50 protein-coding genes and 1 pseudogene (1 of these 51 running past the window's edge) are annotated in these 57,671 nt (G+C 46.9%); 16 read left to right on the forward strand and 35 right to left on the reverse strand.

The features are described from left to right. Positions 1-445: 445 nt before the first annotated feature. On the reverse strand, positions 446-1,873 hold the full coding sequence (gene ccoG / locus B5P39_RS21105) for a cytochrome c oxidase accessory protein CcoG (protein ID WP_088212838.1): 1,428 nt from the start codon (positions 1,871-1,873) through the stop codon (positions 446-448). Positions 1,874-1,964: 91 nt separating this feature from the next. Between ccoG and B5P39_RS21110 the strand changes: the two genes are divergently transcribed. From B5P39_RS21110 to B5P39_RS21120, 3 genes are all read left to right on the forward strand, one after another. Further along, positions 1,965-2,315, forward strand: coding sequence for a hypothetical protein (locus B5P39_RS21110; protein ID WP_088212839.1), 351 nt, complete (start codon positions 1,965-1,967; stop codon positions 2,313-2,315). A gap of 116 nt (positions 2,316-2,431) precedes the next feature. Beyond that, the gene (locus B5P39_RS21115; RefSeq protein ID WP_088212840.1) at positions 2,432-3,334 is read left to right on the forward strand and encodes a 1,4-dihydroxy-2-naphthoyl-CoA synthase; all 903 of its coding nucleotides are present in this window, start codon (positions 2,432-2,434) and stop codon (positions 3,332-3,334) included. Between the two features lie 167 nt (positions 3,335-3,501). Beyond that, on the forward strand, positions 3,502-3,705 hold the full coding sequence (locus B5P39_RS21120) for a DUF2061 domain-containing protein (protein ID WP_011718827.1): 204 nt from the start codon (positions 3,502-3,504) through the stop codon (positions 3,703-3,705). Positions 3,706-3,784: 79 nt separating this feature from the next. Here the strand turns inward: B5P39_RS21120 and glmS are convergent, their stop codons facing one another. From glmS to mioC, 18 genes are all read right to left on the reverse strand, one after another. Continuing rightward, positions 3,785-5,614: a glutamine--fructose-6-phosphate transaminase (isomerizing) gene (gene glmS, locus B5P39_RS21125; RefSeq protein ID WP_011624641.1), complete on the reverse strand. Its 1,830-nt coding sequence runs from the start codon at positions 5,612-5,614 to the stop codon at positions 3,785-3,787. A 75-nt stretch (positions 5,615-5,689) separates the two neighbouring features. After that, positions 5,690-6,460, reverse strand: coding sequence for a DeoR/GlpR family DNA-binding transcription regulator (locus tag B5P39_RS21130; protein ID WP_088212841.1), 771 nt, complete (start codon positions 6,458-6,460; stop codon positions 5,690-5,692). A 203-nt stretch (positions 6,461-6,663) separates the two neighbouring features. After that, positions 6,664-8,772, reverse strand: a complete 2,109-nt coding sequence (locus B5P39_RS21135) for a TonB-dependent receptor (protein ID WP_088212842.1) — start codon at positions 8,770-8,772, stop codon at positions 6,664-6,666. Positions 8,773-9,031: 259 nt separating this feature from the next. Next, positions 9,032-10,396: a bifunctional UDP-N-acetylglucosamine diphosphorylase/glucosamine-1-phosphate N-acetyltransferase GlmU gene (glmU, locus tag B5P39_RS21140; RefSeq protein WP_088212843.1), complete on the reverse strand. Its 1,365-nt coding sequence runs from the start codon at positions 10,394-10,396 to the stop codon at positions 9,032-9,034. A gap of 170 nt (positions 10,397-10,566) precedes the next feature. Continuing rightward, entirely contained in the window at positions 10,567-10,995 is a 429-nt protein-coding gene (locus tag B5P39_RS21145) for a F0F1 ATP synthase subunit epsilon (RefSeq protein ID WP_011624645.1), read from the reverse strand. Positions 10,996-11,031: 36 nt separating this feature from the next. Continuing rightward, the gene (atpD, locus tag B5P39_RS21150) at positions 11,032-12,423 is read right to left on the reverse strand and encodes a F0F1 ATP synthase subunit beta (RefSeq protein ID WP_011718832.1); all 1,392 of its coding nucleotides are present in this window, start codon (positions 12,421-12,423) and stop codon (positions 11,032-11,034) included. A 35-nt stretch (positions 12,424-12,458) separates the two neighbouring features. After that, entirely contained in the window at positions 12,459-13,319 is an 861-nt protein-coding gene (gene atpG, locus B5P39_RS21155) for a F0F1 ATP synthase subunit gamma (RefSeq protein ID WP_011718833.1), read from the reverse strand. A 50-nt stretch (positions 13,320-13,369) separates the two neighbouring features. After that, the gene (atpA, locus tag B5P39_RS21160; protein ID WP_011718834.1) at positions 13,370-14,911 is read right to left on the reverse strand and encodes a F0F1 ATP synthase subunit alpha; all 1,542 of its coding nucleotides are present in this window, start codon (positions 14,909-14,911) and stop codon (positions 13,370-13,372) included. Positions 14,912-14,925: 14 nt separating this feature from the next. After that, a complete protein-coding gene (gene atpH / locus B5P39_RS21165; protein ID WP_088212844.1) occupies positions 14,926-15,459 on the reverse strand; it encodes a F0F1 ATP synthase subunit delta in 534 nt (177 codons plus the stop codon). Between the two features lie 16 nt (positions 15,460-15,475). Further along, a complete protein-coding gene (gene atpF / locus B5P39_RS21170; protein WP_011624650.1) occupies positions 15,476-15,946 on the reverse strand; it encodes a F0F1 ATP synthase subunit B in 471 nt (156 codons plus the stop codon). A 38-nt stretch (positions 15,947-15,984) separates the two neighbouring features. Beyond that, on the reverse strand, positions 15,985-16,236 hold the full coding sequence (atpE, locus tag B5P39_RS21175; protein ID WP_006083840.1) for a F0F1 ATP synthase subunit C: 252 nt from the start codon (positions 16,234-16,236) through the stop codon (positions 15,985-15,987). 70 nt (positions 16,237-16,306) lie between these two features. Next, positions 16,307-17,101, reverse strand: a complete 795-nt coding sequence (gene atpB / locus B5P39_RS21180) for a F0F1 ATP synthase subunit A (protein WP_011718837.1) — start codon at positions 17,099-17,101, stop codon at positions 16,307-16,309. 12 nt (positions 17,102-17,113) lie between these two features. Then, a complete protein-coding gene (locus B5P39_RS21185; RefSeq protein ID WP_011718838.1) occupies positions 17,114-17,497 on the reverse strand; it encodes an ATP synthase subunit I in 384 nt (127 codons plus the stop codon). Between the two features lie 225 nt (positions 17,498-17,722). Continuing rightward, the gene (locus tag B5P39_RS21190) at positions 17,723-18,601 is read right to left on the reverse strand and encodes a ParB/RepB/Spo0J family partition protein (RefSeq protein WP_011718839.1); all 879 of its coding nucleotides are present in this window, start codon (positions 18,599-18,601) and stop codon (positions 17,723-17,725) included. A 9-nt stretch (positions 18,602-18,610) separates the two neighbouring features. Next, positions 18,611-19,399, reverse strand: a complete 789-nt coding sequence (locus tag B5P39_RS21195; protein WP_088212845.1) for a ParA family protein — start codon at positions 19,397-19,399, stop codon at positions 18,611-18,613. 74 nt (positions 19,400-19,473) lie between these two features. Beyond that, positions 19,474-20,094, reverse strand: a complete 621-nt coding sequence (gene rsmG, locus B5P39_RS21200) for a 16S rRNA (guanine(527)-N(7))-methyltransferase RsmG (RefSeq protein WP_023266056.1) — start codon at positions 20,092-20,094, stop codon at positions 19,474-19,476. 117 nt (positions 20,095-20,211) lie between these two features. After that, positions 20,212-22,101: a tRNA uridine-5-carboxymethylaminomethyl(34) synthesis enzyme MnmG gene (mnmG, locus tag B5P39_RS21205; RefSeq protein ID WP_086903509.1), complete on the reverse strand. Its 1,890-nt coding sequence runs from the start codon at positions 22,099-22,101 to the stop codon at positions 20,212-20,214. Between the two features lie 440 nt (positions 22,102-22,541). Then, complete coding sequence (gene mioC, locus B5P39_RS21210; protein WP_088212846.1) at positions 22,542-22,982, reverse strand: FMN-binding protein MioC; 441 nt, start codon at positions 22,980-22,982, stop codon at positions 22,542-22,544. A 177-nt stretch (positions 22,983-23,159) separates the two neighbouring features. Here mioC and B5P39_RS21215 point away from each other — a divergent pair, with 177 nt between their 5' ends. Next, complete coding sequence (locus B5P39_RS21215) at positions 23,160-24,707, forward strand: POT family MFS transporter (protein ID WP_088212847.1); 1,548 nt, start codon at positions 23,160-23,162, stop codon at positions 24,705-24,707. 105 nt (positions 24,708-24,812) lie between these two features. On the opposite strand, the gene mnmE is transcribed toward B5P39_RS21215, so the two are convergent. The 5 genes from mnmE to rpmH form a co-directional block, all read right to left on the reverse strand. Next, positions 24,813-26,174, reverse strand: coding sequence for a tRNA uridine-5-carboxymethylaminomethyl(34) synthesis GTPase MnmE (mnmE, locus tag B5P39_RS21220; protein WP_088212876.1), 1,362 nt, complete (start codon positions 26,172-26,174; stop codon positions 24,813-24,815). Between the two features lie 102 nt (positions 26,175-26,276). Continuing rightward, positions 26,277-27,902, reverse strand: coding sequence for a membrane protein insertase YidC (gene yidC / locus B5P39_RS21225; protein ID WP_088212848.1), 1,626 nt, complete (start codon positions 27,900-27,902; stop codon positions 26,277-26,279). A gap of 3 nt (positions 27,903-27,905) precedes the next feature. After that, positions 27,906-28,160 carry a membrane protein insertion efficiency factor YidD gene (gene yidD, locus B5P39_RS21230; RefSeq protein ID WP_011624661.1) on the reverse strand — a complete coding sequence of 85 codons (255 nt, stop codon included), beginning with the start codon at positions 28,158-28,160 and terminating at the stop codon, positions 27,906-27,908. Further along, entirely contained in the window at positions 28,127-28,483 is a 357-nt protein-coding gene (gene rnpA, locus B5P39_RS21235) for a ribonuclease P protein component (RefSeq protein WP_088212849.1), read from the reverse strand. Before rnpA ends, yidD begins: the two co-directional genes overlap by 34 nt. 20 nt (positions 28,484-28,503) lie before the next feature. Then, positions 28,504-28,641 (reverse strand): 50S ribosomal protein L34, encoded by a 138-nt coding sequence (gene rpmH / locus B5P39_RS21240; protein WP_011070423.1) that lies wholly within the window; start codon positions 28,639-28,641, stop codon positions 28,504-28,506. Positions 28,642-29,086: 445 nt separating this feature from the next. Here rpmH and dnaA point away from each other — a divergent pair, with 445 nt between their 5' ends. From dnaA to gyrB, 4 genes are all read left to right on the forward strand, one after another. Then, positions 29,087-30,469, forward strand: a complete 1,383-nt coding sequence (gene dnaA / locus B5P39_RS21245) for a chromosomal replication initiator protein DnaA (RefSeq protein WP_011715304.1) — start codon at positions 29,087-29,089, stop codon at positions 30,467-30,469. Positions 30,470-30,489: 20 nt separating this feature from the next. After that, positions 30,490-31,590: a DNA polymerase III subunit beta gene (gene dnaN / locus B5P39_RS21250; RefSeq protein WP_088212850.1), complete on the forward strand. Its 1,101-nt coding sequence runs from the start codon at positions 30,490-30,492 to the stop codon at positions 31,588-31,590. Positions 31,591-31,752: 162 nt separating this feature from the next. Further along, on the forward strand, positions 31,753-32,835 hold the full coding sequence (gene recF, locus B5P39_RS21255; protein ID WP_088212851.1) for a DNA replication/repair protein RecF: 1,083 nt from the start codon (positions 31,753-31,755) through the stop codon (positions 32,833-32,835). Between the two features lie 16 nt (positions 32,836-32,851). Then, a complete protein-coding gene (gyrB, locus tag B5P39_RS21260; protein WP_086903527.1) occupies positions 32,852-35,269 on the forward strand; it encodes a DNA topoisomerase (ATP-hydrolyzing) subunit B in 2,418 nt (805 codons plus the stop codon). Between the two features lie 70 nt (positions 35,270-35,339). On the opposite strand, the gene B5P39_RS21265 is transcribed toward gyrB, so the two are convergent. Next, a complete protein-coding gene (locus B5P39_RS21265) occupies positions 35,340-35,996 on the reverse strand; it encodes a glutathione S-transferase family protein (RefSeq protein ID WP_088212852.1) in 657 nt (218 codons plus the stop codon). Positions 35,997-36,122: 126 nt separating this feature from the next. Between B5P39_RS21265 and B5P39_RS21270 the strand changes: the two genes are divergently transcribed. Continuing rightward, positions 36,123-36,971: a LysR family transcriptional regulator gene (locus B5P39_RS21270; protein WP_088212853.1), complete on the forward strand. Its 849-nt coding sequence runs from the start codon at positions 36,123-36,125 to the stop codon at positions 36,969-36,971. A gap of 158 nt (positions 36,972-37,129) precedes the next feature. Further along, the gene (locus B5P39_RS21275) at positions 37,130-38,173 is read left to right on the forward strand and encodes an HDOD domain-containing protein (protein ID WP_088212854.1); all 1,044 of its coding nucleotides are present in this window, start codon (positions 37,130-37,132) and stop codon (positions 38,171-38,173) included. 63 nt (positions 38,174-38,236) lie between these two features. Here B5P39_RS21275 and glyS read toward each other — a convergent pair whose 3' ends face one another. Beyond that, complete coding sequence (gene glyS, locus B5P39_RS21280) at positions 38,237-40,303, reverse strand: glycine--tRNA ligase subunit beta (RefSeq protein WP_088212855.1); 2,067 nt, start codon at positions 40,301-40,303, stop codon at positions 38,237-38,239. Positions 40,304-40,312: 9 nt separating this feature from the next. After that, positions 40,313-41,218 carry a glycine--tRNA ligase subunit alpha gene (gene glyQ / locus B5P39_RS21285; RefSeq protein WP_011070431.1) on the reverse strand — a complete coding sequence of 302 codons (906 nt, stop codon included), beginning with the start codon at positions 41,216-41,218 and terminating at the stop codon, positions 40,313-40,315. Between the two features lie 118 nt (positions 41,219-41,336). On the opposite strand from glyQ, the gene B5P39_RS21290 reads away from it, so the two are divergent. Continuing rightward, on the forward strand, positions 41,337-41,912 hold the full coding sequence (locus tag B5P39_RS21290; RefSeq protein ID WP_088212856.1) for a DNA-3-methyladenine glycosylase I: 576 nt from the start codon (positions 41,337-41,339) through the stop codon (positions 41,910-41,912). 85 nt (positions 41,913-41,997) lie between these two features. Here the strand turns inward: B5P39_RS21290 and B5P39_RS21295 are convergent. From B5P39_RS21295 to fadB, 6 genes and pseudogenes are all read right to left on the reverse strand, one after another. Further along, positions 41,998-45,186: pseudogene (locus B5P39_RS21295) on the reverse strand (amidohydrolase family protein). Between the two features lie 194 nt (positions 45,187-45,380). Then, positions 45,381-45,818 (reverse strand): MOSC domain-containing protein, encoded by a 438-nt coding sequence (locus tag B5P39_RS21300; protein WP_088212857.1) that lies wholly within the window; start codon positions 45,816-45,818, stop codon positions 45,381-45,383. Between the two features lie 35 nt (positions 45,819-45,853). Next, positions 45,854-46,099 (reverse strand): sulfurtransferase TusA, encoded by a 246-nt coding sequence (gene tusA / locus B5P39_RS21305; RefSeq protein WP_011715314.1) that lies wholly within the window; start codon positions 46,097-46,099, stop codon positions 45,854-45,856. 152 nt (positions 46,100-46,251) lie between these two features. Next, a complete protein-coding gene (locus B5P39_RS21310; protein ID WP_088212858.1) occupies positions 46,252-47,463 on the reverse strand; it encodes a diguanylate cyclase domain-containing protein in 1,212 nt (403 codons plus the stop codon). A gap of 224 nt (positions 47,464-47,687) precedes the next feature. Beyond that, a complete protein-coding gene (gene fadA, locus B5P39_RS21315; RefSeq protein WP_088212859.1) occupies positions 47,688-48,851 on the reverse strand; it encodes an acetyl-CoA C-acyltransferase FadA in 1,164 nt (387 codons plus the stop codon). A 22-nt stretch (positions 48,852-48,873) separates the two neighbouring features. Beyond that, positions 48,874-51,024 (reverse strand): fatty acid oxidation complex subunit alpha FadB, encoded by a 2,151-nt coding sequence (fadB, locus tag B5P39_RS21320; RefSeq protein WP_088212860.1) that lies wholly within the window; start codon positions 51,022-51,024, stop codon positions 48,874-48,876. 443 nt (positions 51,025-51,467) lie between these two features. Here fadB and pepQ point away from each other — a divergent pair, with 443 nt between their 5' ends. From pepQ to hemG (B5P39_RS21340), 4 genes are all read left to right on the forward strand, one after another. Continuing rightward, positions 51,468-52,787: a Xaa-Pro dipeptidase gene (gene pepQ, locus B5P39_RS21325; RefSeq protein WP_088212861.1), complete on the forward strand. Its 1,320-nt coding sequence runs from the start codon at positions 51,468-51,470 to the stop codon at positions 52,785-52,787. Positions 52,788-52,802: 15 nt separating this feature from the next. After that, positions 52,803-53,417: a YigZ family protein gene (locus B5P39_RS21330; protein WP_088212862.1), complete on the forward strand. Its 615-nt coding sequence runs from the start codon at positions 52,803-52,805 to the stop codon at positions 53,415-53,417. A 77-nt stretch (positions 53,418-53,494) separates the two neighbouring features. Continuing rightward, complete coding sequence (locus B5P39_RS21335; protein WP_088212863.1) at positions 53,495-54,952, forward strand: TrkH family potassium uptake protein; 1,458 nt, start codon at positions 53,495-53,497, stop codon at positions 54,950-54,952. 1 nt (position 54,953) lies between these two features. Further along, positions 54,954-55,478, forward strand: coding sequence for a menaquinone-dependent protoporphyrinogen IX dehydrogenase (gene hemG / locus B5P39_RS21340; protein WP_088212864.1), 525 nt, complete (start codon positions 54,954-54,956; stop codon positions 55,476-55,478). A 54-nt stretch (positions 55,479-55,532) separates the two neighbouring features. Here the strand turns inward: hemG (B5P39_RS21340) and B5P39_RS21345 are convergent, their stop codons facing one another. Continuing rightward, a complete protein-coding gene (locus B5P39_RS21345) occupies positions 55,533-55,841 on the reverse strand; it encodes an ArsR/SmtB family transcription factor (protein WP_023266030.1) in 309 nt (102 codons plus the stop codon). A 198-nt stretch (positions 55,842-56,039) separates the two neighbouring features. Between B5P39_RS21345 and hemG (B5P39_RS21350) the strand changes: the two genes are divergently transcribed. Beyond that, positions 56,040-56,594, forward strand: a complete 555-nt coding sequence (gene hemG / locus B5P39_RS21350; protein ID WP_088212865.1) for a menaquinone-dependent protoporphyrinogen IX dehydrogenase — start codon at positions 56,040-56,042, stop codon at positions 56,592-56,594. Positions 56,595-56,649: 55 nt separating this feature from the next. Here the strand turns inward: hemG (B5P39_RS21350) and B5P39_RS21355 are convergent, their stop codons facing one another. Continuing rightward, on the reverse strand, positions 56,650-57,671 hold the 3' portion of the coding sequence (locus B5P39_RS21355) for a TrkH family potassium uptake protein (protein ID WP_088212866.1). The gene runs 421 nt beyond the window's last position; the window shows 1,022 of its 1,443 coding nt (coding positions 422-1,443); its start codon lies off the right edge, out of view — the gene reads right to left on this strand; the stop codon is at positions 56,650-56,652.

Below are 57,671 nucleotides of genomic sequence, written 5' to 3' on the forward strand. Positions count from 1 at the left end.
GCTATGAACACTCATTCATTGATTTAAATTTTGATTACTCGCCAAACGGCAGAGTAATTTCGATTAACTCAACACCTGTGAGTGTCCACACAGATTTCTTGTTTAGATTGTTAAAGAGCATTTGACCATTCACTTCGCGTTACCGCTCAGCGGGTCAGGGCTGCGTATTCTACGCATTTCCCCAGTCGCGTCAAGGCGTTTTTGCAAACTTCTTGAAGCTTTCGAACCAAGTGCACATTTTGCATTCGATTCGCACTGTCACCGCATCTGCTTTCGCTGTCTGCCGTGTCAGTGGATGCGCATTATAGGCAGCAGAACTTTTTGTGCAAGGGCTTTTTGTCAGAAAATTACGATTAATCATCTAGACGCCTAGATATCCAGCAACATGAATAAAAAAGGGGCTAAACAGCCCCTTTTTAAACTCATTTGGTTAACGAAACAGTAACTATGGACTGAAGAATCGCGATTCTTGCTCGACTTCGATTTCTTCACCATCGATATGGGTTTTCACTTTTATCTCGATGTTAGTCACTGAACGCGAAAGTTCGACCGGATCAACTCCAACACTGATAGGTAGAGTTAGCACTTCACCCCCAGCAATCGTCACAGAGGTAGGCCCATACCACTTATAGTTGTTAAGACCTTCAACACTCATTGTGTATTCATGGGCTTGTTCTGTCTTGTTGAGAATTTTCAGGGTGAAAGTGTTTTCAATCAGCCCTTGATTGTTTTCTCTGTAGAGTTGGTTACGGTCGCGGATAATATCCATACGCACGGGAGCAATCGTCGCGCTCGCATAGATAAAGATCAGGATCATGGCGGCTAACACCACACCATAGCCCACCAGCTTAGGACGTAATACTTTCTCTTTAATACCTTCGAGTTTATTTTCGGTGGTATAGCTAATCAGCCCTAGAGGGTATCCCATGCGCTCCATGGTTTGGTCACAAGCGTCAATACAGGCGCCGCAGTTAATACATTCGTATTGCAAGCCGTTACGAATATCGATACCCGTTGGGCAAACTTGGACACAGAGGTCGCAGTCGATACAGTCGCCTAAGCCCATTTCTTTGGGGTCGGCTTTGCGTGAACGCGGGCCGCGAGTCTCACCGCGTTTGGCATCGTAACCAACGATATAGGTGTTTTTATCAAACATCGCCGATTGGAAACGCGCGTACGGGCACATATGGATACACATGATTTCACGCATCCAACCCGCATTACCGTAGGTCGCTAAGGTAAAAAAGATAACCCAAAAATAGATGGCACCCGATGCATTAAGGGTAAATACATCGACATACACTTCACGGCTCGGCACAAAATAGGACACAAAGGTCATGGCCGTGATGAGCGAAAGCACAATCCATGCGGTATGTTTTGCCGTTTTGCGCCAGATTTTGTCAAAACCCCACGGCATTTGATCTAACTTAATGCGCTTATTACGGGCACCTTCGAGTTTTTCTTCGAACCAGATGAACATAAAGGTCCATACGGTTTGCGGACAGGTGTAACCACACCAGACTCGGCCGAGGTAGGTTGTCACGAAAAATAACGCAAAGGCGGCTATCATAAAGAGAGCGGCAAGTAAGGTCAGATCCTGTGGCCAAATCGTTAAACCAAAGACATGGAACTTCTGCTCAGCCAGATTGAACCAAACGGCTTGACGGTCTCCCCAAGGGATCCAAGGTAAGATTAGGAAGAAGAGCATTGCGACCCAGCCCATACGGCGGCGTACGCTACTCCATAATCCATCGATGGCCCGGACATAAATCCGGTTGCGGGGGTTAAAGCGATCAGCCTTATCTGCATCTGGCTGGTGAATCTTAATTCGATTGGTTTTCGAATAGTCCTTGTTATTAGATTCTGCGTTCATCGTGACAGCCTTTTACTGCTTTAATATTGGACGAAAACTGGCTTATTATACCCATATTATTAATGGTTATTCACTTATGTTGGACTAAAAGATGAAAGGTTGGATCATATTAGCGCTCCTGTGTGGTGCATTATATTACTTATACACCGAAACAGACAAACTAGATGCACCTATAGCTAAAACAGAGGAAATGGTTCAGAAGATAGAAAACAAAATGGGTTCGATGACGGGCACCCAAATTATTAAGATCGATCAGAAACGCACTAAGGCTCGAACAGCCATTTTGGAGCGACTATCGGCTCCTGAAGTCGAAGAGTTTAATAAAATCCCACTTACCGAAGACGGCATTGCCGATTTTAAAGACAGCTACTGCGGCACTAAAGCGCCCGAGCACCCAATCTTTAGCCGAGATAACCTGTTTTATATCTGCGATAACCTCTAATCCCACTTACAGGCAAACGGAATTTTGCAACCCATCACTAAGCATGGCGCTTAGGCGATTGACCAAAGACATGATTCCGCCTAGCCTTTGAACTTCAATTACATAGGCCTTGTATCATGACTAAACCAGTATCAGATATTTTTGATCCCGCACTGTGGGATGAAGTCAGCGGATTTAACTTCGACGATATTACTTACCATAGAGCCAAAGCCCACGGCACAGTGCGTATCGCCATCAACCGTCCAAATTGCCTCAACGCCTTCCGCCCAAAGACGGTCGACGAGTTGTATATCGCCCTCGATCACGCTCGCCAATGGTCCGATGTAGGTTGTGTGTTACTCACGGGCAATGGCCCCTCGGCCAAAGGACAATATTCGTTTTCCTCTGGTGGCGATCAACGCATTCGCGGTAAAGATGGTTATAAATATGAAGGGGCTGAAGAAGGCAAAGCCGATTTAGCCAGAATGGGACGGTTACATATCCTCGAAGTCCAACGATTGATCCGCTTTATGCCTAAAGTGGTGATCGCAGTCGTGCCGGGTTGGGCGGTGGGTGGCGGCCATAGTTTGCACGTTGTCTGCGACTTAACCTTAGCCTCGAAGGAACACGCAGTCTTCAAACAAACCGATCCCGATGTTGCTAGTTTCGACTCAGGCTATGGCAGTGCTTATCTTGCCAAGATGATTGGCCAAAAGCGTGCGCGAGAAATTTTCTTCTGTGGCTTTAACTACAGTGCCGATGAAGCCTTTGCCATGGGAATGGTGAATAAATCGGTTCCCCATGCCGAACTCGAAGTTGAAGCATTAAGATGGGCCAAAGAGATTAACTCTAAATCGCCGACAGCAATGCGTATGCTGAAGTACGGCTTTAACATGACAGACGATGGCATGGTCGGTCAGCAACTGTTTGCGGGTGAAGCGACACGCTTAGCCTATGCCAGCGCAGAAGCTCAAGAAGGGCGCGATGCTTTCCTCGAGAAACGTGACCAGGACTTTTCCGCGTTTCCTTGGCATTACTAATCGAAGCTGATTGCCATATAAAGCCCTCATGCGAGGGCTTTATATTTTTTAGCGCTTATAGATAGAAAAAACCGTTTAAACTAATCTCAAAATACGGGTTTAAATTTTAATGAGAATTGTTATCATCTAATCATTCCCAATTGGGGCTAACATTAGAGGATAACATCATGACCAAGACATTAACTTTTGCCGTATTACATTTCAGCGTTGCCTTCACCGTTACCTATTTATTAACTGGTAGTGTTTTGGTCGGTGGTGCCGTCGCCTTAGTTGAGCCAGCGATAAACACCGTAGTGTTTTATTTCCACGATAAAGTATGGAAACGTTTCGAGGCAAAAAAGCAGAACGCACTTGATGCAATAACGGCTTAATACACTCAGCCACCAGCATATACTCTAATAAAGCCCCAATAAAAAACCGCCATTTAGGCGGTTTTTTATTGCTTCCGATTTATTCCACCGTCACCGATTTAGCGAGGTTACGTGGTTGATCCACATCGGTGCCCTTAATTAAGGCAACGTGATACGACAGCAACTGTAATGGGATGGTGTAAATCAGCGGCGCCATAAAAATATCGCAGTGTGGAACCGGGATAACCTTCATGGTCTCGTCAGATTCAAACTCTGCATCCACATCGGCGAAGACATACATTAAACCACCACGGGCACGCACTTCTTCAACGTTAGATTTCAGCTTTTCTAACAGTTCGTTGTTTGGCGCCACCACGATGACGGGCATGTCGGCATCAATCAACGCCAGTGGACCATGTTTCAGCTCGCCAGAGGCATATGCCTCAGCATGGATGTAGGAGATCTCTTTAAGTTTTAGCGCACCTTCCATCGCAATCGGGTACTGATCGCCACGGCCAAGGAATAAGGCATGGTGTTTGTCGGCAAAGTCTTCCGCCAATTCAGCAATAGCATCATCTAAGCTTAAGGCTTGCTCCACTTTAGCAGGCATAGACTGTAGGCTTTGGGTGATCTCCGCCTGCATTTGCTCAGACATGCCATTATGGCGACCGATCACCGCGGTCAGCATTAACAAACCTGCCAGCTGCACAGTAAAGGCCTTGGTCGAAGCAACGCCAATCTCAGCGCCCGCTTTCATCATGTACGCCATGTCAGACTCACGAACTAAGGAAGAGCCTGGAGCGTTACAGATAGTCAGCGTCGCCTTATAACCCATTTCTTTAGCTAAGCGCATCGCCGCCAGCGTATCGGCAGTCTCGCCCGATTGAGAAATGGTCACCAACAGGCTGTTAGGGAACAAATGCGACTTGCGGTAGCGGAATTCGGAGGCGATTTCGACATTACAAGAAACGCCGGCCCAATCCTCTAACCAATAACGCGCCGCCATACCCGCATGGTAACTAGTACCACAGGCAATGATTTGTACGTGTTTGATATCTTTTAAGAACTCAGCAGCATTATCGCCAAAAGCCGTGTCGAGCACTTGCTTGTTAGCGATGCGACCTTCGATAGTGCGTGTCAGCGCCAATGGCTGCTCATAAATTTCTTTGAGCATATAGTGGCGATATTCACCTTTGTCACCAGCATCGTGGGTGATTTCTGATTCTTTAACTTCGCGCTCAACTTTATTGCCATGCACATCGAAAATGCTCACGGTGCGACGAGTCACTTCAGCCACGTCACCTTCTTCTAAAAACGCGAAAGAACGGGTCACAGGCAGCAGCGCCAATTGATCAGACGCGACAAAGTTTTCACCTAAACCAAAACCAATCACCAGTGGACTACCAGAACGCGCCACAACCATGCGCTCGCTATCGCGACGGTCAATCACCACAGTGCCATAAGCGCCTTCGAGTTGTTTTACCGTGGCTTGCACCGCAGCCAGTAAGGTGTCGTGCGTTTTTAATTCGTGATGAACTAAGTGGCAAATCACTTCGGTGTCGGTATCCGAGCTAAAGTGATAGCCCAGCTCTTTAAGCATTTCGCGCAGTTTATGATGGTTTTCGATAATGCCATTGTGCACCACGGCAATATCGCCTTCAGATAAATGTGGGTGAGCATTGCGCTCGCTTGGCTCACCATGGGTAGCCCAACGAGTATGTGCAATACCTGTGCCGCCCGCTAGCGGGTCGGTTTCGAGTGCGGCAGAAAGCTCCTGCACTTTACCCACGCGGCGAGTACGATTCAGTTCGCCATTGTGGATCACGGCAACGCCTGCGGAGTCATATCCACGATATTCTAAACGACGTAAACCTTCGACCAGAATTTCGGCCACATCCCTTTGCGCCACGGCGCCAACGATTCCGCACATAGTTTTTACCTATAAAATGAAAAATAAAAATGAAGTTGTATGAGTCATTTGCTCTGGCTTATCACGGGCAAATGCCTAAGGCGAGTAGGGCGCTAAGATGACTTTCACGCCTTGCTCGGTAATTTGGTTAAGGGCGCTCTCTTCGATGCGAGCATCGGTGACTAGCACACTGATTTGCGACCAAGGTAGTTCTAAGTTAGGGATTCGCTTACCAATTTTGTCCGAATCCACCATAACGATCACTTCGCGGGAAACCTCTGCCATCACCTTGCTTAAACCCGTCAGCTCATTAAAGGTGGTGGTGCCGCGCGCTAGATCGATACCATCGGCACCGATAAAGAGTTGATCGAAGTTATAGGAGCGCAATACTTGCTCGGCCACTTGCCCCTGGAACGACTCAGAATGGGGATCCCAGGTTCCGCCGGTCATCAATAGGGTGGGCTCATTTTCTAGTTCGTGAATCGCATTAGCCAAATGCAGAGCATTGGTCATGACCACCAGGCCACGCTTGTGGTTGAGTTCAGCAATCAGGCCTGAAGTAGTGGTACCACTGTCGATGATGATGCGATTGTGATCTTTAATTAACTGCGCCGCGGCTTTAGCGATGGATAACTTGTTAGGGGCAATCTTGGTAGAAAACTGTTGTGTCACTTCATCGGGAATAGCCACAGCACCACCATAGCGGCGTAGCAACAGTCCGGTTTTTTCAAGCTCAGCCAAGTCTTTACGAATAGTCACTTCTGAGGTTTCGAAACGTAATGACAACTCATCGACACTCACTTCACCCTGTTCATTCAGAATGCTGATAATACTGTGACGTCGTTGCTGTGTGTTTCGTTTATTCATAAAACCTTTCAGTTAACTTTCGATTCGAAAGTTATATTATAGAGAAACGAAACATTTTTGCTAGTATTCGAAAGGTGTTTTTAGAGTGAAAATGATGTAGTTGATGAGTTTTTAAAATTAACCTAATGAAAAGCAATAAAAAAGCAGTCCACCTATCGATGAACTGCTTTGAGCGAGCTAAAACTTAAGCGTTGAAAGTGAAGTTAGAACTTAGCTTCAAGTGCCACGCTGAAGTTACGATCTTGGCCTAAGGTCACCATATTGTATTGACCGCCATCGATATAATCGGTATCAAACAGGTTTCTCACGTTCGCGCGGATGCTAACGTCTTTACCCATAATATCCATAGTGTAGGCAGCACCGATATCGAAGCGAACATAACCGTCTTTACTGATAGTGTTATCCAGGTTAGCAAAACGCTCGCCAACATAGATAGCACCGAAGTTCATTGCAAAGTTATCGGTTACTTCATAACGAGTCCAGATATTGGCCGACCATTCAGGGGCATCGATAGGCGTTTTACCTTCGCGCTCATCACCCGTTTGATACTCAGCATCGAGGTACATCATAGATGAAGTCACAAACCAGCTATCGCCTAGCTTACCTTGGGCCCCGACTTCAAAGCCGCGGTGTTTTTGCTCACCGCCTTGGGTGGTGATTGAAGTGTATTTTCCATCTTCACTTCGTGGGTCACTTGCTGTCAGCACCTCATTGATAGAGATATTCTCAAGCGTGACATCAAATACCGCAGCCGTTAATAACAAGCTATCGTCAAACAGTTCCCACTTAGTCCCCACTTCATATTGAATGCCATATTCAGGTTTGAGGTTAGTGTCATGATTAACATTTAGAGGGTCGGTAATACCACCTTGCGGTGTAAAGCTCTTAGAGTAGTTAACGTATATGCTGCCATTGGTCATTGGTGAATAGATCACCCCAAATTTAGGTGATACGGCATAGCTATTTTCACCAAATCCATCTTTTTTCTGCTCGTCATAACGTACCCCAGCGAGCAATTTCCATTGTTCGTTGATGGTCATTAAATCTTGCAGATAGAAACCGTAGTATTTGTATTCATTTGGAGTGCCTTTCTTACCTGTATGGTAATCAAGATCCGGTTGAATCACTGGCTGACCAGGAATAACGGTTTGCGCTGCGCCACGGGCGATTTGTTGCTGGTAGAAGTAATCGAGATAGTTAGCGCCAATCAGCAACTGATGCTCCATACCCGCTAATGCAAACTCGCCTGTAAAATCGACATAGGCGGTTTTATGCTGCCAATCATCGTAACGATCGAATGGTCTAATGCTGTATCCCGAGGTGAATGGGTCTTCATTATATTGCGGCGCAGAATCGAAACGCTGGCGGTTAAACTGTTGATCGTTATAACCCAGTTTAACTTTCCAATCGTCACTCATATGCCAAGTTAAATCTGCACCTAAGTTAGAAACCGTGTTATCGGTAAAGGCCCAAGGCGCATCCCAGATGGTTTTACGTTGACCAACAACATTACCTTGCTTATCTAACCAACTGCCAGCATCGATACCGGTTTTATCTTGGGTATGGTCGTATTTCAGTGACAATAACAGATCATCACTGATATCGAATTCTAGGTTCAAATAACCTAACCAACGATCACGCTCTTGGTTTTCATCGGTCGTTGAATATTCACGCCAGTATTTAGTGTCTTGTTTGACTAACACACCGCGGTAACGAATGCTTTGAGCCTCGTTTAAGCTACCACCCGCGTCTAACTGTGCGCGAGTAGAGCCGTAACCGTCGGTATCAAACCCTAAGTTGAGCATAGAATCATAGGTGGGTTTCTTGGTGACCATATTCACCAAACCGCCGGGGCCAGATTGGCCATATAACATGCTCGAAGGGCCTTTCAGCACTTCGACTTGCTGCAGGGTTTCAATAGGTTGGACGTAGTGGGACCATTGCTGGTGGCCGTTGATCAGGTAACCGTTGCCCGAATCTAATTCAAAACCACGAATACTGAAGACTTGGCGGTTCCAACGGGTAGTTCCCGCTGTCACACTTGAATCGTTTACTAAGACTTCCGCAAGGTTAGTCGCTAATTGTTCATCGGTGACAAAGTCGGGGATAACATTCACAGATTGTGGTGTATCCATTAAGTCGATATCACCACGCATAGCACCGGATGCACTGCCGACTTTATAGTCGTTAAACGTACGGCCAGTCACATTAATGCGCTCAATGTTTTCATCATTTGGCGCCTCGGCCATAACAGGCATCGCCATTAATGCAGACCCTACGGCCAAACCAACCACTGAATATTTAAATACCATTGCCAACACCTCAAGTAGACCTTTCGTCTTAGAATTGCAGGCAATATAAATAAGAATTGTTTTTATTTAATCATCTTTACACGAATTTACAATTCAGCGTGACCTGGATCAACTTTCAATAAAAACAATGAATTAGCCATAACACCCCAGTCTTAATTCAACATTAATTTGGCTAATTTTTATTTAATAAGGATTTTTAGCTTTGACAAAAAACATAAAGCGGCAATAGGCCGCTTTATATTGACTGAGTACAGCGCCGTTATTTCTTAATCTTTACCGGACGTTGCCAGCCAGTCAGATGTTTTTGCTTAACACGGGTGATAACCAGCTCATCCTCACCCACATCACGGGTAATTGTTGACCCAGCACCCAGCGTCGCGCCTTTACCAATGGTCACTGGCGCCACCAGCTGAGTATCACTTCCCACAAACACATTGTCTTCGATTACGGTTAAGTGTTTATTGGCACCATCGTAATTACAGGTAATAGTACCCGCACCAATATTCACGCCCGCACCGATTTGCGCATCACCTAAATAGGCTAAATGACCCGCCTTAGAACCCACACCTAAAACGGCCTTTTTCATCTCTACAAAGTTGCCGATATGGGCATCCTGCATTAACTCAGCACCGGGGCGTAAACGGGCAAAAGGCCCGGCACTGGCGGCAACGCCCAGCTTCGCGCCTTCGATAATAGAGTAAGGTTTGATCTCGGCATTATCGGCAATTTCACAGTCGATAAGAATCGCGCCAGCGCCGATGCTAACGTTATTACCAATCACCACTTTGCCTTCGAAAATCACGTTCACATCGACCATTACATCCATACCGACCGTCACTTCACCACGGATATCGATACGGCTTGGGTCACGTAGGTTTGCGCCAGCAATCATCAGCTTCTCAGCTTCGCGGGCCTGATAAGCTCGCTCTAATTGGGCGAGTTGCACGCGGTTATTAGCACCTTCCACTTCGATAGCAGACTGTGGCTGAGCGGTATTGATCTCAACGCCATCGGCGTGGGCCATGGCAATAATGTCAGTGAGATAGTATTCGCCCTGGGCATTGTTATTCGATAAGCGACCAAGCCAGGTTTTTAATGCCTTGCCCGGCACCGCCATAATGCCCGTATTGATTTCATTGATGGCGAGTTGCTCGGCATTGGCATCCTTTTGTTCGACGATGCCGACAACCTTACCCTGCTCACGCACGATACGGCCATAGCCAGTTGGATTGGTTAGATTAACGGTTAAAATCGCCACGCCATTATCGGGACGCGCAGCAAGCAATGCTTCAAGCGTAGAGGCTTGGATCAAAGGCACATCACCGTAAAGGATCAGCACAGTGTCATTATCATCGATATTGGGAATCGCCTGAGCGACCGCATGGCCTGTGCCTAACTGCTCAGCTTGCAACATCCAATTGAGTTGCTGCTCGCCCAAAGCCGATTTTAATTTGTCGGCGCCATAGCCGTACACCAATTGAATGGCATTGCTGCCGATACTGTGGGCGGTATCGATAACATGCTGCACCATGCTCTTGTGGGCGATAGGGTGTAATACCTTGGGAAGATCCGAGCGCATGCGAGTTCCTTTTCCTGCCGCTAAGATCACTACATTTAATGCCATTGCCATATCCTTGATTAACATCCCAAAGGGATAAACTGAGCTCGATTTAATGGCGCAATTTTAACGGAAAGGCACAGCAAAGCGAAAGGCAGATATCAAAACGCAGCGAAAAAACCAACAAAAAAGGCGGGTATCTTTCGATAACCGCCTTTTATCACAAACAATAACCTTTATCTGGCAATGTTTTTCTTGATGGTTTCAACAACACGTAATTGAGCCATTGCTTTCGCTAACTCAACCATAGCGGCGTCATAATTGAAGTCCGCACCCGCAGTCGCCATATGGGCTTCTGCACGACGCTTGGCTTCTAATGCTGCCTGCTCATCAATATCTTTGGCACGCATAACCACATCAGCCAACACAGAAACAGAAGAAGGTTGCACTTCCAGTAAACCACCAGAAAGATAAAACACTTCTTCGCTGCCGTCTTGTTTGACGATGCGCGCCATGCCAGGTTTGATATAGCTTAACAGTGGAGCGTGGCCATGCATGATGCCCAACTCACCTTCAGAACCGGTCACTTGTAGGCTAGCTACGCGACCTGAGAAGATGCTGCTCTCTGCGCTTACTATATCAAGCTGTACTGTCATGGCTGCCATCCCGTTCTCCTTAAAAAACTAAGTATGACTACTTAGTTATTTCTTTTTGTTAGCTTTCTCGACAGCTTCGTCGATAGAACCAACCATGTAGAACGCTTGTTCTGGAATGTGGTCGAACTCGCCACTCAGAATTCCCTTGAAGCCACGGATAGTGTCTTTCAGAGATACGTACTTACCAGGAGAACCAGTAAAGACTTCTGCTACGTGGAAAGGCTGAGACAAGAAACGCTCAATCTTACGTGCACGGGAAACGGTCATCTTATCTTCGTCTGACAGTTCGTCCATACCGAGAATCGCAATGATGTCTTTCAGCTCTTTGTAGCGTTGCAGAACAGTTTGTACACCGTTAGCTACGTCATAGTGCTCTTGACCAACCACTAATGGATCTAATTGACGAGAAGTCGAATCCAGTGGGTCAACCGCTGGGTAAATACCCAGAGAAGCGATTTGACGTGACAATACAACAGTCGCATCTAAGTGAGCGAAGGTTGTTGCTGGTGACGGGTCAGTCAAGTCGTCCGCAGGAACGTATACCGCTTGTACAGAGGTAATAGAACCAGTCTTAGTTGAAGTAATACGCTCTTGCAGAACGCCCATTTCTTCAGCCAGAGTGGGTTGGTAACCTACTGCAGAAGGCATACGACCTAACAGTGCTGATACTTCAGTACCGGCTAGGGTGTAACGGTAGATGTTGTCAACGAACAACAGAACGTCACGACCTTCGTCACGGAATTTTTCAGCCATAGTCAGACCTGTCAGTGCTACACGCAGACGGTTTCCTGGTGGCTCGTTCATTTGACCATAAACCATGGCTACTTTGTCGAGAACGCCAGAATCCTTCATCTCGTAGTAGAAGTCGTTACCCTCACGAGTACGCTCACCTACACCGGCGAATACAGAAAGACCTGAGTGAGCTTTAGCGATGTTGTTAATCAGTTCCATCATGTTAACTGTCTTACCAACACCCGCACCACCGAACAGACCTACTTTACCACCCTTAGCGAATGGACATACAAGGTCGATAACCTTGATACCAGTCTCTAACAGTTCAGTCGTGTTTGATTGCTCTTCGTATGAAGGAGCGCTGCGGTGAATCACATAACGTTCTTCTTCGCCAATTGCGCCAGCTTCATCAATAGGGTCGCCTAATACGTTCATGATACGGCCAAGAGTGGCAGTACCAACAGGAACAGAAATAGGTGAACCTGAGTTTACTACCTCAAGACCACGACGCAGACCATCAGAAGTACCCATAGCGATGGTACGAACTACACCACCACCTAGTTGTTGCTGAACTTCCAGCACCAAACCATTACAGGAGCCTTCACCTGTGATCTTCAGAGCGTCATATACCTGAGGTACGGCATCTTGTGGAAACTCTACGTCCACAACCGCGCCAATCACTTGGACAACAGTACCTGTGCTCATGATTAATCCTCTAAAACTTGTATTCGTTACCTAACCTAAACCGCAGAGGCACCAGAAACAATTTCCGACAGTTCCTGCGTAATCGCAGCCTGACGAGCCTTGTTATAGACCAATTGCAAATCGTCAATCAGTGTACCCGCGTTGTCTGTTGCCGCCTTCATCGCCACCATACGGGCAGCCTGTTCAGAAGCAATGTTTTCAACAACACCTTGGTAAACCTGAGATTCTACATAACGAACCAATAAGGTATCCAAAAGGGCTTTTGGATCTGGCTCGTAGATGTAGTCCCAACGATGAGCAACCTCATCATCTTCCGATTTAGGCAAAGGTAGCAGCTGCTCGATCACAGGAGTCTGCGTCATAGTGTTTACAAACTTGTTGAACACTACGTACAGACGATCCAGTTTGCCTTCGTTGTAAGCATCTAGCATTACACGTACTGTCCCGATCAGGTCAGCGAGCTTTGGCGCATCGCCTAAACCTGAAGCATGGGCAGATACTTGACCGCCAAAGCTTTTGAAAAACTGAACACTACGAGCACCAATTGGGCAAAATTCAAATTCTGCACCTTGCTCTTTCCAGCTTTTCACGTCTGAAACAACCTTTTTAAAGAGGTTGACGTTCAGACCACCACAAAGGCCACGGTCGGTTGCTACAACAATGTAACCAACCCGCTTGGCCTCTCTCACCTCTAAGTAGGGGTGTTTATACTCGAGAGAACCTTGCGCTACGTGACCGATCACCTTACGCATGCTTTCCGCGTATGGACGGCTTGCAGCCATGCGTTCCTGCGCTCTGCGCATTTTGCTGGCTGCCACCATTTCCATGGCGGACGTGATCTTCTGAGTGTTTTTCACACTCGCGATCTTGGTTTTAATCTCTTTAGCGCCGGCCATCTCTACTCTCCAATCTGGACCTGAGGTGCCTTAAGACACCTCTATCATTGTTACCAGGTTTGGGTTGCTACGAACTTGTCGAGGCCAGCTTTTAATTCAGCTTCGATATCGGCGTTATAATCGCCAGTCTCGTTGATAAGCTTGATTAAAGCAGCATGCTCGCTGTTCATGTACGAGAGCAGAGCGGCTTCGAAATCACCAACTTTTTTCAGCTCAACGCCCTTCAGGTAACCTTTTTCAGCTGCGAAAATTGACACAGCTTGAGCGGCTACGCTCATAGGAGCATATTGTTTTTGCTTCATCAGTTCGGTAACACGCACACCATGCTCAAGTTGAGCACGAGTTGCATCGTCTAAGTCGGATGCAAACTGTGAGAACGCAGCAAGTTCACGATACTGTGCAAGAGCGGTACGGATACCACCAGACAGTTTCTTGATGATCTTAGTCTGAGCCGCACCACCAACACGAGAAACAGAAATACCTGGGTTAACCGCTGGACGTAAGCCAGAGTTAAACAGATCGGTCTCAAGGAAGATCTGACCGTCAGTAATAGAAATTACGTTGGTCGGTACGAATGCAGATACGTCACCCGCCTGAGTTTCAATAATAGGCAGCGCGGTTAAAGAACCGGTTTGACCTGTTACAGCACCCTTAGTGAACTTCTCTACATATTCTTCGTTTACGCGTGAAGCACGCTCTAATAAACGAGAGTGTAGATAGAATACGTCACCAGGATAAGCTTCACGGCCTGGTGGACGCTTCAGCAGTAACGAGATCTGACGGTAAGCAACAGCTTGCTTAGACAGGTCATCGTATACGATCAGAGCATCTTCACCGCGGTCGCGGAAGTATTCACCCATAGCACAACCAGAGTATGGTGCTAAGTATTGCAGTGCTGCAGCTTCAGAAGCTGTTGCTACTACAACGATAGTGTTAGCTAATGCACCGTGCTCTTCTAGCTTGCGTACTACGTTAGCGATAGTAGAAGCCTTTTGGCCTACTGCTACGTACACACATTTGATGCCAGAATCGCGCTGGTTGATGATTGCGTCGATCGCCATCGCTGTTTTACCAGTTTGACGGTCGCCAATGATCAATTCACGTTGGCCACGACCGATTGGGATCATAGCGTCAACGGCTTTATAACCAGTTTGAACTGGTTGATCTACTGACTTACGCTCGATAACACCTGGTGCGATCACTTCAACAGGAGAGAAACCATCGTTATCGATAGCGCCTTTTCCGTCAATTGGCTCACCCAGAGTGTTAACTACACGGCCTAACAGACCGCGACCGACTGGAACTTCCAGAATACGGCCAGTAGTTTTAACTTTTACGCCCTCAGCTAAATCAGCATAAGGACCCATTACTACGGCACCGACAGAATCACGTTCAAGGTTCAACGCGATTGCAAAACGGCTACCAGGCAGTTCGATCATTTCACCTTGCATCACATCGGCTAGGCCGTGGATGCGGATAATGCCGTCACTTACCGCAACGATAGTACCTTCGTTACGAGATTCGCTAACGACTTCGAACTGCTCGATCCGCTGCTTAATCAGATCGCTGATTTCAGTGGAATTCAGTTGCATGCTCAAACTCCCAATTACGACTGCAGCTTTTCAGACAGACGCGATAACTTACCGCGGACAGAGCCATCAATGACTAAGTCACCTGCCTTAATAATTACACCGGCGATAAGCGCGGCGTCAGTGCTGCAATTCAGCTTAACTTTGCGTGCGAGACGTTTCTCTAAAGAATTACTGATCTGCTGCTGTTGTTCAGAGCTGAGCTCAGCTGCAGAAACCACATCGGCTTCCACTTCTTTTGCCCACTCATTACGGTATTGAGCAAAAAGCTCAGATACAGCAGGTAGTACCTTTAAGCGACCGTTTTCAGCCATTACCTTTATCAAGTTCTGACCTTGCTCATTGATTTGCTCACCACACACACTAATAAAGAGTGCGGCAAGTTTAGTACTGGCTAAAGAGCCAGTTAGCAGTGGCTGCATGGTTTCGTTTTCACTAACCAGTGCGGCGAACGTAAGCATTTCTGCCCAGCTATCCACTGCATTGTGTTCAACAGCAACGTCAAAAGCTGCCTTTGCGTAAGGGCGAGCGATGGTGGTTAATTCAGCCATAACTCAAACTCCCTTATCAAATTTCAGCGACTAGTTTATTAACTATGTCACTGTGGGCGGCTGGATCAATAGAACGCTCAAGGATCTTCTCAGCACCCATGATGGCAAGAGTAGCAACCTGCTTACGCAGATCCTCTTTCACGCGATTACGTTCAGCTTCAATTTCTGCTTTACCCTGAGCGATGATTTTTGCACGCTCAGCGTCTGCTTCGGCTTTAGCTTCTTCAACTATTTGAGCTTTACGCTTGTTAGCTTGCTCAATAATTTCGTTAGCAGTCACCTTGGCTTCTTTTAGTTGGTCAGTCGCTTTCGCTTGAGCCAACTCTAGGTCTTTTACCGCACGATCAGCATCAGCTAGACCGTCAGCAATCCTTTTTTGGCGCGCTTCGATGGCATTCATCAAAGGGGGCCATACAAACTTCATGCAGAACCACACGAAGATGATAAAGGCGACCGTCTGACCGATTAGGGTAGCGTTGAAATTCACAACAGCCTCCTATTTAGAGTTAAGACAGAAGCGTTTTTTTACAGCATTGCACCCAGTGGGTTGGTGAACAGCATGAATAATGCGATACCAACACCGATCATTGTTACGGCGTCTAACAGACCCGCTACGATGAACATTTTAACTTGCAGCATAGGAGCCATTTCTGGTTGACGCGCAGCGCCTTCCAGGAACTTGCCACCTAATAAGCCGAAACCGATTGCAGTACCAAGAGCACCCATACCAATCAGCAGAGCAACAGCGATAGCTGTCATGCCTAAAATCGTTTCCATCTGTATCTCCAGTATCTAAAATCTAAATCTAATTAGTTGATGATTTAGTTTAAAATTTCTTCAGCAATCCTTAATGATCTTCATGCGCCATGCTTAAGTAAACAATGGTCAACATCATGAAGATAAACGCCTGCAGCGTGATAACCAAAATGTGGAAAATTAACCAACCTAGTTGCAGAGTCACACCCAGGGAAGATAATAACAAGTTGGTACCATACATCAGCGCAATAAGGATGAAGATCAACTCACCTGCGTACAAGTTACCGAATAGACGCAATGCCAATGAAATTGGCTTAGCAACTAAAGTAACAGTCTCTAATAGGAGGTTGACGGGTATCATTGCCTTATGGTTAAAGGGCTGTAGCGTCAGTTCTTTAACAAAACCAGACACGCCTTTGACCTTAATGCTGTAGTAAATAATCAGCACAAACACACCGATAGCTAAGCTGAAGGTGATGTTTACGTCAGTTGTCGGAACCACTTTCAAGTATGGAACGCCCGCTAAACTTGCTAACCAAGGCAGCCAGTCAACAGGAAGCATATCCATGAAATTCATCATGAATACCCATACAAAAATGGTCAGAGCTAAAGGCGCGATCAGGGCATTGCGGCCATGAAAACTTTCTTTCACGCTGTTATCAACGAACTCAACGATCATCTCGATAAAGCATTGCAGCTTACCGGGAACCCCTGAAGTCGCTTTTTTACCAACACTACGGAAAATCCACAGGAACAGAACACCAAGACCAACCGAAAAGAACAACGAATCAATGTGCCATGTCCAGAAACCTTCACCAACATGTAAGTTGGTAAGGTGATGCTGGATATAGCCCTGCGGTGTTAACGCTTCACCAGGTGCAGCCATGATTCATCCCACTTAACTTTGCTTGAAGTATAAAGGAGCTGTCCAATGCACTATTAACGTCAGCACATAACAAACAAAAAGCGGCAAAAATGCCACCTCAAGCTTGCTAAACACCAATGAAAACATTGCGATGGTTAACAGCAACTTTACCGCTTCCCCCCAGTAAAAAGTTTTAATCACTTTTGCTGCTGAACTTGCTCCCGTATGAGAGAAAGCGAGGGTTGCGAATACAAAATTAGGGAGCACAGCAATTGAACCACCTGCTAACGCAGAATAGCCAAACTGAACTCCCCACACGACGAAAAAGAGAATTGAAGCACCCCCAGCCACCGCCGCCTGCATCATCACCAATTTATAGGCTGACCACCGGCCACGACGCGCTAAAACCTTACTCAACTCATCCTCTCCGCATTCATACTTTTTGTTTCGATGACCGGATGACAAATATCCGTATTTTTGTCGATGCACAAAAAGCTTGCGAAAGTATACCTTTTCACGCCTTCATTGCAACTTTGAGATAAGGAAAAACAGCACTTTTAACGTGATATAGCGCCAAAACAGTCAAAATCCAAAATTAACATATGTCACAAATTTACATTAAAAACTGTTAATCTACAGACATTAACGAATTTTGCTAAGAATTCCGTCTAATTCAGCCAGATTCTGATAGTTAATTACAATTTTACCCTTACCCTTACTGCTATGAGCGATCGAAACCTTAGCACCTAATCTTTCAATTAACTGCTGCTCTAAACGACAAACATCTTGATCTTTAGTCGTAGTTTCGACGGGTTTGGGCGGATTTAAGGTTTGATTAATCAATCGTTCAGTTTCGCGAACGGTTAATTCCTTGGCAGCCACTAATCTCGCCAGATTTGTTTGTTCTTCACCCTCAATTGCGAGCAAAGCGCGTGCATGGCCCATATCAATGTCGCCATACTCGAGTAAACGTTTAACCGGTTCATTTAACCCGTTTAACCGTAACAAGTTAGATACACTCGCGCGAGATTTTCCCACAACATCGGCAACCTGTTGGTGAGTCAGCTCAAATTCTTGCATCAAACGTTGTAATGCAATGGCTTCTTCCATAGCATTTAAGTCTTCACGTTGAATGTTTTCAATCAACGCAATGGCAACCGCCGCTTCATCGGGAACCGGTTTAACGATACAAGGGATTTTTTCGACACCCGCCAATTGGGAAGCGCGCCAACGGCGCTCACCGGCGATGATTTCATACTGGCTATCGCTGACAGGACGTACCACAATCGGCTGAATAATGCCTTGATTGCGGATGGAATGGGCGAGTTCTTCTAACGCCTCGGGAGACATATCCTTACGAGGTTGGTATTTACCCGGTTGTAGCAGGTCGAGATCTAGATGAATAAGTTCTTCTTTTTTATCGACAACAACCACTTCTTCCGTGTGTTTTTTACTCGCGGCGTGGCTGTTACTCAGTAAAGCATCTAAGCCTTTGCCTAACCCTCTTTTCTTTAACGTCATGGTTATCCTTTACGCTCGCTTAGCCTGAGTTTTCTGTTCGGAACGGCGGATCATCTCGCCCGCTAACGCTAAATATGCCTTAGCCCCCGCACTCGATTTATCGTAGTACATGGCGGGTGCACCAAAGCTCGGAGCCTCGGCCAAACGCACATTACGTGGGATCACAGTGCGATAAACCTTATCACCAAAATGCTGTTTTAGCTGATCGGACACATCATTCGACAGGCGATTACGCGGGTCATACATGGTCCGCAAAATCCCTTCAATCCCCAAACCAGGATTCACCACCGCCGCTAATTTGGTGATGGTATCAATCAAGGCGGTTAAGCCTTCCAGTGCAAAGTACTCACACTGCATTGGCACCAGCACGGAATCCGCCGCCGACATGGCATTCACAGTCAACATGTTGAGCGAAGGCGGGCAATCGATAAAGATATAATCGTATTGCTCTTTTATCGGCGCGAGCGCATTACGTAACCGCACTTCACGGGCAAAAAACTCCATGAGTTTAATTTCTGCTGCGGTCACATCGCCGTTACTGGCGATCAGATCGTATTTCCCCGTGGTGTCTTTGACCACAATCTCATCGAAGGGCTTTTCTTCAACCAGCAATTCGTAAGCCGTGTTTTCGACTTCGTATTTATCGACACCGCTGCCCATGGTGGCATTGCCCTGAGGATCGAGATCGATCAGCAGCACTTTACGCTTAGTCGCGGCTAAAGAGGCGGCTAAGTTGACACAAGTTGTTGTTTTCCCTACGCCACCTTTCTGGTTGGCCACGGCAATTACTTTACCCACAATGTCACCCTGTATGTAAATTCTGGTTTATTGCCTACTTAAAAATCCATGCAAAATGAGGAGCTTTAAGCCTGTTATTCTTTGATTATTTTGAGTAAATGTCTTTGCTCATCGAGTCTAGGCACTTGGAGTTCGATGGTTTCGGTCACCACAAATCCAGCAGGGATTTGTTGCATCTCTTCATCACTCAGTTGTCCCTTGAGCGCATAAAACTGTCCATGCTCGGCAGGCAAGTGATGGCACCATGTCAACATATCATGGATTGAGGCAAAGGCGCGGCTGAGCACTCCATCGAACTTTTGCTCGGGTTGATAGGCCTCGACTCGGCTTTCTATCGAACTAATATTGTGGATCCCGAGTTCAAAGGCCACTTGCTTTTGAAAACGGATCCGCTTGCCTAAGCTATCAAGCAGCACAAAGGTTTTATCTGGATTCATAATCGCTAAGGGAATGCCGGGCAACCCAGGGCCAGTACCTACATCGATAAAGCGCTCGCCCTGCAAATGGGGCGACACCACTAAGCTGTCCATGATATGACGGACAAGCATCGCCTCAGGATCTCTTACCGAGGTTAGGTTATAGGCTTTATTCCATTTGTTGAGCATGCCAACAAAATCAAGCAGTTGTTTTTTCTGCTCAGCCGTGGCGGGCAGATTAATTTCGGCTAAATAGGCCTCTAACTGGGCAGATAACACTGAACAACCTCAATAAAGATACGATTATAAACTCGCTGGCTATTATGAAGCCCTGAAACGTCGAAGGGAAGCCTGAATGCTTCCCTTCTGCGACCAAACTGGCGATTAAGCTAGCTTTTACGCGCTCTTGCGTAATAAACCGCGTTTTTTCAGATGCACCAGCAGAATTGAAATAGCTGCTGGCGTAATCCCTGAGATACGCGATGCTTGGCCAATAGTTTCGGGCTTATGGCTATTTAACTTAGCAATAACCTCATTTGAAAGCCCTGGAACCTCTTTGTAATCAAGGTTCAATGGCAGACCTGTGTTCTCATTGCGTACCGCTTTGTTGATCTCTTCCTGCTGACGTTGGATATAGCCAGAATACTTCACCTGGATCTGTACTTGCTCGGCAGCGAGTGGATCGGCAAGTCCTGGACCAAAACCTTCAATCTGCATCAACTTGCTGTAATCCATTTCTGGACGACGCAGCAACTCTTCAAACGACGCTTCACGGGAGATCGGCGTGTTTAAATGCGGATTTAACACTGGCACCAATGGTGAATTTGGATGGATCCATTGGCTACGTAGACGTTGCAGTTCTAACTCGATCGATTCCATTTTTTCACTGAAAGAGGCCCAGCGCGCATCATCCACTAGACCCAGTTCACGACCTTTTGCGGTTAAACGTAGATCGGCGTTGTCTTCACGCAGCAAGAGGCGGTATTCGGCGCGGCTAGTAAACATACGGTAGGGTTCTTTAGTCCCTAAGGTTGATAAATCGTCAACCAATACACCTATGTAGGCTTCATCACGGCGAGGACACCAAGCTTCTTTGCCCTGAACCTGCAGTGCAGCGTTCATCCCCGCGAGTAAACCTTGGGCTCCGGCTTCTTCGTAACCTGTAGTACCGTTGATTTGGCCCGCGAAGAACAAACCATTGATGGTTTTGGTTTCTAACGAGTTTTTAAGATCCCTTGGATCGAAATAATCATACTCAATCGCATAACCTGGGCGAACAATCTCAGCATTTTCCATACCTTGAATAGAACGAACCAGATTTAACTGCACATCGAAAGGCAAGCTGGTGGAAATACCGTTAGGGTAGATCTCGTTGGTGTTCAAGCCTTCGGGTTCGATAAAGATCTGGTGCGATGATTTATCTGAAAAACGATGGATCTTGTCTTCGATTGAAGGGCAGTAACGTGGACCAATCCCCTCGATCACGCCTGAATACATAGGGCTGCGATCTAAGCCTCCACGAATAATATCGTGTGTCTTTTCATTGGTATGGGTGATCCAACAAGAAATTTGTTTCGGGTGATGGCTCACATCGCCCATAAACGACATTACAGGTAATGGCGTATCGCCTTTCTGCTCTGTCATCTGGGTAAAATCGATGGTGTTGGCATCGATACGCGGTGGCGTACCGGTTTTTAAACGGCCAACACGGATTGGCAACTCGCGTAAACGGTGGGCGAGTGCGATTGATGGTGGATCGCCAGCACGACCGCCACTGTAGTTTTCTAAACCAATGTGAATCTTACCACTGAGGAAAGTACCCGCGGTTAAGACCACTGCTGGTGCTTCGAAGGCTAAGCCCATTTGGGTCACTACGCCGACTACGCGATCGTTCTCAACAACCAGATCATCAACGGCTTGTTGGAAAATACGTAAGTTGGCTTGGTTTTGCAGAATATTTTGGATCTTCTGACGATATAAAGCGCGATCAGCCTGAGCACGAGTCGCTCTTACTGCTGGGCCTTTGCTCGAGTTTAGAGTTCTAAATTGGATCCCTGCATAGTCGGTTGCGATCGCCATTGCACCGCCTAATGCATCGATTTCTTTTACCAAATGACCTTTGCCAATACCGCCGATCGCAGGGTTGCATGACATTTGGCCTAAAGTATCAAGATTATGCGTCAGCAATAATGTCTTAGAGCCCATTCTTGCTGCAGCCAATGCGGCTTCAGTTCCGGCATGACCACCACCTACAACAATAACATCAAACCGTTCATGAAAATGCATGACCCTACCTTTAGTAACTTAAGAGACCCAACGTGAGCCGATCATTTTAGCATTTGCTTTGAATGAGGTGAATGATCATTTTTAGAAAATGGATCCATAGGATCGGGACTAATAGATCTTAAGATCTTTATATAGATCTTCTTACTATGTTTACTATTAGGATCGCACTTTCCTGTGGGTAAGGTTATTTTCTTATTTATATCAAACAGTAACGAGCTTTTATTCTTGTGATCTAGCCGAGATCTACTGCCAGAAAAGGTGGGGATAGATCGGCTATTTATCCACAAGGGGGATCTTTAAGCAGATCAGGTTGTGAATAGCACAGAGGTTGATCAGATCTAAATAATAGTTTATCCACAAAAATATACATTAAAGTAGTTTTTTGTGGATAAATAAGATCTAAACTGTGGGTGGTTTGGTATGTTTTCCAAGAGAGGATCTTAAATTTGATCTTGCCATTGTGCCAACCACGCTAAAGCTGGGTCTTCTGGCACTGGATCCTGTTGTACATCGATCTGGATCTTATCCACAATGACTTTTGCACCGCTGTATTCCAGCGCTTCAACTAACTTTTCTGGGCCTTGGCAAAAGGTGTCATAACTCGAATCGCCAACCGCACATAAGGCGAACTGAACTTGGGTCAGATCCGGTGTGTTTAGCAGCAGTTCTTTACTAAATGGCTGCAAATTGTCGGGCAGATCGCCGGCGCCATGGGTCGACGAAACGATGATCCAAAGGGGATATGATTGCAATTCATCCAATGTTGGGCTCAAAAAGGTATCGACTTCATGGCCTAATGGAGTGAGCTGGGCCTGCATTTCATCCGCTATATATTCACTGCTGCCGAGGGTGGTGCCGACTAATATTGCGATCTTGGTCATTGTTACTGCTCTCTGTGGTCGTTAATTTCTATCATTTTTGGGGCTTACATCTACTTACAGTGTTTTGCTGTATAAATTTACTCACTATTGATTTGCAGTCTGCTAGTATCTTTGGCTGCAATCGAGGTTTTATACCTATGACTGTAAATTTTTATAACAATTATAATAGGATAACAGATGACTACTCCTGCCGATGCGCCAAAGTGGCCACGCCAAATACCCTATATTATTGCCAGTGAAGCGTGTGAGCGTTTCAGTTTTTATGGCATGCGCAACATTCTAACACCATTCTTGATGACGGCACTTTTGCTCTCTATTCCCGAAGATCTTCGCGGAGCTGTAGCCAAGGATGTGTTCCACTCGTTCGTAATTGGGGTGTATTTTTTCCCCTTACTCGGTGGTTGGATTGCAGATAGATTCTTTGGTAAGTACAACACTATTCTGTGGTTAAGCTTACTTTACTGTGTGGGCCATGCGTTCTTGGCGATTTTTGAGCACAGTGTGCAAGGCTTTTACACTGGCTTATTTTTAATTGCCTTAGGTTCAGGCGGGATTAAGCCTTTAGTTTCTTCGTTTATGGGCGATCAGTTTGATCAGAGCAACAAGTCTTTGGCGCAAAAAGCCTTCGATATGTTCTATTTTACGATCAACTTCGGTTCCTTCTTCGCATCCTTATCTATGCCATTGTTACTCAAGAATTTTGGCGCTGCAGTGGCTTTCGGGATCCCCGGAGTGTTGATGTTTATCGCCACGGTATTTTTCTGGTTAGGTCGCAAACGTTATGTGCATATGCCACCAGAGCCTAAGGATCCCCATGGATTTTTACCTGTGATCCGCAGCGCCTTGCTTACTAAGGTCGAAGGCAAAGCCAATATCGGTTTAGTGTTAGCCCTAATTGGTGGTGTTTCAGCCGCTTATGCGCTGGTGAATATTCCGACCCTAGGGATTGTGGCTGGTTTGTGTAGCGCTATGGTGCTGCTGATGGGATTTGTTGGCCTTGGGGCGTCATTGCAGCTTGAGCGCGCGAGAGGGCTTCATCCTGATGCGGCCGTGGATGGCGTACGTTCAGTGCTGCGTATTTTAGTGTTGTTCGCCTTAGTGACGCCATTTTGGTCATTGTTCGATCAAAAGGCGTCGACCTGGATTTTGCAGGCTAACGATATGGTTAAACCTTCGTGGTTTGAACCGGCGATGATGCAGGCATTAAACCCACTGTTAGTGATGCTATTGATCCCATTTAATAACTTCGTGTTATATCCTGCGATTGAGCGTATGGGCGTGAAATTAACTGCACTTCGTAAAATGGGGGCGGGAATCGCGATAACTGGCTTAAGCTGGATTGTGGTTGGGACTATTCAGTTGATGATGGACGGTGGCTCGGCGTTATCTATCTTCTGGCAGATCTTACCCTATGCCTTACTGACCTTTGGTGAAGTATTAGTTTCGGCGACGGGTTTAGAATTTGCCTACAGCCAAGCACCTAAGGCTATGAAGGGCACTATTATGAGTTTTTGGACCTTATCGGTTACCGTCGGTAACCTTTGGGTATTACTCGCCAATGTGAGTGTAAAAAGCCCTGCGGTGACGGAACAAATTATTCAAACCGGGATGAGTGTGACGGCATTCCAAATGTTCTTCTTTGCGGGATTTGCGATCTTGGCGGCGGTCATCTTCGCGCTCTATGCTAGGTCCTATCAAATGCAGGACCATTATCGCCAAGTCTAGATAAACCATTTAAGACAAAGCGCTTTTAAATAAAAAAATCAGCCCCTAAGCGAACTTAGTGGGCTGATTTTTTTATGGCGTGTTTAACTAACCGCTAAAGCGAAATTATTTGCCGATACAGAATGAGCTGAAAATTTTGCCCAGTAGATCGTCTGAGGTGAAGCGGCCGGTGATTTCAGACAGGGCTAATTGCGCCATTCTCAGTTCTTCTGCTAACAATTCACCTGCGAGGTAAATCTCTAATTGTTCTTTACCGAGTTGCAGATGGCTTGCGGCAACATCTAATGCTTCGAGGTGGCGGCGACGGGCGATAAAGCCACCTTCGAGATTACTCTGATAGCCCATCAAGGATTTAAGGTGTTGCTTTAATTCCTCGACGCCTAGACCTGTTTTGGCCGAGATCCGATACACGCTGTAACCTTTTTCTTCGGTCATGGCGAGGTTCTCACCGGTGAGATCGGCCTTATTGCGAACAACTGTCACGCCTAAATTGGCTGGCAGGCGATTGATAAAATCGGGCCAAATATCGTGGGGATCGACCGCATCCGTAGTGGTGCCATCGACCATAAATAACACCCGATCGGCGCTGTTGATTTCGTTCCAGGCACGTTCAATACCGATTTGTTCAACCGTATCTGTGGTGTCACGCAGGCCTGCTGTGTCGATAATATGCAGTGGCATGCCATCTAAATGGATATGTTCACGCAATACATCACGGGTGGTGCCGGCAATTTCGGTCACAATGGCCGATTCTTTACCTGCGAGCGCATTTAGCAGACTGGATTTTCCGGCATTGGGGCGACCAGCAATCACGACTTTCATCCCTTCTCGGATAATCGAGCCTTGCTTAGCACTGGCTTGGACGGCGCTGAGTTTGTCGATGATTTTGTAGAGCGCGTTGGCAATTTTGCCGTCACTTAAAAAGTCGACTTCTTCATCGGGGAAATCAATCGCGGCTTCGACGTATAAACGCAGATGGGTGACTTGATCCACCAGCTCATGGACTTCCTTCGAAAACTCACCTTGCAGTGATTGCAGCGCGCTTTTGGCGGCTTGCTCGCTGGTGGCATCGATAAGGTCGGCAATGGCTTCGGCCTGGGTTAAGTCCAGCTTGTCGTTCATAAAGGCCTGTTCGCTAAACTCGCCGGGTTTGGCGATGCGAATACCTTCGACTTCTAATACGCGCTTGATCAGCATATCGAGGACGATTTGACCACCGTGGCCCTGCAGCTCTAATACGTCTTCACCGGTGAAGGAATTAGGGCCTTTAAAAAACAGTGCGATACCTTGGTCTATCACTTGGCCTGAGGCATTTTTAAAGTCGCAGTAATCCGCGTAACGGGGTTTAGGTAAATGACCCAATACGGCCATGGCCACGTCGGTTGCCTTATCACCAGAGATACGAATGATACCCACGCCGCCCCGTCCGGGCGCGGTGGCTTGTGCCACGATAGTGTCAGTTGTCACGGAAATACCCATTAATTCGATCAAATCATCTAAAGGAAAAGGCGGCCATTAAGCCGCCTTTTTGCATATGCTGAGCCGTTAGCTCTTATCTAGCGCTTGGGCTTATTTTAAGCCTTTTTTCTCTAGACCTGCATAAATAATCTTCTGCTGGATGATGGCAACAATGTTACCCACTAACCAGTACAGTACTAGACCCGATGGGAACCACAGGAAGAATACGGTAAAGATCACTGGCATCCATTGCATCATCTTCACTTGCATTGGGTCCATGGTCGGTGCAATGGGTTGCATTTTTTGCATCACAAACATAGAGACACCCATCAGCAACGGCAGAATGTAGTATGGATCTTGTACCGATAAGTCATGGATCCATAACATAAATGGCGCGTGACGCAGCTCGAAGCTTTCTAACAATACCCAGTACAAGGCAATGAAGATTGGCATCTGTAGCAGGATAGGTAAACAGCCACCCATAGGGTTCACTTTTTCCTTCTTGTACAGTTCCATCATGGCTTGACCCATCTTTTGACGGTCATCGCCGAAGCGTTCTTTCAAATCCTGCAGTTTTGGCTGTAGATTACGCATTTTCGCCATTGAGGTGTACTGCGCTTTAGTCAGCGGGAACAGTAAACCACGAACGGTTAAGGTGATCAGAATAATCGCCACACCCCAGTTACCCACAAAGGATTGATAGAACATCAATAACCAGTGGATTGGCACGGCTAACCACCAAAGGAAACCGTAATCAACAACGAGGTTTAAGGTATCAGATAATGCAGATAGCGCTTTTTGATCCTTAGGACCAACATAAAACTGCGAGCTAATTTCTTGAGTCGCACCTGGTGCAATATCATATACCGCGCCACGGAAACCAATGTTAGCTAAACCGCCAGCACTTACACTCGAGAAAATGGTGTTGCTATCGGTTGCTGGTGGGATCCAAGCTGATACGAAGTAATGTTGCAGCATCGCCGCCCAACCACCGAGAGTCGGTTGATTGAGGTTGCTCTTGCTCATATCTTCAAACTTGTACTTTTCGTAACGTACATCTTGAGTCGAGAATGCGGCGCCACGGTAAGTTGGCATCATCATGCTGCTTTCTGATGGCTTGATGGTCTGTTTAATCTGACCGTACATCTGAACTTGCAATGGAGCAGCTGAGGTGTTGTTGATTTTGTAATCGATATCAACGTTAAACTTGCCACGATGGAAGACAAACACTTTTGTGTAAGTCACACCATTATCAGCCACATAGGTCAGTGGTACTTCTAAGGTGTCTTGGCCATCGGCTAAGGTAAATTCAGTTTTGCTGGCAGCAAATGCGGCGCGACCTTTAGCACTGCTATCGATACCATCACGGCCAATCAGGCCACTCTGAGCGATATAGGTGAAATCTTTGGTTTGCTCAAGCAAAACAAATGGCTGGTCTTTACCCTGTTCCAGTTTGTGTGAAACCAGAGCTGCAAAAACGATGTCACCACCCACTGGGTTGATTTGTACATCAAGCTGATCGGTTTTAACTGTGATCAGATTTTGCGTTGCCGTTAAGGCTGCTGGGACACCTGTGTCTGCTTCTGGAACATCAGCACTGTGATTTGTGGTTGCATTCGCCACTACAGACGATTCGGTTGCAACGGGTTTTGGAGCTTTGTCTGCTTGCCACTGTTGCCACAGCAAAAAGCTGACAAACAGTAGTCCTATTAGCAATATATTGCGTTGAGATTCCATAGCCTATTTATTACACCTGTCATTTTTAGGGGGGACGGGATCACTACCGCCGGGATGCAAAGGGTGACATTTTAATATGCGTTTCAATGCAAACCAACAACCTTTCGCGGTTCCGTGCACTTTTATTGCCTCAATGGCGTAATGTGAGCATGTGGGATTGAAACGACATCGAGGCCCTAAGAGGGGGCTGATGAAGATTTGATAGCCACGAATGAACGTGGTTGCTAGCCATTGTAGCGGCGACTGAGTTTGCGCCATAGCTTTTCTATCAACTTGTTGATCTCTGCATTTTCCATTTCCATCACCCCGTTTCTGACCAGCACAACAATATCAAGCTGAGGAATGTCGTGTTGATTGAGGCGAAAACTATCTCTGATAACTCGCTTAATGCGATTACGCTGATTGGCGCGTTTTACATAGCGTTTAGCTACAGTAAGACCCAAACGCGGATGTTGTTCCGAATTAGGAATGGCAAGCAGAGTGATTTCAGCAGAGGAAGCTTTGATGGGATTGGAGAATACAGATTTAAATTGCGCGGGAGTTAGCAAGCGTAACTCCCGCGTAAAGGTATAGCTAGTCAACTAGTTACCTACTTAACTTATTAAGCAGATAAACGAGCGCGACCTTTCGCACGACGACGTGCAAGCACCTTACGGCCGCCTGCAGTAGCCATACGAGCGCGGAAGCCGTGAGAACGCTTGCGCTTCAGGTTGCTAGGTTGAAAAGTACGTTTACTCATGATGGCAATCCGTCTTTGTTATAAGTGAACATATCCTTATCTCTGGTGACAGAGGTAAGGGTAAAAAAGAGGCCGAATTGTAATCACTTTACCTGTCCCCGTCAACAACGAAAGTCAGCAAGTGGCTTATTTCTGCCCGTGTATCCTTTGATCAATTTCCCGCATACACCAGAAGATGTGGATAACTCTGTGTATTGGCACTACATGTAGTAGTGAAGGGGATCTATCAAGAGATCAAAGGGGCGCCATTATAGATCAATGTGGATCGCTTAATAAAGCGGGATTTGCCCTATTTGTTGAATAAAAGGATCGAATTTGATCTTTGATGATCGGGGATGTCTCCATAGAATGATCTTGTTGGGGATAATTATTTTTTAAGGATAGCGATCATTGAGATCTCGCTATAGAATACACCTCTTTTTGATGATCTTTTGGGGATAACTTAGTGGCGGTTTCACTTTGGCAACAATGTATCGGAAGACTGCAAGACGAGCTTTCTGCTCAGCAGTTCAGTATGTGGATCAGACCGTTACAAGCCGAAATGGATGGAGATACTTTGGTGCTTTATGCGCCTAACCGCTTCGTGCTCGATTGGGTTAGGGATAAGTACATCAATATCATTAATCAGTTTTTTACTGAGCAAATGGGTAATGATGCACCTAAGTTACGCTTCGATATCGGTAGCCGTCCGTCAGCGAAAAAGCCCGAGCCAGCCCCTGTTGCGGCTGTGCGTGTGCCCAATCCCCAAACTAAAGCCTCTGTAGGGACTTCATTTAATACCACTGAGCCTGTTGCTAACGCTAATCATCGCAGCAATATCAATCCTACTTACCAATTCGACAACTTCGTTGAGGGTAAGTCTAACCAACTCGGTAAAGCGGCCGCACTTCAGGTTGCTGAAAATCCGGGTGGTGCCTATAACCCACTGTTCCTTTATGGTGGTACGGGTTTAGGTAAGACCCACTTATTACATGCAGTGGGTAATGGCATCATCAAAAATAATCCCGATGCGAAAGTCGTGTACATGCACTCCGAGCGTTTTGTGCAAGACATGGTGAAAGCGCTGCAAAACAATGCGATCGAAGAGTTCAAACGTTACTACCGCAGTGTCGATGCCCTGTTTATCGATGACATTCAATTCTTCGCTAATAAAGACAGATCGCAGGAAGAATTTTTCCATACCTTTAACGCACTGCTCGAAGGTAATCATCAGATCATCCTGACATCGGATCGTTATCCCAAAGAGATCGACGGGGTAGAGGACAGATTAAAATCTCGCTTTGGTTGGGGCTTAACGGTTGCGATTGAACCGCCAGAACTTGAAACCCGTGTGGCTATTTTGATGCGTAAAGCCCAGGAGAGCGGTATCAATCTTCCCGACGAAGTCGCCTTCTTTATTGCTAAGCGCTTACGCTCTAACGTTCGCGAGTTAGAAGGTGCGTTAAACCGGGTTATCGCCAACGCTAACTTTACTGGCCGTCCAATTACCATTGATTTTGTGCGTGAAGCCCTGCGTGACCTCTTGGCACTGCAGGAAAAATTAGTCACTATAGACAACATTCAGAAAACCGTAGCTGAATACTACAAAATCAAGATGGCTGATATGTTGTCTAAGCGTCGTTCGCGCAGTGTTGCGCGCCCTAGACAAGTGGCCATGGCGTTATCCAAAGAATTAACTAACCAGAGCTTGCCGGAAATCGGTGATGCCTTTGGTGGTCGAGATCACACCACAGTGTTACATGCCTGTCGTAAGATTGCTCAGCTACGGGAAGAGAGTCACGACATTAAAGAAGATTATGCTAACTTGATTAGAACCTTATCTTCTTAAAATCAAGGAATTTGGACACTATGAAATTTTCAATTGATAGGGACGCCCTATTAAAGCCGCTTCAATTGGTTTGTGGTGCGGTAGAAAGACGCCATAACTTGCCTATTTTGGCAAATCTCCTTGTAGAAGTTAGTGGGCACTCACTCAAAATGACAGGTACCGACCTCGAAGTTGAGTTTGTGGGCCAGGCGGTCGTTCATGGTGATATTGAAGAAGGTCGTACTACAGTTCCTGCTAAGAAGCTGTTAGACATAGTTAAATCCTTACCCGAACAAAGCGAGCTTAAGGTCGAGCAGCAAGATAACAAATGGTTATTGCGCTCAGGCCGTAGCCGTTTCTCGCTGGCAACCCTGCCCGCAGAAGAATACCCCAATGTGGAAGCCTTTCAGGCGGAAATCGAGTTCTCTCTTAAGCAAGGCGTGCTGAAGTCACTGATTGATGCGACTCAGTTTTCGATGGCGAACCAAGACGTTCGTTACTACCTCAATGGTTTATTACTCGAAACCGAAGGGAATATGCTGCGTGCCATTGCCACCGACGGTCACCGCTTAGCCTTAAGCCACAGAACCATAGATGCGCAATTGCCTGAAAAACAAGTGATCGTGCCCCGTAAAGGCGTGATGGAAATGGCGCGTTTATTGGAAGCCGATGATTTAGATATCGCAATTGCCATTGGCGATAATGCGATTCGTGCGACCACCAGCACCACAGTTTTTACCAGTAAATTAGTCGATGGTCGTTTCCCCGATTATCGCCGTGTGTTACCGAAAGGCGGTGATAAAATCGTTATCGCCAGCCGTAACCACTTCAAGCAAGCTTTAAACCGTGCTTCTATTCTATCGAACGAGAAGTTTCGCGGTGTACGCATTCAGTTAGAAGCGGGATTACTGAAAATCACCGCCAATAACCCAGAGCAGGAAGAAGCGGAAGAAATCATTGATGTGGATTACAACAATCAGCCACTCGAAATTGGTTTCAACGTCAGTTACTTATTGGATGTGCTAAACAACCTTAAGTCCGATGATGTGCGTATCACCCTAATCGATGGTAACTCGAGTGCTTTATTGGAAAACCACTTGGAAGAAGATTCCATGTATGTGGTTATGCCGATGCGCTTATAGCAATTCCATTGACTACTTTGTGCCATACGCCGCTTTTTAGCGGCGTATATGTCTTCAAGTCTTATCCCTTGTTGCCTTATTTACTCGGATGGATGTGAATTGCGGTATGATGACTGTTCTGAGTCTTGGCCTAAGCCGTCGATGCGGTTTGATGAGTAACGCATGAGTCTTATCCGTCTTAATATTGATTCTTTTCGCAATATTCAATTGGCGCAGCTGAGCCCGACTGAAGGGATCAATCTGATTTACGGTCAAAATGGCAGTGGCAAAACCAGCATACTCGAGGCTATTTACTTTCTCGGCATGGGGCGTTCGTTTCGCAGTCATTTATCCCAACGGGTGATCAATAATGAACAGGATAAGTTAACCCTGTTTGCGACCTTAAATTTGCCACGGGGCGACAGTAAAATCGGCTTGCGACGTTTCCGTAGTGGCGAAACCGAAGTCAAAATCGACGGGGAAAAGGTGAAACGGCTATCGACCTTAGCCGAAACCTTACCCATCCAAGTGATCACGCCGGAAAGCTTTTCGCTCCTGTTTGAAGGCCCTAAATCCCGTCGACAGTTTATCGATTGGGGCGCCTTTCATTCTGACCCGCAGTTTTATGCGGCATGGGTGAACGTAAGGCGGGTTCTAAAGCAACGAAATCAACTGCTTAGAAATAATTCTTCCTATGATCAAATCCAATATTGGGATAGGGAGTTTGTCCGTTATACCGAGCAGGTCACAGAAATACGAAACCGTTATGTAGACTCGTTAAATGAGCTACTTAGGGGTATAATCGGGGAGTTTTTACCGCAGGTAGATGTTAAGGTTTCATTTACTCGCGGCTGGGATAGCAAAACGGATTTTGCACAACTTCTCGAATCCCAATATTCCAGAGATTTGGCTACGGGTCATACCGTCAGCGGTCCCCATAAAGCTGACCTCAGACTTCGTGTAGGTAGTTTACCGGCGCAGGATGCCCTGTCCCGTGGTCAATTGAAATTATTAGTCTGTGCACTGCGTATTGCACAGGGAAAGTTGCTCAAACAACAAATAGATAAACACAGTATTTATCTTGTGGATGATCTTCCATCCGAGTTGGATGCACAGCATAGGCAGCTATTGCTTAAGCAGCTAGTGGACACAGGTGCACAAGTGTTTGTCACTGCCATTGAGCCTGCAGCAATAGTCGATTCGTTACACACGCCTCCCAGTAGGATGTTCCATGTGGAACAGGGACGTGTAACGGTAATTGAATAACCATTGAGAGAATAATATGTCAGAGAATAGTTACGATTCTTCGAGTATTAAGGTCCTTAAGGGCCTTGATGCAGTACGTAAGAGACCTGGGATGTATATTGGTGACACCGACGACGGTACGGGTCTACATCATATGGTGTTCGAAGTAGTCGATAACTCTATCGATGAAGCCTTAGCCGGCCATTGTACTGATATCACTATTACTATCCATGTGGATGGCTCGGTCTCCGTTCGCGACGACGGCCGTGGTATTCCTGTGGCGATTCACCCGGAAGAAGGCGTGTCTGCCGCCGAGGTGATCATGACCGTACTGCACGCGGGTGGTAAGTTCGACGATAACTCTTATAAAGTGTCAGGTGGTCTGCACGGTGTGGGTGTGTCGGTAGTTAACGCGCTGTCTAAAAAGCTGCAGTTAACCATTCGCCGTGAAGGTAAAGTCCACGAGCAGTTTTATACCCACGGTGTTCCTGACGAGCCAATCAAAGTGATCGGCGATGCGACGAAAACCGGTACCGAAATCCGTTTCTGGCCAAGTGAAGAAACCTTCAGCGATGTTGAGTTCCACTTCGAGATTCTGGCCAAGCGCGTGCGCGAACTGTCGTTCCTCAACTCAGGCGTGGGTATCCGCTTAGTTGATGAACGTGACAACAAAAATGAATTCTTTAAATACGAAGGCGGTATCAGCGCATTCGTTGATTACCTGAACCGTAATAAAACGCCAGTAAACAAAGACGTATTCCACTTTATGCAAGAGCGTGACGACGGTATTACCGTTGAAGTGGCGATGCAGTGGAACGATGGCTATCAAGAAAGCATTTTCTGTTTTACCAACAACATTCCACAGCGTGATGGTGGTACTCACTTAGCGGGTTTCCGTAGTGCGTTGACACGTAACCTCAACAACTACATGGAAAACGAAGGCTATAACAAGAAAGGCAAAACTAACGCGACTGGTGATGACGCCCGCGAAGGTTTAACGGCCGTGATTTCAGTTAAAGTGCCTGATCCTAAGTTCAGCTCGCAAACCAAAGACAAATTAGTGTCTAGCGAAGTGAAAGCCGCGGTTGAACAAACCATGGGTGAGAAGCTAAACGACTATCTGCTGGAAAACCCTGCCGATGCTAAGTTAATCGTCGGTAAGATTGTCGATGCGGCCCGTGCCCGTGAAGCGGCGCGTAAAGCCCGTGAAATGACCCGTCGTAAAGGCGCACTCGATTTAGGTGGTTTGCCAGGTAAGCTGGCGGATTGCCAAGAAAAAGACCCTGGTCTTTCAGAAATCTACATAGTGGAAGGGGACTCTGCTGGCGGTAGCGCTAAGCAGGGACGTAACCGTAAGAACCAAGCGATTCTGCCACTGAAAGGTAAAATCTTAAACGTTGAGAAAGCGCGTTTCGATAAAATGCTTTCTTCTCAAGAGGTTGCCACGCTAATCACCGCGCTTGGCTGTGGTATTGGTCGTGACGAATACAACCCAGATAAGACGCGTTACCACAACATCATCATCATGACGGATGCTGACGTCGACGGCTCGCACATTCGTACCTTGCTGTTGACCTTCTTCTTCCGCCAAATGCCTGAGCTGATTGAACGTGGTTATGTGTATATTGCTCAGCCGCCTTTATTCAAAGTGAAGAAAGGTAAGCAAGAACAATATCTGAAAGACGAAGCGGCACTGACTCAGTATCTAACCACTCAAGCGTTAGATGGTACTAGCATTTACCCATCTCAAGGTGCGCCAGGCATGTCGGGTGAGCCATTAGAGCGTTTAGTGACTCAGTACCGCGAAGTGGAAGCGATTGTGGCCCGTTTAGAGCAACGTTACCCAACGCAGATCACCAACCGCATGCTTTATCATCCAATGATCAACAACGAAATGTTGGCGGATGAAGGCAAGATGAAGGAATGGATCGACGCCTTTATCCATGAGCTGGTGGAATTAGAAAACAGCGGTGTGTTGTATTCTGGTGAGCCTGTACTCGATCCTGAGCGCAAAGTGTATCTGCCGAAGATCACTATCCGTAAACACGGTATCGATACACACTACCTGTTCAGCTACGACTTCTTCCAATCAACTGACTACCAACGCATTGGTAAGTTAGGTGCGGCACTTGAAGGCCTGATTGAAGTCGGTGGTTATGTACAACGTGGCGACCGTGTGAAGGAAGTGGGTAGCTTCATTGAAGCGTTAGATTGGACAATCGGCGAAGCCAAGCGTGGCCTCTACATCCAACGCTATAAAGGATTGGGTGAGATGAACCCTGAGCAATTGTGGGAAACCACAATGGATCCTGAATCTCGCCGCATGCTGCAAGTGACGATTGATGATGCCGTTGGTGCGGATCAACTGTTTACTTGTTTGATGGGCGACCAAGTTGAACCACGCCGTGACTTTATCGAAGCCAACGCGCTGAACGTGGCTAACTTAGACGTTTAACATCTAGATGTATCGTTAGCGATTGATAAAAAAGGGAAAGCTAAGCTTTCCCTTTTTGTTTGGTAGAAAATTATCTATCAACACCAGCTTCGTCGATGTCCACTATTTCAGTCTCGGCTTTGGCGGCTTGTATCCAGGCCTGCATTTCCGGCTGGCTCACAATAAATTCCATATAGGCTCGACTCGCTTGGGATACTTCAATCTCATAGGTGAAGAAGCGCATCACAACCGGCGCAAACATCATATCGGCTATCGACCACTTGCCAAATAACCAAGTGCCTTGGGCGGTGGCAAACTCTGCCATTTGCTGTGACCAGATACTGTCGATGCGGGTAATATCCTGCAATACGGCAGGGCTTAATTCGACATAACGATGGGCACGGATATTCATCGGCAGGGCATTTCGCAGGGCATGAAAGCCTGAATGCATTTCACAGGCGAAGGAGTGAGCCTTGGCCTTTTGTTTCGGGTCTTGTGGCCAGGCTGAGCCTGAAAGATAAGTATCGTTGATATATTCGCAAATCGACAATGAATCCCAAACCGTGATATTTCCATCGATGAGTGTCGGAACTTTTAGGGTAGGCGAAATAGATTTTAGCCGCTGATAAAAGCTCTCGGTATCGAGCTGTAGTAGGATTTCATCGAACTGAATACCTGATTTTGCAGCCATTAACCAAGCGCGGAGTGACCAACTAGAGTAGTTTTTATTGCCAATGTAGAGTTCCATTTTCACCTTCCTGTTTGGGGTTGTGCTTATCAATATAGGCGCTTGTACTTTGCATGACTAACGAATAGATTTGATGTCATCTATCAGCAAAATGAATAGATAGACTGACATCAGATAGGAAATATTATGGAAATAGAAGCGCTGCGCAGCTTTGTGGCATTTGTTGATACTGGGAGTTTTACCCGTGCGGCAATGCAAACCTATAAGACTCAATCTGCCGTCAGTATGCAAATGAAGCGCTTAGAGCAAGAGTTGGGAAAAACGCTCTTTGTGAAAGAGGGGCGAAACTTAGTCTTATCTACCGAAGGCCAACGTTTTGGTTTGTACGCTAAGCAATTACTGCAATTGCACGATGAGACTGTCACTACCATTAAGCAGACCCAAGTCGGCACACAATTGCATTTGGGCTGTCCCGATGACTATGCCGAATCCGTGTTGCCGCGGATAGTGGCGTTGTTACATGGTCACATTAAGCAACTCGATCTTCAAATTACCTGCGCCTCGAGCCAAAAGCTGCGGATCATGCTGGATTCTGGGCAGCTCGATGCGGCGATAGTGACTCGTTTGCCCGAGTCCGATGAAGGCTACTTATTACAAACCTCGAAAGGCGTTTGGGTGAGCGCGAGTGGTTCGAACTTGAGTAATGCCGATCCCTTACCTATAGCGCTATTCCAAAAGGACTGTAAATTCCATATCGCGGCGTTAGATGGATTGATGAAGCAAGATAGGCATTATCAGTTGTTAGCCTGTAGCAGCAGTGCTGCGGCTCTTAAAGCGATAGTGGCTAAGGATTTGGCTATTAGTGCAATGGCTGAATGCTGTGTATCGGCACCACTGAATATTATTGATTCTGGAACTCTTCCACCTCTGCCTGTGGTCGCCGTCGCACTGGTTATTTCCGCGAAAGCTTATTCACCCATAAATGCGGAGTTGGCCAAGCAAATTGCACGGGCCTATCAAGGCTACTTGGAATAAGGTTTCACGTGAAACATTTGATTTGATAATGCAGCCTTAAGCCTAGGTACATATAGTAAAGCTGCGCGTAATACATGATGCGACCACTAGTATATGAACTACAATGGACTGATAATTATGCAGGGTAAGTTAACTCAGCTCTTATAGGTTGGAACGTCTTGATTAAGTCCATATTTAATAAAATTTTTAATATCCGCGAAGAGACAATACTGGAGCGACCTAAAAGCTTTAGCCAAACCGATCTCAGTAAATCGTTGGACAAAGTTTCAGCCCCTAAACGCCAAGAAGAATCCGTTGATACCGTGGTGAGTATCGACTTAGAGGCGTTATTTTACAGCCTGTTGTTTCCCGCCAGAACCAAAGATGCTGGTGGCGTTGCCAATAACCTTGAACGGCGCGTCATGGCTGAAATAGAACTCGCCTTAGCATCGCCACAAGTGATAGCCGAAAAGGTGCTGAAGCTTCCCTCTAAGGTTTTGGAATTAGACCGTAAATTAGCTGAGCCACAGTTTGATACTAAGGACTTGTTGGCGCTAATAGAGAAAGATCCCTTACTGAGCGTCGAAGTGCTTAAGCTGTGTAACTCACCAGCCTTTAAGCGTGGCGATCGAGAGGTCACAAGCCTGCAACAGGCTTTAGTGCAGCTCGGCCGTGAGCAGTTACGCCGCTTTGTGACGAGCTGCCTAGTGCGTGAGATGCTCGATATTAAACCCATTTATTTTCGTCGCTTTGGTGCCGAAATTTGGCGTCATTCGATGCAGGTGGCCTTTTTAACCAGTGAACTGAGTGAAGAAGATAGAGACACGGCATTCCTATTAGGATTACTGCATGATGTGGGTAAGCTCGCCATCTTTAAAATGTTGCTCGATGCCTTTGTGCAAGCAGAGCCTGAGGAGCAGCCAAATTCTTGGTTATTCCGACAAGTGATGACGGCAAAATCACTCACCTTAAGTGCTTTGTTAGCAAAGCATTGGCAATTGCCAAGTACCTTTGAAACCGAGTTGGATAAATTAGCCCATGTTCATACTCGACCAAATGAGGGTATTGCCGCTGTGGTTTGGCGCGCCAATATCATCAGTGAGATTTCGATGCTGCAGCAAGCGGGTAAACTGCCTGCTGATATGCTGAGCAACTTGTTAGCCTTGGTTGGACTCGAGCCCGCTCAATTCGAAGCGTTGCACGAAAAACTTCAGCAGTTTTAATATATTGCAGCCAATAAAAAACGCGCTAAAAGCGCGTTTTTTATTAAGACTCTAACGTGCGACTTACTGGAGCAGAGAAATATCCGCTACATGTAAGAACTGCTCACGTAGGTTATTTAGCAGTGCTAAACGGTTGTTTTTCAATGCTTCGTCGTCCGCCATAACCATCACGTCTTCGAAGAACTGGTCAACGCTTTCACGTAAGCTCGCCAGCAGTGTTAATGCCTGTTGGTAATCAGCATTAGCGAACAGCGGAGCGAGTTGAGGCTGCAGTTCGGCAAGCTTAGCGGCTAATGCTTGTTCTGCTGCTTCGGCTAACAGAGCTGAGTTAATCGCAGTGGGTAATTCGCCTTCCACTTTCGCCAGAATGTTAGACACACGCTTATTCGCCGCAGCCAGAGCGCTAGAGGCTTCTAAGCTTCTGAAGTGTGATACCGCATTGATACGGCTATCAAAATCAGCAGGGCGAGTTGGGCGACGTGCTAATACGGCGAGGATCACGTCAACCTCGATACCTTTATCTTGGTACCAAGCACGGAAACGCGCCATTAGGAACTCAAGCACTTCATCGCTTGCATTCGCGTTGCTTAAGTTAGTGCCATGGAGTTCTTGAGCCTTAGCAATCAGGGTCACTAAGTCTAGTGGCAACTTGTTCTCAACTATAATGCGTAACACACCAATAGCGGCGCGGCGCAGTGCGAACGGGTCGGCAGCGCCCTTAGGTGCCTGACCAATACCGAAGATACCTACTAAGGTATCGAGTTTATCCGCTAATGCTACTGCGCAAGATACAGCTGCAGTCGGAACCGTATCGCCAGAGAATTTGGGCTTGTATTGCTCTTCCATGGCTAAGGCTACGGCTTCAGTTTCACCATCTAGGCGGGCGTAATGCATGCCCATAGTGCCTTGAGTATCGGTAAACTCCATCACCATATTGGTCATTAAGTCTGTTTTAGACAATAAACCAGCGCGCGCTGCATCAACGGCGTTAGCACCAGTTTGCTCGGCAATAAAGGCGGCTAGGGCAGAGATACGAGTGACTTTGTCTTTTAAAGTACCTAGTTGTTGTTGGAACAAGACGGTCTCAAGACTCGGTAAGCGTGATTCCAGCGTGTGCTTTTTGTCGGTATTGAAGAAAAACTCGGCATCGGCCAAGCGTGGACGAACCACTTTCTCGTTACCAGCAATGATTTGTGCCGGATCTTTTGATTCGATGTTCGCGACAAAGATAAAGTTTGGCAGTAACTTACCTGCATCATCGAATACTGGGAAATATTTCTGATCGCCCTTCATCGTATAAACCAAGGCTTCTGAAGGAACGCTGAGGAACTTCTCTTCAAAGCTTGCGGTTAATACGACTGGCCATTCAACCAAAGAGGTGACTTCTTCAAGCAGGTCATCTTCGATATCGGCGGTGCCACCAATCTTAGCGGCCGCTTTTTCGGCATCGGCTTTAATTAAGGTTTTACGGCTTTCGTAGTCGGCGATGACTTTACCTTTTTCTTTCAGTAGCGTCAGGTAGTTGTCTGCATGGTCAAGCTCGAAGCCTGTACCCATAAAGCGATGGCCACGAACATTGCGTGCCGATTTAATGCCGAGTAATTCACCTTCGATTAACTCACTGCCTAACAGCATAGTAGCGGTGTGAACAGGGCGAATGAATTGTGTCTTGCTGCTTCCCCAGCGCATTGGCTTAGGAATGGGTAACTTATCCAGCGCACGTTGCGCCATCGCCGCGATTAAGCTCTTAGTTTCAACGCCTTCGACTTTGGCGTTATAAACCAGCCATTCACCTTTATCGGTCACCAAACGCTCAGCTTGGTCAACGGTAATACCGTTACCACGTGCCCAGCCTTCTGCGGCTTTCGTTGGTTTACCTTCACCGTCAAAGGCTGAGCTGACAGCTGGGCCGCGTTTTTCAACGATTTTGTCCGCTTGAGCAAGCGCCAGTTCAGTCACATTAATGGCTAGGCGACGGGGTGCTGCATACCAAACAGCTGATTTAAAAGCCAAATCGGCTTTGGTTAATTCTTCGGTAAAGTTCGCTAAGAAAGACTCAGCCAGTTTACGCAGCGCCTTTGGCGGCAGTTCTTCAGTGCCTAACTCGATGAGTAAGTTTTCAAAATTCATGTGTTACCTCTACTTACACATTGGGAAGCCAAGCGCTTCGCGTGCCTGATAATAGGATTCAGCAACGGCTTTAGCCATGGTACGAACGCGCAGGATATAACGCTGACGTTCAGTCACTGAAATGGCGTGGCGTGCATCGAGCAGGTTGAAGGCGTGAGAGGCTTTCATCACTTGCTCATAGGCGGGTAGAGGTAATGGTTTTTCAAGCGACAATAAATGCTGACACATCTTTTCGCATTGATCGAACAGGGCAAACATAAAGTCGACGTCTGCGTGCTCAAAGTTATAGGTCGATTGCTCAACTTCGTTTTGATGGAACACATCGCCGTAGGTGATGCGACCCATGGGGCCATCGGTCCATACGAGGTCGTACACGCTATCCACACCTTGGATATACATGGCGAGACGCTCTAAACCGTAGGTGATTTCACCGGTGACAGGGCTACACTCTAAGCCGCCGACCTGTTGGAAGTAAGTAAACTGAGTCACTTCCATGCCGTTTAACCAGACTTCCCAGCCTAGGCCCCATGCGCCTAATGTTGGTGATTCCCAGTTGTCTTCCACAAAACGGATATCATGGATTTGTGTATCAATACCAAGGGCTTGCAGAGAACCTAAATAGAGTTCTTGGATATTATCCGGTGACGGTTTTAACACGACTTGGAATTGGTAGTAGTGCTGCAGACGGTTTGGGTTTTCACCGTAACGGCCGTCGGTAGGGCGGCGCGATGGCTGCACATAGGCACTGCTCATTGGCTCAGGCCCTAAAGAGCGTAGGAAAGTTTGTGGGTGGAATGTACCCGCACCGACTTCCATATCTAGAGGTTGAACGATTGCACAGCCTTGCTGCGCCCAATATTCCTGCAGGGTTAGAATGAAACCCTGAAATGTTTTTACGTCGTGTTTCGTCGTCATGTCTACTTGTCTACTGCCGTCAGCTTTAATAGAAAATGGTTTCGATTATACCTTGTAGATCTCTGCTTATGTAGGTTATTTTTTACCTTCTTCGTTAAAACGTTAAGGTAGATAGGCCATGGAAGAAATCCGCTGTAATTGGGTCAGCGATGATCCCTTGTATCGTGAGTACCACGATAAGGTGTGGGGACGCCCAGTTTATGATTCGAAGGAGTTGTTTGCCAAGCTCTGTTTAGATGGGCAACAAGCTGGGTTGTCTTGGATTACTATCTTAAAGAAGCAGCAAAACTACGAACAAGCCTTTGCGGATTTTGAACCAGCAGTGATTGCAACTTTTGACGACGCTAAAGTCGAGGAGTTGATGGCTAACCCAGGCATTGTGCGTAATCGCCTTAAGATCCATTCGATTATTCGTAATGCAAAAGGTTACTTAGCCTACACTGAGGATGGCAAAGATTTTGCTGAATTTCTTTGGAGCTTTGTTGGTGGCAAGCCATTGGTGAATCAATTTACCTCCATGTCGCAGGTGCCTGCGCAAACACCTGAATCAGAGGCAATGTCTAAGGCATTAAAAAAGCTTGGCTTTAACTTTGTTGGTCCGACGATTTGTTATGCTTTTATGCAGGCGGTGGGGATGGTGAACGATCATCTAGTTGATTGCATTGCCTATGATGCTTGCTGTGGCGGCAAATAAGTCATACATCTAATTGAGCTTAAATCCAAAATAAAAAGGCATGTTCCACGTGGAACATGCCTCTTGTTATTTTACTTTGTTGAGATTAGATTTTCTCGAAGAAGAATGGCTTACGCTGTTGTTTGTCACCATTCAGCTGGTTCATCGACTCAGCATCAAACAACTTACCATTGACCATAGTATAAGTGACTTTATCTGTGACTCGAATATCCGCTAATGGGTCGCCATCAATAACGATTAAGTCTGCAAGCTTACCGGTTTTAATTGAGCCAAGTTGATGCTCTAGACCGAAGGTGGTGGCAGGGTTGATGGTTGCAGTTTTCAGTACATCCATATTGCTCATGCCGCCTTGGGCGAACATCCACATTTCCCAATGTGCGGCTAAACCCTCTCGCTGACCGTGGGCGCCAATGTTTGGATGAATGCCTAATTTATTAAACTCATTAGCGACTTTAGCAACATTAAAGTGGTTATAGTGACTGTCTGGGGCGTGGGGGCGACGCATTGAGCGAGCCTGCAAAATATCGCTTGGCACATACATAGACAAACGAGGATGTGCCCACACATCGGTCTTATCGTACCAATAGTTTTCACCTGAAATACCGCCGTAGGCGACGACTAAGGTTGGGGTGTAACCGACCTTAGTTTGGCTCCAGAACTGTTTAATATCGTTATAAATACTCGCCACGGGTAACGAGTGCTCTACGGTTGTATGGCCATCGGCAACCATGGTCAGGTTATGTTGTAGCAAGCTGCCACCCTCTGGCACAACCATCATTTCGAGTTCGCGAGCGGCGGCGATAACCTGTTGTCTTTGATTACGACGTGGTTGGTTGTAGCTCTTAACGCTGAAAGCGCCAACTTTTTTGAGTCGCTCTAAATGAAATTTTGCATCATCGAGTGAGTCGATATGCGATGTGTAGCCGGGAGCATTGGCGCCATAAAGAATCGTTCCAGTGGAGAAAATCCGTGGACCAACGATGTTCCCCGCCTTTTACTGTTCAGAGGCAGCAAAAATCTCAGTGGTATCGTTTGACGGATCATGGATGGTTGTCACTCCAAGGGATAAGCCAGAGTAGAGTGCCCAGTTTTGTTGTGGCACGATTTCATCATCGGCCTGGGCGCCGTGGGCATGGGCATCAAACAAGCCTGGCATAATGGTTTTGCCACTAATATCGATAACTTGCGCATCCTTTGGAATTGCCGTATTCGCATCGCCAACGGCAACAATATGATTGTCTTTGACGATCACTACACCCTTATCGATGACTTGGTCATTTTCCATGGTGATCACTTTGCCGCCGACAAAGGCGACTGTTCCACGTGGAACATCGGCCTTTTCGGTAAAGCCTAAGTTGATAATGCTTGGCTTAGCTTGCTCGTCCTTTTTTAGATACTGGGAATCAACATCGGCTTGGTACAGTTCAGGGCCAAGAGTCCAATAGAGTTGGTTACTCTTGCTATTCCAACTGATGCTTTCGCCTGCTCGTACACTTAACTGAGTAACAGGAAGATTGCTGGCGTTAGGGCCGATTTCAACGGTTTCACTATGTTTAGCGAAGGGGGTGACCCAAACTTTAAAACGTTCAGCAAAGGCCAGTTGTTCGCCGTCGGGTGATACTCTAAATTCGGTTGCATGCTTACTGCTGTAGTGAACGCGTTTATCAAACCCATCTAGGTTAATTGAGGCAATCTGTGGTGTGTCGTTATCACCAGTGTTCATAAAGAAAATGCGATCGGCTGAAGCGCCAAATTGTGCTTGATAACCCTCAGCGCTAATTTTCTTATTCTGTTTGGTTTTTAAATCGACCTTGTACAGGCCGGGTTCTTGCGACCAAGTTCGAGGTGTAAGGTGTCCACCTTGGGTTTTGCGATACACTACCAGTTCACCATTGGGTGAGAAGGTGGGCTCAACGTATTTGCCTGGCTCAGTGGTAAGTTGTTTCGCTTTGCCACCTTTTGCACTGATCACTTGTACTGTGCCTTGGTCTTGGTCATTCCAAGTTGTGAAGACAATATTTTTGCCATCACGTGACCACTGAGGATAGAGTTCTTCAATGTCGTTACCTAACTCGGTTAAGCGTGACTTCTTGCCGTCCGGAAGTGTTTTCAACCAGATTTTACCCAATGCTTCGAAGGCGACCTTGCTGCCATCCGGTGAAACTTGTGCCATTCGCAGCATCTTTACGTCGAATACATCCTTATCAATATCTTGTTTAAAGCGTACTGAAGGCTGCACGTCTAACTGGGTTTTTACGCTGAAGGGAATGTTGGTGACTGTTTTATTGGCAACATTCAGGCGATTGATTTTGCCTTTAGCCCAGAAGAAAATATCTTTGTTATCTTGAGTCCAAGCCATGGTGGGATAGACACCGTGGATTGCCCAAGTCTCTTGCATATCGCGGTCTAAATCGCCATACAGCTTAGTGGTTTCGCCAGATTTCAAATCGAGCAAATACAAGGAGGATTGGAAATCATCTCGCTTGATGTACGCCAGTTTAGTGCCGTCAGGACTCGGTGTTGGCCGAATGGCGCCACCGGTTCCTTCGATCAAGATTTCAATATCACCCGTTTGGGTATCGTAACGCTTAATTTTATAGATGCCGTTTACTGAGTCCTTGGAATAATGGAATGTTTTTCCTGGAGTGTCATTCTGACTGAAATAGATATAGCGGCCATCGGGTGAATAGGCTGGCTCACCTAAATCCTTTTCATCGTTAGGACGTTCGGTGAGTTTAACACCTTCGCCACCGGCGACATGGTAGAGCCAGACTTCACCAGCGCCTAAGCTTCGACTGGCGGTAAAATGCTTACGACCGACTAGATATTGTGAATCAGGGCTCCACGCGGGACTGTTGAGTAAACGAAAGGTTTCTGTCGTGACTGTGCGTGGATTGCTGCCATCGGCGTCCATAATCCAAATATTGTCGCCACCATCCGCATCTGAGGTGAAGGCAATGTGCTTACCATCCGGGCTATACACGGGCTGCATTTGCCAAGCTATGCCTTGGGCTAATGGTTTGGCTTCGCCACCAGTGACGGGGATTTGATAAATATCACCCAGTAAATCAAATACTAAATGTTTACCATCCGGGCTGACACTGATGTTCATCCAAGTGCCTTCGGTTACATCTATGGTCACTTTTTCTAGAGAGGCATTGGCTGGTGCATTGACGTCCCAACTGGTTTTTTGGGCGTCTGTTGCCTGTACTGTGTGGGAACTAAGGCCAAGCATCAGGGCGATATAAAGCGGTGTCAGCTTAGGTTTCAACATGTTATGTCCTGTTATCGTTATTCTAGGGCTTTGCTGTTATCGGATTAGATAAACTTTTGTTAATGCTGCGCTAAGTTATCGCACAAATACCCAGTAAGGAAAACGGAAATACTGTTTCAATTAATGACCGAGGGGTTGAAGGTGGCGGGGAAAGCTGTGGGAGAGTAATGTGGCTTACTCTCCGCGAAGTATGATTAGTCTAATGTAACGGCATCGCCGATGTGGATCATGGCGTCATTGATGACGCGGCAGGTGACGCCACCTCGCCAATCGGGAGTAAGCGCAGATTCCAAGCCTGCATGAGCCTGTTCCATCTTCTTGCAGGGATCGGTTTCACCTGTCACTTCGAGGCAGAGATCACCAATGCGCAGCTTCTTACCCACATCAGCCGCCCCAAAACTACAGCCATCGACTAATAGGTTTGCTCGACGAGTCGTCCAAGGTAAATTTGCATCTATGCTCTGACAAGCTATTTGCCACTGTTGCAGCGACAGTACTGTGACTTGCCGTTTACCCGGGCGACCAAATACATCTTTTTCGACACCACTGTGCTGGGTGACATTCGCGCATAGTACTTCGTTCATTGGCCCGCGTTTAACCGTTTTGTAGGCGATAGCAACTAGTTTCGGCATGTTTGATGTCCTTATCCTGATGTCGATGTAGAGACTCAGAGTCCCTTTTTAATCAAATATTGATAGGGTGTTTGGCTGGTTTCACTGGCGACCAGTGTGTGGTCCATAAACTCACAAAAGCTGGGAATATCACGTGTAGTCGCAGGATCATCTGCGATGATTAGCAAGGTTTCACCTTGTGCCATTTGTCTTACCGTCTTTCGCACCATCATTACCGGTTCTGGGCAGCGTAAACCAAGAGCATCCAGTTTGTGTTGTGCGGTTGAGAAAACGTCGTTCATATGACCTCTACTGAACGGTTAAACAGAATTGGCTAATGTTACTCCAGTGGTTTGGATAAACCAAGTTGATGGCTTGAATTTGTGATGGGGCGAGGCATTGCTCTTGCCGATTTATTTACCGCTAACAGAATGTTTCACGTGGAACATTTCTATTACTCGGCAACTTTGTTTATTCCCTGAGGTTGTTGAATGCTATGCATTATGGTTGGCGTAATTGCCGTTTGAGGTGTTCCCACTTGAGAAGCAGACTGAGGCATATCGGATTTTATATCATTTGCCGCCATCGACACTGAGCCTTGCTGCTGCAACTTGGCAGCACGTTTATAGCTATACATTTTTTGATCCGCTTTATGGATCAAGGTATTGGCATCATCGTAATCATAGGGGCCTGTATCAACAATACCGTAACTGAGGGAGATGTTGTTTAGGTGCAGCTTAATGTTTTGATTAAAGCGCTCGATAAAGTTGTCTCTAGCTTGGTCTTCTCGACAATTGGGCATGATGATGCAGAATTCATCGCCACCATAGCGAAAACTATGATCCTCTACGCGGGTGCTTTCTTTGATGGCCTGCGCCACGGCACAAAGCACTTCGTCTCCAGAGCGGTGGCCTTGGGTATCATTAAAGGATTTAAAATCATCAACATCTAAATAGATTACGCTTACCGGCTCGGCTCGTCTCTGTGCTGCTCTTAAAATCCGAGTGCCAATTTCTTGTAGATGTCGCACATTTAATAGCCCCGTTAACGGGTCGGTTTGAGATAATTCTTCGAGCTGTTGTGTACGTTCTTTGACTTTGCTCTCCATGCTTTGCGCGTAACGTTCAGCCTTGTCTTTGGCGTTCTCAATTTCGGATACTAGGCTTCGAATATAGGTATCGAAGACGAGGGTGACGTCGAAGAGAACAAGTTTATCTATGGCGACTCGAATGCGTTCATTTTGCAAGTCATCAGCAACCGAGTTATTAATCTCCGCATAAATCAACTCTTTTAGGGTATGAACGGCAGAGAGGTAGAGTTTAGGTTCGACGCCGATTCGTTTGTGTACCAATCCAATCCGCAGGCGGTTGTTAACGTACTCTAAATCGTACACACCATTAAACAGGTCGAGCACATAGCGTCGCTGTGCGGTACGTAAACGAGCTAGGGTATCGGAGTCACCGATCAGCAGAGCAATCTCGGACACACTGGTTTGTAGACCGTAAAAGTCATCAACGATTTTGTCTATGTTCTCTTCAATCACAGGTTTGAAGGATTGCAGTGCTCTGACATCGGCTAAGGTAAAAGAGAACAAGGACTTGCGAAAATCAATCTCAAGCTCAGTGATCCGCATTTGTTCGAAAAGCGTTTGTTCCGTTTGCAGCATTGAACATCCCTCTCGTAGCCTAAAGAATGAAACGCATCCATGCTTCTTAGCAGTGTCGTAATGACGGTCAAATGCGGAGAAGTGCATTAAGGATATTTATCAAGTTAAGTCGAAAACTGCCTGATTTTCAAATTGAAGCTGAGTAGAAAGGAAGATAATTAAGGCGCTATCGCAAATAAAAAAGCCGGAACTGAGTCCGGCTTTGAAAGAAGAATCGTTAAGGATTAAACGCGTTCGAAAACGGTCGCAATACCTTGGCCTAAACCGATACACATAGTCGCTAAACCTAAGGTCGCATCTTTGTGTTCCATCAGGTTGATCAGCGTTGTCGAAATACGCGCACCAGAGCAACCCAGTGGATGGCCAAGCGCAATCGCGCCACCATTGAGGTTGATCTTGTCTTCTACCACATCCAGCAGACCTAGGTCTTTAACGCATGGTAGAGACTGAGCAGCGAACGCTTCGTTCAGCTCGATAAGATCTAAATCATTGACTGTGATGCCTGCGCGGGCCAGTGCTTTTTGAGTAGCAGGTACTGGACCGTAACCCATGATTGCCGCGTCACAACCTGCAACCGCCATTGAGCGGATACGGGCACGAATTGGTAGACCTAGCGCGCGCGCTTTAGATTCTTCCATCACTAACATTGCCGAAGCTCCGTCAGATAATGCTGAAGAGGTACCCGCAGTAACAGTACCGTTTGCGGGGTCGAATACTGGGCGCAGCGCCGCTAATGATTCCATTGAGGTTTCTGGGCGAATCACTTCGTCGTGCAGCACTTTAATCAGCGCGCCGTTAGCATCGTGGCCTTCGATGCCATAGATTTCCTTGGCAAAGCGGCCTTCAACAGTGGCTGCGTGAGCGCGTTGGTGTGAACGCACAGCAAAGGCATCTTGCTGCTCACGGCTGATGCCGTGAAGCTTACCTAACATCTCGGCGGTTAAGCCCATCATGCCAGATGCTTTGGCGACGTTATTGGCTAAACCTGGGTGGAAGTCCACACCATGGTTCATGGGCACGTGACCCATGTGTTCAACACCACCGATGATAAAGGTGTCGCCCATGCCAGTCATAATGGCGCGAGCGGCTTGGTGGATGGCTTCCATGGAAGAACCACATAGGCGGTTCACGGTCACAGCGCCAGCCGTTTTCGGGATGCCTGCAAGTAAAGATGCGTTACGGGCAATGTTGAAGCCTTGTTCTAGGGTTTGCTGCACGCAGCCCCAAATGACGTCTTCAATTGTATTGGGATCTAATTGCGGGTTACGCAGTAATAGACCTTTCATTAATTCGGCAGAGAGTGTTTCTGCACGTACATTACGGAACACCCCAGCCTTAGAACGGCCCATAGGAGTACGAATGCAATCTACGATAACAGCTTGTTTCATAATTAAATTCCTTTCCCGCTAATTAGGCTTGGTAGTAGCTACCGTTGTTGGCTGCAAGGGCACGCATGGCGTCGGTGACTTGATACAAACCACCTAAGTGAGCGTATTTATCAGCTAAGGCGACAAAGTTAGCTACGCCCATAGTATCTAAGTAACGGAATACACCACCACGGAATGGCGGGAAACCTAAACCATAGACCAAGCCCATATCCGCTTCGGCAGGTGATGCCACAATGCCTTCTTCTAAACAGCGAACGGTTTCAATAATCATTGGGATCATAGTGCGGGCGATGATTTCATCCGCATCGAATGCTTTTCGCTCACCAAAAGCGGCCTTCAGCAGCTCGTAGCTGGTTGGGTCGACATCTTTCTTTGGCTTACCGCGGCTATCCACAGAGTAAGCGTAGAAGCCTTTACCATTCTTCTGACCGAGACGCTTGTTTTCGAACATCACGTCAATCGCGTCATTGCCAGATTTGCCCATACGGTCGGGGAAGCCTTCGGCCATTACTGCTTGAGCGTGGTGGCCTGTATCTAAGCCGACAACGTCTAGCAGGTAAGCTGGGCCCATTGGCCAGCCGAATTGTTTTTCCATCACTTTATCGATAGCGGCAAAGTCGCCACCTTCGGCGAGCAGGCCGTTAAAGCCAGCAAAGTAAGGGAAGAGTACGCGGTTAACGAAGAAACCTGGGCAATCATTTACAACGATTGGGGTTTTACCCATTTTGCTGGCGTAGGCGACAACAGATGCGATGGTTTCTTCAGAGCTGTGCTCACCACGGATAACTTCAACTAATGGCATTTTGTGCACAGGATTGAAGAAGTGCATACCGCAGAAGCGCTCAGGTTTCTTCATGCTCTTCGCGAGCAGGTTGATTGAAATAGTTGACGTGTTAGAGGCGATAATCGCATCTTCACTCACGTATTGTTCAACTTCCGCCAGAACTTGTGCCTTCACTTTTGGATGCTCAACGACGGCTTCGACAACCACGTCAGCATGTTTTACTGGGGCATAGTCTAGGGCTGGAGTGATGTTGTTCAGCACTTTAGCCATTTTTTCTGGGGTAGAGCGGCCGCGAGCAACTTGCGCAGATAACAGTTTTGCGGCTTCGCCTAAACCTAAATCTAATGCTGGTTGAGCGATATCCTTCATCACGATTGGCGTGCCTTTGCTGGCGCTTTGGTAAGCGATACCGCCACCCATGATACCAGCACCTAATACGGCGGCGCTTTTCACTTCTTTAGCGAGCTTGCCCGCTTTCTTAGCCTTGCCTTTGACTAACTGGTCATTCAAGAAGATACCGATCAACGCTTTGGCTACATCGGTTTTCGCTAGCTTGATAAATGCTTGATGCTCTATTTGCAGTGCGTCGCTGCGGCCTTTGGTCGCAGCTTGTTCAACAACGCTGACCGCCGCCATTGGGGCTGGGTAGTGTTTACCCGCAACCGCAAACACCATGCCTTTAGCGGTCGTGAAAGACATCATGGCTTCGAGTTTTGGTAAGGTCAGTGGTGACATCTTACGTTGGCGACGGGCTTGCCAATCAAGCTTTTCGGCAACTGCATCTTTTAGCATTTGAATGGCGGCGGCTTCTAAAGCCTCTGGCGCAACAACGGCGTCAACCGCGCCTACTTTTAAGGCATCTTCTGGGCGCTGATCTTTACCCGTGGTGATCCACTCAAGGGCGTTATCTGCACCAATCACACGTGGTAAACGCACTGTGCCACCAAAGCCTGGGATAATACCTAGCTTGGTTTCGGGTAGACCGATTTTGGCTGTGGTGTCGGCGATACGGAAATCCGTTGCCAGAATAGTTTCACAACCGCCGCCTAAGGCGAAACCTTTAATCGCTGAAGCGGTTGGGAAAGGTAAATCTTCGAGTTTGTTGAATACGGCGTTGGCCTGTTCAACCCAAGAGAGCAGTACCGCATCATCCTGTGCGAATAAGCCTAAAAATTCAGTAATGTCGGCACCCACGATAAAGGTATCTTTACCTGAGGTCAGCACTAAGGCCTGAATGTTTGATTGTTGTTTAATGCTGTCTAATGCGGCATCGAGTGAGGCGAGTGTTTCTCTGTCGAATTTGTTCACCGAACCGGGTGCGTTAAAGCACAGCTTGGCAATATTATCCTCGAGTAACTCAACCTGAATTGTAGGACTTTGGTAGATCATTGCTTGCTTCCTTTTGGCTTAAAAGTGATACCCACCATTATCTGTTGGTGTTAGTACAACTCTCTATCTCACAGCAGCTTCGGCCATCATTTGACCAGTTGTGTGCCAGTGTGCTTCGAAATTCGATAAATTACAACACCCAATTTAAACGACTGTTTAATTTCTTGTCGGCTAGAGTGAATTTTCAGCTTTGTGATACACTGCACAAAGTGTAGAAGTGCCAGATTACGCCAAAGAGTACGTGGTGGGAATTTGTACTTTAGCGGTATTACTCGCTGGCTAAATGGATAATTTTATTTTTAGAATTAAAAGCATAGGCTTAAATCGAGAATTTGCTAACCTGCGAAGTAATAGGGCATTAGCGAAGGAAAACACTGAGCCTGTATGGCTTAGTCAGATTTGCGGTTTTTTTATTAACTATCGTTCATTACAGGATATGACACATGGATCACTTGGCTCATCACTATCATGCCCACATCGCCGAGCTTAATCGTCGAGTCGCTGAAATTGTATCGCGTGAGGCATTATCTGGTTTAGTGATCCACTCGGGTCAGCCACATCGAATGTTTTTGGACGACATTAATTATCCTTTTAAAGCCAATCCCCACTTCAAGGCCTGGTTACCTGTGTTGGATAACCCTAACTGCTGGTTAGTGGTGAACGGTCGCGATAAGCCACAACTGATTTTTTATCACCCTGTGGATTTTTGGCATAAAGTGTCTGACGTGCCGGAGATGTTCTGGACCGAGCATTTTGAGATCAAATTACTCACTAAGGCCGATAAGGTTGCCGAGCTATTGCCTAGCGATATCGCCAACTGGGCGTATTTGGGTGAGCATTTAGATGTGGCTGAGGTGCTGGGTTTCACTAGTCGCAATCCTGACTCTGTGATGAGTTATCTGCATTTCCACCGTACTACTAAAACCGAATATGAACTCGAATGTATGCGCCGTGCGAACCAGATCGCGGTGCAAGGGCATTTAGCGGCTAAAAATGCTTTCTATAACGGTGCGAGCGAGTTTGAAATTCAGCAGCAGTATTTATCTGCCGTGGGACAGGGCGAGAACGAAGTGCCCTACGGTAATATCATAGCCTTAAACCAAAATGCGGCGATTTTGCATTACACTGCACTCGAGCATCAAAATCCGGCGCGGCGTTTATCTTTTTTAATCGATGCGGGTGCCAGTTATTTTGGCTATGCGTCGGATATCACTCGTACCTACGCGTTTGAGAAGAATCGTTTCGATGAATTAATCACTGCCATGAACAAGGCACAGCTCGAGCTGATCGATATGATGCGCCCGGGCGTGCGTTATCCCGATTTACACTTGGCGACCCATGGCAAAGTTGCGCAAATGCTGTTGGATTTTGAATTAGCCACGGGCGATGCCCAAGGTTTAGTCGACCAAGGCATTACCAGCGCCTTCTTCCCCCACGGACTCGGCCATATGCTAGGCTTGCAAGTGCATGATGTGGGAGGTTTTGCCTTCGATGAACGTGGCACCCATATTCCGGCGCCTGAGGCTCATCCGTTCCTGCGTTGCACCCGCATTTTAGCGCCAAACCAAGTGCTAACCATGGAGCCTGGTTTGTACATTATCGACACGTTACTCAATGATCTAAAACAAGATAGCCGTGGCCAGCAGATCAATTGGCGCACTGTTGACGAGCTGCGACCTTTCGGTGGTATTCGTATCGAGGACAATGTGATTGTGCATCAAGATCGAAACGAAAATATGACCCGCGAACTGGGCTTAGCGTGAGTTTAGGGAGAGCGAGTGCTCGAAAGTTATCAGATACCGAGTGAAAATGTGCAGATAGAAGAAGAGATAAAGCATAGCCGCTTTATCTCTTTTCTATTTCATTGCACGAGTTTAGAACAATTGAAGTTAGTACTTACTGACATAAAGCGAGATTATCCCGGCGCCAGCCATTACTGCTATGCCTTTATCGCTGGAGCGCCTAACGACAGTATTGCTATCGGTTCGAGTGACGATGGTGAGCCTGCGGGCAGTGCAGGTCGTCCAATGCTCGCGGTATTGCAAGGTGCAGATCTCGGTGAAGTCGGTGCCGTGGTGGTGCGTTTCTATGGCGGTACTAAGTTAGGCGTGGGTGGTTTAGTGCGTGCCTATACCTCGGGATTACGCCAAGGTTTAGGGCAATTGCCGACGCGAGTGAAGCAATTACGTTATCCGGCAAAACTACATTGTGATTACACCCAATTAAGGGATGTTGAGCATCTACTGCAGCAGTTAGACGCGGTGATCATCGATAAGCAATTTGCCGAAGCCGTTGATATCCATTTTGAAATAGGCAAACAACAGCAGGGCATATTGAATGAATCGTTGGCAACTTTGAGTCAGGGCAGCCTGCGCGCAGAGTTTGAGCTGTGATGCCTGCGTAAATTATGCCAAAATATGCAAAATGCTGAAAATACCTTTGCAGCCAATGGAATAATTGAACACGCGGAATGCAATACAAAACCATAATAAGAATCATAGGTCTGCTTATCGGCCTGTTCTCCATCACTATGCTGCCGCCAGCCTTAATCGCCATTTGGTATAACGATGGCGGTGGTACTGCGTTTATTCAGGCATTTTTTGTCAGCTTATTTATCGGTTTTTGGCTCTGGTATCCTAATCGTCGCTGCAAAGAGGAATTGCGAACCCGTGAGGGGTTTCTCATTGTGGTCCTGTTCTGGACTGTTCTTGGCTCTATCGGTGCCTTACCCTTTATCTTCTCAAGCCAACCCGATCTCAGCTGGACCGACAGTTTTTTCGAATCCTTCTCCGCACTGACCACCACGGGAGCCACAGTCATTGTCGGGCTGGACTCCTTACCTAAGGCCATTCTGTTCTATCGGCATATGCTGCAATGGCTCGGCGGTATGGGGATCATCGTTTTAGCTGTGGCGATTCTGCCTGTGCTTGGGGTTGGGGGCATGCAGCTGTATCGCGCCGAAATTCCGGGGCCCGTAAAGGACAGTAAGATGACGCCGAGGATTGCCGAAACGGCCAAGGCGTTATGGTACATCTATCTATTGCTAACCATTACCTGTGCGGGCGCTTATTGGCTGGCGGGGATGAGCGTATTCGATGCCGTGTGTCACTCGTTTTCGACCATCGCCATCGGGGGCTTTTCGACCCACGATGCCAGTATGGGATACTTCGACAGCTCAGTGATCAACCTGATTTGTGTGTTCTTTTTGATTGTCTCAGCGGTGAACTTTAGCGTGCACTTTGCGGCATTTTCCCGCCGCGGGATCAATTTTAGAGTCTATTTTCGAGATACAGAATTCAAGATGCTGGTGGCGATTCAGTTGGTGCTAACGGCGATTTGCTTCTTAACCCTTTACCACTCAGGGATTTATGACTCACCAGAAGAAACCTTAGATCACGCCTTATTCCAAGCGGTTTCGGTGGCGACGACCGCAGGCTTTGGTACCGAAAGCTTCCATATGTGGCCGCTGTTCCTGCCGATTCTGTTGATCTTCTCAAGCTTTATCGGTGGTTGTGGTGGCTCAACTGCGGGCGGGATTAAGGTGATCCGGGTTATCCTGCTGCTGTTGCAAGGTTCACGCGAACTTAAGCGCCTCGTTCACCCTAAGGCGATGTTCTCGATTCGTATCGGCTCCAAAGCGTTGCCTGACCGGGTTGTTGATGCTGTGTGGGGGTTTTTCTCCGCCTACGCCTTAGTCTTCGTGCTGTGTATGTTGGCATTGATGGCCATGGGACTGGACGATATAACCGCCTTTAGTGCCACGGCGGCCTGCTTAAATAACCTAGGTCCGGGTCTTGGGGAAGTAGCAAGTAACTACGCCAGTATTGGTGATGGTGCTAAATGGGTGCTGGTGGTGGCTATGTTATTTGGTCGCCTCGAAGTCTTTACCTTGCTGATTTTGTTCACGCCAACTTTCTGGGGGGATTAACATGCAGACACTAATCATCTATTCGACAATCGATGGCCAAACACTGGAAATCTGCCGCAAAATCAAAACGCTTGCCGAACAAGCGGGTGAGCAGGTGTCTTTAGTGAGCTTAGAACAAGCCGAAGCCTTAAGCCTTGCCGATTTCGATAAAGTGTTGATTGGCGCGAGCATTCGCTATGGCAAACATAGGCCCGATCTCTACCAGTTTGTGAATCGTAACCATGCGATACTAGACAGTAAAATCAACGGTTTTTTTACCGTGAATGTGGTGGCGCGCAAGCCATTAAAGAACACGCCAGAAACTAATCCTTATATGCAAAAGTTCCTCAAATTATCCCTGTGGCAGCCACAGCAATTGGCGGTGTTTGCGGGCAAGATTGATTACCCTAAATACGGTTTATTCGACCGCACTATGATCCGCTTCATCATGTGGATGACCAAGGGACCAACCGATCTGAAGGGCACCTTCGAGTTTACCGACTGGGGTAAGGTCGAAGCCTTTGGGGCGCACTTTAGCAAGTTGTAAAAATGATAAAGCCCTAGTCTCAGCGAGGGCTTTATTGTTACTGCATGACAGGATTTATACGGCGCAGTAACGGCTGTGGAGAATCGAAATCACTTGGGTGACTTGCTCATTCTTAAGCTTGTAATACACAATCTGTGAGCTCTTACGGGTATCAACTAAGTCTTCGGCTCGCAACACCGCCAAATGCTGTGATAGTGCCGATTGGCTTAAGGGCACAGTCTCATTCAGCTCGGTTACACTCAGTTCTTTATCCAGCAATAGGCACAAAATCATTAAGCGATAAGGATTCGCTATGGCTTTGAGCCATTTAGCCGCACTTTCCGCATTCGTTACCATTGCATTTACATCAATATCATTTTGCATAAGGTACTCACTTTATCGCTTTTGATTAGATAATTCTAATTGAAGGTGTTTCTATACGCAATCATACTGCTCGGCAATTCAGATCTCAATTTTTGCATTTCAGAATATGAGACAACGCTGATTTGTGATCCTATCAGGGGTTTATTTAACCAATGATTGCCACAATGGTGACATACTTTTACTGAACGGGAATACCCCATGACACGCATTCTGGTGCTTTATTTTACCCGTGGTGGCCATACGGCCAAGATAGCGAATGCGATTGCGCAGCAATTAACCCTGCGTGGCGCCAAGGTTGACTTGGTGGATATTAATAGTGCGGCGGCCACCAGAATTAACTGGCCCGATTATCAACTGGTGGCGCTAGGGGCTTGCGTGCTCTATGGCACCTACGATAAGAGCGTATTCCAATTTATTGAGCAGAATGCGCCAGCTTTGAGTGCGTTGCCAAACAGTTTCTTCTGCGTCAACGTGGTGGCGCGTAATCCTGAGAAGCGCATCCCCGAGAACAACAAATACCTGCAAAAATTCATTGCCTTATCACCTTGGACTCCCGCCGATTTGAAGATTATCGCTGGTAAGGTGGATTACCCCTCATGGCCTTGGTACGACAGACTGATGATCCAGCTGATTATGAAAATCACCAAAGGACCAACGGATCCTAAGGCGGTGATCGATTATACCGACTGGGAAGATGTGAAGGTCTATGCCGACCATTTGCTGACCTTGGCCGAGGTTGCTGAACCCGCCTAATACGCCTAATAAAAATGCGCTCTGTGAGCGCATTTTTAGTTTTTGACTGATACGACTAGTATTTCCAAAAACTGGGATGGAACAGTACTGCCACGGTTAAAATCTCTAAGCGGCCGAGCAACATACCCAAAGAGAGCGCCCATTTAGCTACATCGGGCAGCGTCGAGAAGTTACCCGCAGGACCAATGATGGGGCCAAGCCCTGGGCCGACGTTGGTGACTGCGGTAATAGCACCGGTAAAGCTGGTCATGGGGTCGAGTCCCGTCAGCACCAGAATCACAGATAATCCAACAATCACAAACATAAACAGCAGCACAAAGGTGATCAGTGAGCGCACAATATCTTCACTGATCAGGCGGTTATTATAGCGCTCCCGAAAGATGCCATTGGGGTGACATTGCTGCTTTAACTGCTCGCGCATAATGGCGCCGGCAATTTGGAAGCGGAAGATTTTAATCCCGCCTGAGGTAGAGCCAGAGCAGCTACCGACAAACATTAAGAATAAAAACGCGATATTCGCAAACGCGCCCCAGGCGCCGTAGTCGGTTAAACCATAACCCGTAGTCGTAACCACGGAAACCACGTTAAAGCTGGAGAGGCGCAGCGCGTCGATAAGGGCGATATCTCTCGTTTGCCACAGCCAGAAGCCAATAAAACAAGACACAAAAGTGAGGAAAAACAAGAAACCTTTAACTTGTGCATCGTTCCAGACGGTGAAGTCTCGCTGCTGAATCATCTGCACAAACATCAGTAGAGGTAAACCTCCCGCCGCCATAAACACAACGCCAACCCAATGGGCTGAATTTGAAAACGCCGCCATCGAGTTATCTGAGGTCGAGTAGCCTCCCGTCGACAGTGTGGTCATCGCATGATTGATGGCTTGAAACCAAGTCATGCCAGCAAGATGGTAGGCGACACAGCACATCACGGTCAACAAGATATAGATAAAAAATAGATGCTTAGCCATGTTTTGGGTGCGTGGCACCGCCTTATCGCTCCAATCCGATGATTCGGTGCGGAACAGCCGCATACCACCGACGTTTAAGAAGGGCAGAATTGCTACCGCCATCACGATAA

It is taken from the genome of Shewanella sp. Shew256 (genome assembly GCF_002196695.1).
Taxonomy (GTDB): Bacteria; Pseudomonadota; Gammaproteobacteria; order Enterobacterales; family Shewanellaceae; genus Shewanella; species Shewanella mangrovisoli.

Bases quoted from the DNA above. Each gene is read 5' to 3' on its own strand.
- atpB (WP_011718837.1), bottom strand. From the start codon at position 17,101: ATGGCTGCACCTGGTGAAGCGTTAACACCGCAGGGCTATATCCAGCAT.
- B5P39_RS21190 (WP_011718839.1), bottom strand. From the start codon at position 18,601: ATGACGTTAAAGAAAAGAGGGTTAGGCAAAGGCTTAGATGCTTTACTG.
- B5P39_RS21265 (WP_088212852.1), bottom strand. From the start codon at position 35,996: ATGGAACTCTACATTGGCAATAAAAACTACTCTAGTTGGTCACTCCGC.
- B5P39_RS21310 (WP_088212858.1), bottom strand. From the start codon at position 47,463: ATGCTGCAAACGGAACAAACGCTTTTCGAACAAATGCGGATCACTGAG.
- glmS (WP_011624641.1), bottom strand. From the start codon at position 5,614: ATGTGCGGAATCGTTGGCGCCGTGGCGCAAAGGGATGTGGCCGAAATT.
- B5P39_RS21345 (WP_023266030.1), bottom strand. From the start codon at position 55,841: ATGCAAAATGATATTGATGTAAATGCAATGGTAACGAATGCGGAAAGT.
- yidD (WP_011624661.1), bottom strand. From the start codon at position 28,160: ATGGCGCAAACTCAGTCGCCGCTACAATGGCTAGCAACCACGTTCATT.
- atpA (WP_011718834.1), bottom strand. From the start codon at position 14,911: ATGCAACTGAATTCCACTGAAATCAGCGATCTGATTAAGCAGCGGATC.
- glyQ (WP_011070431.1), bottom strand. From the start codon at position 41,218: ATGACGACGAAACACGACGTAAAAACATTTCAGGGTTTCATTCTAACC.
- B5P39_RS21115 (WP_088212840.1), top strand. From the start codon at position 2,432: ATGACTAAACCAGTATCAGATATTTTTGATCCCGCACTGTGGGATGAA.
- atpE (WP_006083840.1), bottom strand. From the start codon at position 16,236: ATGGAAACGATTTTAGGCATGACAGCTATCGCTGTTGCTCTGCTGATT.
- atpD (WP_011718832.1), bottom strand. From the start codon at position 12,423: ATGAGCACAGGTACTGTTGTCCAAGTGATTGGCGCGGTTGTGGACGTA.
- atpG (WP_011718833.1), bottom strand. From the start codon at position 13,319: ATGGCCGGCGCTAAAGAGATTAAAACCAAGATCGCGAGTGTGAAAAAC.
- B5P39_RS21120 (WP_011718827.1), top strand. From the start codon at position 3,502: ATGACCAAGACATTAACTTTTGCCGTATTACATTTCAGCGTTGCCTTC.
- B5P39_RS21130 (WP_088212841.1), bottom strand. From the start codon at position 6,460: ATGAATAAACGAAACACACAGCAACGACGTCACAGTATTATCAGCATT.
- B5P39_RS21300 (WP_088212857.1), bottom strand. From the start codon at position 45,818: ATGCCGAAACTAGTTGCTATCGCCTACAAAACGGTTAAACGCGGGCCA.
- rpmH (WP_011070423.1), bottom strand. From the start codon at position 28,641: ATGAGTAAACGTACTTTTCAACCTAGCAACCTGAAGCGCAAGCGTTCT.
- gyrB (WP_086903527.1), top strand. From the start codon at position 32,852: ATGTCAGAGAATAGTTACGATTCTTCGAGTATTAAGGTCCTTAAGGGC.
- mioC (WP_088212846.1), bottom strand. From the start codon at position 22,982: ATGACCAAGATCGCAATATTAGTCGGCACCACCCTCGGCAGCAGTGAA.
- B5P39_RS21135 (WP_088212842.1), bottom strand. From the start codon at position 8,772: ATGGTATTTAAATATTCAGTGGTTGGTTTGGCCGTAGGGTCTGCATTA.
- hemG (WP_088212864.1), top strand. From the start codon at position 54,954: ATGCAGACACTAATCATCTATTCGACAATCGATGGCCAAACACTGGAA.
- B5P39_RS21145 (WP_011624645.1), bottom strand. From the start codon at position 10,995: ATGGCAGCCATGACAGTACAGCTTGATATAGTAAGCGCAGAGAGCAGC.
- fadA (WP_088212859.1), bottom strand. From the start codon at position 48,851: ATGAAACAAGCTGTTATCGTAGATTGCATTCGTACTCCTATGGGCCGT.
- fadB (WP_088212860.1), bottom strand. From the start codon at position 51,024: ATGATCTACCAAAGTCCTACAATTCAGGTTGAGTTACTCGAGGATAAT.
- B5P39_RS21290 (WP_088212856.1), top strand. From the start codon at position 41,337: ATGGAAGAAATCCGCTGTAATTGGGTCAGCGATGATCCCTTGTATCGT.
- mnmG (WP_086903509.1), bottom strand. From the start codon at position 22,101: ATGCATTTTCATGAACGGTTTGATGTTATTGTTGTAGGTGGTGGTCAT.
- atpH (WP_088212844.1), bottom strand. From the start codon at position 15,459: ATGGCTGAATTAACCACCATCGCTCGCCCTTACGCAAAGGCAGCTTTT.
- ccoG (WP_088212838.1), bottom strand. From the start codon at position 1,873: ATGAACGCAGAATCTAATAACAAGGACTATTCGAAAACCAATCGAATT.
- recF (WP_088212851.1), top strand. From the start codon at position 31,753: ATGAGTCTTATCCGTCTTAATATTGATTCTTTTCGCAATATTCAATTG.
- glyS (WP_088212855.1), bottom strand. From the start codon at position 40,303: ATGAATTTTGAAAACTTACTCATCGAGTTAGGCACTGAAGAACTGCCG.
- yidC (WP_088212848.1), bottom strand. From the start codon at position 27,902: ATGGAATCTCAACGCAATATATTGCTAATAGGACTACTGTTTGTCAGC.
- B5P39_RS21215 (WP_088212847.1), top strand. From the start codon at position 23,160: ATGACTACTCCTGCCGATGCGCCAAAGTGGCCACGCCAAATACCCTAT.
- tusA (WP_011715314.1), bottom strand. From the start codon at position 46,099: ATGAACGACGTTTTCTCAACCGCACAACACAAACTGGATGCTCTTGGT.
- glmU (WP_088212843.1), bottom strand. From the start codon at position 10,396: ATGGCATTAAATGTAGTGATCTTAGCGGCAGGAAAAGGAACTCGCATG.
- B5P39_RS21335 (WP_088212863.1), top strand. From the start codon at position 53,495: ATGCAATACAAAACCATAATAAGAATCATAGGTCTGCTTATCGGCCTG.
- B5P39_RS21110 (WP_088212839.1), top strand. From the start codon at position 1,965: ATGAAAGGTTGGATCATATTAGCGCTCCTGTGTGGTGCATTATATTAC.
- dnaN (WP_088212850.1), top strand. From the start codon at position 30,490: ATGAAATTTTCAATTGATAGGGACGCCCTATTAAAGCCGCTTCAATTG.
- hemG (WP_088212865.1), top strand. From the start codon at position 56,040: ATGACACGCATTCTGGTGCTTTATTTTACCCGTGGTGGCCATACGGCC.
- pepQ (WP_088212861.1), top strand. From the start codon at position 51,468: ATGGATCACTTGGCTCATCACTATCATGCCCACATCGCCGAGCTTAAT.
- B5P39_RS21270 (WP_088212853.1), top strand. From the start codon at position 36,123: ATGGAAATAGAAGCGCTGCGCAGCTTTGTGGCATTTGTTGATACTGGG.